Raw genomic sequence first — 54,568 nt, forward strand, 5'->3', positions numbered from 1 at the left:
GCCCCCCCCCCCCCCCCCCCGGCCCCCCCCCCCCCCCCCCCCGGACGGGGGGGGGGGGGCGCCCCCCCCCCCCCCGTCGCCGCTTCCGCGGCGGAAGACCGCGTGGCCGTGTCCGGCTTGCCCATGGAAACCGATCGGTTTACTCTGGCCCGGTTAGGTAAACCGATCGGTTTCTCATTTTCGGGAGTTCCCATGACATCCATCGAAGGTTCGGTCGCCCTGGTCACCGGCGGCAGCCGGGGCATCGGCCGTGCGCTCGTCCAGGGCCTGTACGAGCGCGGCGCCAAGAAGGTGTACGCCACCGCACGCGACCCGCGGACCGTCACCCACCCCGACGCGGTGCCGCTGGCCCTGGAGGTGACCGACCCCGCGTCCGTCGCCGCGGCCGCCGAGCAGGCGCAGGACGTCACCCTCCTGATCAACAACGCCGGCGCCTCCGTGAACGCGAACTTCCTGGAGTCCCCCGTCGAGGACGTCCGCCGCGAGTTCGAGACGAACTTCTACGGGCCGCTCCTCGTCACCCGCGCGTTCGTCCCGGTCATCGAGCGCAACGGCGGCGGCCACATCCTCAACGTCCACTCGGTGCTGTCCTGGATCGGCCTCCTGGGCTCCTACAGCGCCTCCAAGGCCGCCTTCTGGTCCCAGACCAACTCCCTGCGCCTGGACCTGAAGCCGCGCGGCATCGAGGTCACCGGACTCCACGTCGGCTATGTCGACACGGACATGGCCGCGCACGTCGACGCACCGAAGTCGTCGCCCGACGCCGTCGCGGCGCAGGCCCTCGACGGCATCGCGTCCGGCGCCTTCGAGGTCCTCGCCGACGACCTCACCCGGCAGGTCAAGGCCCAGCTCTCCGCGGACGTCGCCGCGATGTACCCGCAGCTGCAGGCCTGACCGGGCGGACACGCCCCGGACCGCCGCTCAGACCGGCAGCAGGCGGCCGATCAGGTCGCCGAGCTGCCGGGCGTTGCGGCACTCGTGCATCTCGACGAGTCCGGCGTACTCGGGGGCGGCGGAGTCGCCCGTGCCCCACTGGGACCGCTGCTCGGGGTTCAACCAGTAGACGCGCCGGGCCCGTTCGCACAGGTGCCGTACGGCCGGGAGGTTCGGGTCACCCATGTTCGTACGGGCGTCACCGAGGACGAACACGGTCGAGCGCGACCCCACCGCGTCGGCGTACCGCTCGGTGAACTCGCCGAGGGCGACGCCGTAGTCACTGCTGCCGTGCCAGCCCGTGAGCGTGGCCTCCGCCCGGATCCGGGCACCCAGCCCCTCCGGGTCGGCCGCGCCGTGCACCAGCAGCCCGGTCACCTCGTCGATCCGGTTGACGAAGGCGAACACCCGGACCTTGCTGAACTGGTCGTGCAGCGCCTGCACCAGCAGCATCGTGAAGTCCGAGAAGCCCGACACCGACCCCGACACGTCGCACAGCAGCACCAGTTCGGGCCGGACGGGCCGCCGCCGGCGCAGCACGGGCCGCATCGGCACCCCACCCGTCGACAACGAGGCGCGCAGCGTCCGCCGCAGGTCGATGGAGCCCCGGGCGGCACGACGGCGGCGGGCGGCGAGCCGGGTGGCCAGCTTGCGCGCGAGCGGCTGAACGACCGCGCGCAGCTCAGCGAGCCGGTCCCGGCCCGCGAACAGGAAGTCCACCCGGTCGACCGTCGAGGCCACCGCCCGCCGGGCGATCTCGTCCCTGCCGCGCCGCTCGGCGACCCGGCGCCGCGCCTCGGTGGCGACCAGGGCGCGGAAGGCTTCGATGCGCCGCCGGATCTCGTCCTCCAGCAGCCGGTCGGTGAACCCCGCGGCGCCGGTCCGTGCCCGGACGTCGTCACGGGCGCGCGCCAGCAGGGTCTGCGGCCGCAGCCGGTCGAGCGTCTGGTACGAGGACCAGCCGTCCGAGCCCGGCGAGGAGCCGTATCCGCCGAAGCCGTCCACCGCCTCCACCGCCAGCCGGGCCAGCAGCGCGTCGTCGCCGGCGGCGAGCGCGGCCGCGAGCCGGTCCCGCAGGTCCTCCCGGTCGGCGGCGGGCGCGCCGGCGCCCTCCGCGCCGGTCCCCGGCACCCCGGCGACCCGCGGAAAGTACAGATCGAAGGCCGGATCGAAGACCCGGCGCTGCGCCGTGCTGTGGAGCAGCGCGGCGGCGAGACCCTCGCGCAGCCGTTCCCGGTCCGTGAGGCCGAGCACCTCCATCGCGTGGGCGGCGTCCACCGTCTCGCCGGTACCGATCCGTACGCCGTGCGAGCGCAGCGCGCCGACGAGTTCCGTCAGCCGGCGCGTCACCCCGGCCGGCGCGTTCACATGGCGTCCAGATCGAGCTTGGCGGCCGCCTTGAGCACGTCGTCCTGGTGCTTGAGGAGCACGCCGAGGGTGTCGCGCACGACGGACTCGTCGAGCGTGCCGGCGCCGAGCGCGAGCAGGGTGCGCGCCCAGTCGATGGTCTCGGCGACCGACGGGACCTTCCGCAGATCCATCGCGCGCAGCGCGCCGACCACCCGGACCACCGACCGCGTCAGTGCCTCGTCCAGGCCGGGCACCTTCAGCCGTACGATCCGGCGCTCCAACTCCTCCTCCGGGAAGCCGATGTGGAGGAAGAGGCAGCGGCGGCGCAGCGCCTCGGACAGCTCACGGCTCGCGTTCGAGGTGAGCACCACGAAGGGCCGGCTGGTCGCGGTGATGGTGCCCAACTCGGGGACGGTGACCTGGAAGTCGCTGAGCACCTCGAGGAGCAGGCCCTCCACCTCGACGTCGGCCTTGTCGGTCTCGTCGATCAGCAGCACCTTCGCGCCGTCGCCGCGGATGGCGGTCAACAGCGGCCTGGGCAGCAGGAATTCCTCACTGAAGATGTCCGTGCGGGCCTCGTCCCACGTCTCGTCCCGGCCCGCGCTGATGCGCAGCAGCTGCTTGGCGTGGTTCCACTCGTACAGCGCCCGGGACTCGTCGACCCCCTCGTAGCACTGCAACCGGATCAACCGGGCGCCGGCCACCTGGGCGACGGCCTTGGCGAGTTCCGTCTTGCCGACGCCGGCGGGCCCCTCCACCAGCAGGGGTTTGCCGAGGCGGTCGGCCAGGAAGACGGTGGTGGCGACCGCGGGCGACGCCAGATAGCCGGTCTCGGCGAGGCGCGCGGAGACATCGTCGACGGACGTGAACAGCAACGGGGCCTCCAGTGCGGTGCGGGCGAGGGCGGGCGCACTCTGCGTACGTCACTATCCAAGCGCTTGCTCAGCCATCTGTCACGGGTGCCCCGGCGCATGTGACGACGCCCACTCGCCCCCGGTAGACCGATCGGTTTCCCCGGTGTGTTCCCGCGCGGTAACCTTCCCGTATGGCCACTACAGACAAGGCGTCCACGAGGGACCGGCTGCTGGACGCCGCGGCCGACCTCTTCTACAGCGAGGGCGTCTCCGTGGGCATCGAGGCGCTCTGCAAGACGGCCGGTGTCTCGAAGCGGTCGATGTACCAGCTCTTCGCCGGCAAGGACGAGGTCCTGGCGGCGAGTCTCGAACGCCGGATCCCCCTCCACGAGGAGCAGCTCTCGCCCGCCTCGGCGGCCGACGGGACGCCCCGTGAGCGGATCCTGCGCGTCTTCGAGCGGATGGAGTACCTGTCCAGGCGCCCCGAGTACCGCGGCTGCCCCTTCCTGGCCGCGCTGGTCGAACTGAAGGACCCCGAGCACCCGGCGAGCGTGGTCGCCGGCACGGCCAAGGGGCGCCTCCAGGAGATGTTCCGCGCCGAGGCCGAGCTGGGGGGCGCGCGTGACGCGGCGTTCCTCGCCCGGCAGTTGATGCTGGTCTTCGACGGAGCGAGCGCCCGCGCCGGGTCCCGTATCGAGACCCTGGACGACGGCCTGACCACGACGACCGTGACCCTGCTGCTGGACGCGGCGGGCGTCGCCTGACCGTCGACGGGTCGCCCGGCGGGGCGGTACGGGTGGTCGGGGTGCCGACCGCGCCCGACGCGTTCCACGGCGCCCGAAGGACCTCCACGGTGACCTGCGTGGCGGCGACCGGCGGGGCGGGGACCTGCGGGGCGGCGACGACGCCGGATCGCCGAGCGCGGTCGGTGGGGATTCCCTCGTAGCGCCCCCCGTGCCGCCTCGGTGACGACGGGGCTGTCGGGCGGGGGGACCTCCCCGGTGTCCCCGGTGTCCCCCTGTTCCCGGTGTCCCTCCGGTGGTTCAGACGACGCCGTCGGCCCGCAGGGCGGCGATGTCGGCCGCGCTCAGCCCCAGCGAGGCAAGGATCTCCTCGGTGTGCTCGCCGAGGGCGGGCACGGCCTCCATACGGGGATCGACTCCGGCGAGGTCCACGGGCGGCAGGAGCGCGGGCACCACGGCACCGGGCACCGGCACGTCGCGCCAGCGGCCCCGTTCCCGGAGAACCGGGTGGGCGAGGAACTCCTCGACGGTGTTGACGCCGGCGTTGGCGATGCCCGCCGCGTCCAGCAGCTCGCGCACCTCCCGGCTGTCCAGTGCGCGGAACCGCTCGGCCACGATCGCGTCGAGCGCGTCACGGTGGGCCACCCGGTCCGGACCGGTCGCGAAACGCGGGTCGTCGACGAGGTCCGGACGCTCCAGGAACCGCTCGCACAGCGAGGCCCACTCGCGCTCGTTCTGGATGGAGAGGAGCACGTCCTTGCCGTCGGCCGCCGGGAACGCGCCGTAGGGGGCGATGGTGGCGTGCCGGGTGCCGATGCGCGGCGGCTGGGTGCCACCGTGCCGGGTGTACAGGGCGGGCTGGCCCATCCACTCGGCCAGCGCCTCGAAGAGGGAGACCTCCACGGCGCGGGCGACTCCCTGGGTGGCACGGGTGAACAGGGCGGTGAGGACGCCCGAGTAGGCGTACATGCCCGCGGCGATGTCGGCGACCGACACCCCGGCCCGGGCGGCACCGTGTTCGTTCCCCGTCAGCGAGACCAGGCCCGTCTGGCACTGGACGAGCAGGTCGTACGCCTTGCGGTCCGCCCACGGCCCGTCGGAGCCGTAACCCGTCACGGTGCACGGGATCAGTGACGGGTGCCGCCCTTGCAGCGACGCGGCGTCGAGGCCGAGCCGGGCGGCCGAGCCGGGTGCGAGGTTCTGTACGAACACGTCGGCGCCGGCGAGCAGTTGCTCCAGGACGGCCCGTCCCTGGGCCGCCTTCAGGTCCAGGGTCAGTGACTCCTTGGAGCGGTTGAGCCAGACGAAATAACTGGACTCGCCGTGCACGGTGGTGTCGTACCGGCGGGCGAAGTCCCCCTCTCCCGGGCGTTCCACCTTGATCACCCGAGCACCGAGGTCGGCCAGTTGACGGGTCGCGAAGGGCGCCGCCACCGCCTGCTCGACACTGACGACGGTGATGCCGGCGAGCGGAAGCTCGGTCATCGGACGGACCTCCAGAGAGCGGGCGCGGAGAACGCGGCGACGCGGGTCATGCTGCCATCCTGGGCACGTGCACGGCGCCGGCGCGGACACCGGGACGCGACGACCGCACGTCGACGCCGTCGCCGACGCGGGGGCCACGCCTCACCGGCTCCGGTTCCGGTCCGCCCGGGTATCCCGGACAGGGTGTGGTCCACCGGGGCGGGGGCGTCCAATACTCGGGGCATGGACGGAAAACGACAGCTCGGTGAGTTCCTGCGGGCGCGCCGCTCCCAGGTGCGGCCCGAGGACGTCGACCTGGTGACCTACGGCGATCAGCGCCGGGTGCCCGGTCTGCGGCGCGAGGAACTTGCCCTGCTGGCGGGTGTCAGCCAGTCGTACTACGCACGGCTGGAGCAGGGACAGTCCAACGCCTCCCCGGAGGTCCTGGAGGCGATCGCCCAGGCGCTGCGGCTGGGCGAGACCGAACGCCGGCACCTGCTCGAACTGGCCGCCGGCGCCCGGCGCCGGACCCGCACGCGCCGGGCCGCGCCGGAACGGGTGTCACCGGCCCTCGCACAACTGACGGCCGCGCTGGACGACGTACCCGTCGTGGTGCTGGGGCGGCGCAGCGACGTCCTGGCCTGGAACCGCGCCGGTCACGCGCTGTACGCCGGCCACCTCGACCCGGAGGGACCGGACCGGCCGGGGGAGCGGCCGAACATGGCGCGCCTGGTGTTCCTCGACGACCACACCCGCGATCTCTACGTGGACTGGTCGGCCAAGGCCAGAGCCGTGGTCGGCGCGCTGCGGCTGGCGTCCGGCCGGTTCCCCGACGACCCGGCGCTCGCCTCGCTCGTCGGTGAACTGACGCTCGGCAGCCCGGAGTTCGCCTCCATGTGGGCGGACCACCGGGTCAAGAGCGGTGAGGCGATCGGCTACGGCATGCGGCATCCGCTGGTGGGCGCCATGCAGGTCGTCCAGCAGACGCTGCACGCCGAGGACGGCCTGAGCGTCGTCGTCGCGACCACCGAGGCGGACTCGCCGTCACGTGCCGCCATGACACTCCTCGTGCACAGCGCCGGGACCGGCCGGCACGGCACGCGACCGGTCCGGTCCCCGGAGCACACCACGGCGTAGATCGCGCCTTCCCCCTTCCGGGAACCCGGGCGTCCGCAGCTCCCGGCGCCCGGCAGCGCGGGCACGTCCACCTTCCGTCCCTGTCCACCCGTACCGCGCACGCGATGCCGTGCGCCCGAAAACCGTTGTGAAGGAAGCAGAAGGACATGAGAAACAAACTCGCCGTACTCGCCTGTGCCGTCGCCCTCGCCGTGACGACCGCGGTCACGGCCGGCACGGAGTTCTCCGCCTCGGCCGCGACGGGCCCGGCCGGGACGGGGCCGGTCGCGGCACCCCGTATCGCCGCCCACTTCGACCTGGCCCGGGGGCAGATGCCGGAGAACATCGCCCTGGAGCCCGACGGCACGGCCGACGTCACCTTCGCGGCCGCCCGCCAGGTCGCCGCCGTCGGCCCGACCGGCGCGATCCGGGTCCTGGCCACCCTGCCGGCACCGGCCGACGGCGGCGTCCACACCCCGGCGCTCGGCTTCGCCCTGACCACGGGCATCGTCCGGGCCCACGACGGCACGCTGTACTTCCTGTACGCGAGCGGGACCCCGGACCTGACCGGCGTGTGGCGGCTGCGTCCGGGCGGCACCCCGCGCCGCGTCGCGGCACTCCCCGCCGACGGCCTGCCCAACGGACTGGTCCTGGACGAGCACCACCACAGGCTCTATGTCGCCGACTCCGTACGGGGGGAGATCCTCACCGTGCCGACCGCGGGCGGTGACCCCGCCACCTGGTCCGCCGCTCCCGAGCTCACCGCGACCGGCTTCCTCGGCGTCAACGGCCTGAAGATCCACCGCGGCGCGCTGTGGGCCACCAACCTCGACCGCGGCACCGTCCTGCGCATTCCGTTCGGACCCGGGGGCCGGCCAGGACCGGTCCGCACCACGGCGACGGGTCTGGCCGGTATCGACGACTTCGCCTTCACCGGCCGCGGCGACGAGATCCTGGCGGCGCTCGACGGCCCCGGCAAGGTCGTACGCATCCGGCGCGACGGCACCTCCTCGACCGTCCTCACCGCCGCGGACGGACTGCAGAACCCGACCTCGGTCGCGCTGCGCCACGGCACCCTCTACGTCCTCAGCGCCGCGTACACGACGGGCACGGACCCCAACCTCCTGCTCGCCCCCGTACCGGGTCGCGAGGCGGGCAGCGGGGGCACGTCGCGCGGCCGCCGATGAGAGGGGCGGGTGCCGGGGGCCGGGACGACCGGCCCCGGCGTCCGCCGCCTGGGGGCTGCCGCCTGGGGCCCGCCGCTTTCGGCCCGGACGGCCTCGTCCCCGAACGCCGGAGGGGTTGAACGCCGGAGGGGTTGAACGACATGCCCTCGGCCGGAGCCGTCAGCTCGTGCCCTCATCCCCGGATCGCGCCTCTGTCTCCAGCGCGGGCCCGCGTTCCCAGCCCGTCCGGCGCGTAGGGACGAGCCCTTCGGGCGATGCGGGGGTCCAGGGGGCGCAGCCTCTTGGCGACGTACGCACCTGAACACAGCGCTCGTCGTCCTGGTGGCCCGTGGCGGGCCTGTCCGGCTCTGGCCGTGGTCCGCCCCCGCGGGCCCGCTCAGGCCGGCTGCGGGGTCAGGCGGTGCAGCCCCTTGCGGTCGTAGTAGCGGGTCATCGCCAGGCCGAAGAGCAGGGCGACGCCCGTGCCGATCGCGATCATGAGCCAGGCGCGGGCGAGACCGGCGTCGGCGCGCGCGTCGAAGTAGAGGATGGCGCGGACACCACCGCTGAGCTGGCGCATCGGTTCGAAGACGCTCAAGAAGCGGTAGAAGCCCGGGACGGCCTCCAGCGGGACGGTCGATCCGGAGGAGGGCAGACCGAGCACGATGAACACGAACATGGACACCAGCTGGCCGATCCCGCCGAAGGCCGCGTTGATGGCCTGGACGCCCAGGCCGACCGCGACGCTCGCGCAGTAGGAGTAGATCCACAGCAGCGGCAGATGGGAGGCGTCCATGCCGAGGATCGCGATGGTGGCGACCATCACCAGCGTGGTGGTCAGGACGGAGACACCGGCGGTCATGCCCATCTTCAGCAGCAGCGTCTGGGTACGGCTGACGGGCACGGTGGGGCGGCGGGTGTGCCAGGGACCGATCTCGTTGTCGGCGTAACCGAGCGCGGTGTCCACGCCGTTGTTGATGACGTTCGCGCCCAGGAACCCGGCCAGGACCAGCAGCAGTGTGTAGTAGAACGCGGTCAGACCCAGACCGCTGTGCTCACCGACGGGGTGGCCGACCCGGGTGATGACCGTCACCGGGTCGGCCAGCAGCAGACGGGTCGTGGAGTCGGTCCGCGCGGCGGCGGGGGAGGCCGTGAGCTGCTTGCCGACCGTCGACGAGGCCTGCTGGGCGGTCTGCTGGGCGATCCGGCTCGCCAGTGAGGAGCCGAGACTGCCCAGGCCCGGGTTGGTAAGCACCGTCAGGGTCGGCCGGGTCGTCGCGTCCGACGTGGTGAGCGCGGTGACGGAGGCCGTGAAGTCGGCGGGGACGACCAAGGCTCCGAAGATCTTGCCGGAGGTGAGTCCGTCCTGGAGCTGCGCGGGCGTGAGCCGTTGCCAGCGGGCTTTGCCGGAGGTGTCGGCGACGACCGCGCGGGTGAGCTGTGCTCCCAGGTTCGTCGTCTGCCCGGGCAGGGGCGAGCCCTGGTCGGTGTCGACGATGCCGATGGGCAGGTCCCGCAGGGCCCCGTTCGGATTGACGATGCCGCCCATGTAGAGGAGGGCCAGCAGCAGCGCGAGCAGCCCGCTCAGCACGGTCGGCAGCAGCCACAGCCGGGGGCGTCGCAGGAGCGTGGTCGCGCCGGCCGGGGCCGGGGCGTGGTCGGGAGCGGGCGTGCCGTCGGCGGCCATGGTCCTCCGTGGGTCGGGGGCGGCGAGGGGAGGAGGGACGGGACCCGGTGGGGGCGCCCGCAGGGCCAGGATGCTCGGCGCGGGGGCAGCGTGTTCAGCGACTCGCCGGGCACGGGTGCGGGTGTGGCTGCGGCTGCGACGAGCGCAAGGGGCGCGGGGCGCGGGGCGAGGTGTGAGGGGGCGAGCGGCGGAGCCCCGCGCGCCCCGCCCGTCGCCGTCGGTCACGTGGGAGCGGCAGCCGCCCGGCTGGACGGCGCGCGGACGGCCACCCCGGCAATGGCCGCCCCGGGATCGGCCGACCCGGGATCGGCCGACCCGGGATCGGTCGCCCCGGGATCGGTCGACGTCCGTTCACCCCCACGTCTTTGATACCGCGACCGTCCTGGGTACGGTTCCCGCACCAACCCACCCCTCCCCGGAGTCGAGACATGACCGACCGTGCCGACCAGACCATCGCCGCCCTGCGCGGCGGACACGACTACCTGACCTCCGTGGTGCACGGGCTCGCCACCGCCGACCTGACCCGGCGTTCGGGCGCGTCGGAGTGGGACGTGTCCCAGGTCCTCAGCCACCTGGGCAGCGGGGCGGAGATAGGCCACGCCTCGCTGGAGGGCGCGCTGAACGGCACCGGACCCAGGGACGGCGACTTCAACAAGTCGGTGTGGGCGCGCTGGGACGCGATGTCCCCCTCCGAGCGCGCCGAGGGCTTCGTGACCGCCGACGAGCGGCTCGTGCGCCGTTACGAGGAGCTGGACGCGCGGACCCGGCAGGAACTCCGTGTGCAGCTCGGCTTCCTGCCGGCGCCCGTGGACGTCGCGACGGTCGCGGGTCTGCGGCTCAGCGAGTTCACCCACCACACCTGGGACGTCGAGGTGGCCTTCGATCCCACGGCGGTGCTGCTGCCGGTGGCGACCGAGCCGCTGCTCGCCCAGGCCGGCCTGCTCATCGGGTTTCTCGGGAAGGCCGACGCCCTCGGCGGGCGCCACGCCCGTGTCGCGGTGCGGACGGTTTCTCCCGTGCGTTCGTTCGGGCTCGACCTGGGTGACTCGGTCGCGCTGGTCGACGAGCCCGCCGAACCCGACGCCGTACTGAGCGCTCCGGCCGAGTGGTGGCTGCGGCTCGTCACCGGCCGTCACGCCCCCGCCCACACCCCGGCCGGGGTGGACCTGAAGGGCGACGCCCTCACACTGGACGACCTGCGACGCGTCTTCCCCGGCTTCTGACCTGCGAGGTCTTCGCGGGGCGGCCCCTCAGTCGGCCTTCGGGGCCGCCCCGCTCACGGTCCTCCCGCGCCGCCCCGCCTCACGACCCGTCGCCGGGGGCCTCGGCGGGCGGCAGCAGGTCGTGCAGCTGCTCGTACCGCTGCGCGCAGGCCGTTCGGGCGATGGCCTGTGAGACGGCGTCGGCCAGCGGCCGCGAGGACTCGCGCAGCAGGGTGCGCGCCTTGTCCGTGAGCGCCACCTCGATACCCCGCTTGTCCCCGCACGCCGAGCGCCGCGTGATCAGCCCCGCGTGCTGCAGACAGGCCACCTGATAGGTCAGCCGCGTCTTGGGCCGGCCCAGCAGCTCGGCGATCTGTGTCATGCGCAGACTGGAGCCGGGCTGGTCGGCCAGCAGGCACAGGACCAGGAACTCGTCGTGCGAGACGCCGAGGGCGTCCTTGACGCGAGCGCGCAACTGCTGCTCGATCGCTCCGGCCGCCGCCAGCAGCCGCATCCACGACCGCAGTTCGGTCGGCAGCAGGCCGTCGTCGCAGCCCGACTCGTGTTCGGGCAGGTCAGCGGGGGCGAGGAAGTCGGCCATGGTGTCACAGTCTACCGGTTGTCCAAATTTGAAGAACGGGCTAGCCTGTGATCGTCCAAATTTGGATGACTCATGGTTGTCCCACGGCCCGTGCCTCACCCCTCACCGTTTACCGTCTGGAGAACTCTCATGACCGTCGCCGTCGAAACCGGCCTGTGGCAGCTCGACCCCGCCCGCACCAGCGTCTCCCTCCGGCACAAGACGATGTGGGGTCTGGTCACGGTGAAGGGCGTCTTCGCCACGGTCGCCGGGGAGGGCGAGGTGCAGGCCGACGGGACCGCCCGCGGCACCGTCACCCTGGATGTGGCGTCCCTCGACACCAAGAACGGCAAGCGGGACAAGCACCTCCGCTCGGCGGACCTCTTCGACGCGGAACGGCACCCCACGATCACCTTCGCGGTGGACAACGCCGTGGTCGCTCAGGACGACACCGTCGAGGTCACCGGCCGGCTGACCGTGCGCGGCATCACCAAGCCGCAGCCCGTCGTCGCCCGGGTCACCGCGGCGAGCGCCGAAGACGTCACCCTCGCCGCGGAGTTCACCGTGGACCGCGACCAGTTCGACATGGGCTGGAACCAGATGGGCATGCTCCGCGGCCTGGCCACCGTCGTCAGCACACTGGTCTTCACCCGCGTCAAGGGCTGAGCCGCCGGATCACCGGGCGGCGGCGAACGGCCTCCGCCCGGCCGCGGGCCGGTCGCCGCGGCCCCGGGCGGCTGCGGAGCAGGTCGTCCGGGAGGCGACGGCCCGTCAGATTCGGTGCACCGCCTCGTGGAAGGCCGGATGGGCGCCCAACCGTCCGACGTAGTCCCGCAGACGGCCGTACGGGAAGAGGGCGTCCTCCGCGCCGAGATGGGTGAGGGCCACCCACAGGTCGACGTCGCCGGCCGTCAACTCGTCGCTCAACGCATGCGTGCGCGAACCGAGTTGCCGGTCCAGCGCGTCGAGCGCGGCGGACCGCGCCGTGGACCCGGCGGCCGGAGCGAGGTTCCGGTCCAGGAAGACGCGGAGGGTGTCGATGTCCGCGGCGAGGGACGGCGGGTGGAGCCGGGGGAGTCCGTTGCCGTCGCGGCAGCCCGGAAGTTCGCCGAGGTCGCGCAGGATGTCGGGGGTGTGATTGCTGACGACACGCCCGCTCCAGCGGTCGCACAGCGCCGGCGCGGTGAGCGGACCGTCGTAGTGGTGCCAGGTGGCCTCGTACGCTGCCCGCAGCGCGGCGCAGGCGTCCGGCGTCCCGGAGGGGCCCGTCAGCAGCGTGCTGGTGACCGAGTCGCGCAGCCCCAGCAGGCCGAGGGTGATCGAGATGCGCAGCGAGCGCGGACAGCCCTCGGAGAGGTACAGCTGATAGCGGTGCGGTGCGGGATAGAAGCCGCCGGCCGGACCGACACCGATGCGACTGCGGATGCGGTGTCCACGCGAGGGGGCCGCACCCCGGGGGGTCGCGGAGACAAGCGCCCCCGCGGCGGGCGAGGCCGAGGCGCAGTGGTGGGAGGTGACGGCGGTCGGACTGAGCGAGACTGTCTCGAGCATGACTCTCCAGGGGACGGCGAAGCCCCGCCACCCGGGGGCGGCAGCGGCGGAAACGGAGTGACTGCGCTGACGTACCGTCCGGAGAGTGGACTAGTAGGCGCTGGAGACCCGCAGCAGATCGATGTGCAGGCGCCTGGTCAGACCGCTCGTGCCCGTTCCGGTCATTCCCGTCGCTCCCGTGTCCGGGGCTCGCGAGAGGCGAGACCACGCTTGCCCCGCCGCTCCGGCGGGACCCGGTCGTCACCCGGGGCACCCCGTCGCGGTGGAAGGGTTGCCTGTCAGCGGGCCGGGGCCGATCAACCGCTCCGCACGGAAGGAACCGTGCGAAGGGCGCTGACAATCGTGACCGTCCCCGTCAGTCTCGGTCCGCTCCGTGGGCTCGTCAAGAAGGCGCCCTCGCGGTCTCACCACGTGGTCATCCGGGCTGCCGAGCGTTGACATCCGTTCGGGGCCGTGCCTAACTTACGCCGCATCGGACCGGAACAACTCCGGTCGACACAAGGCCCCACGGGCCGGAACGGTGACGGTGACCGCGATGTACGCAGCCCAGGGGAAGACCGCCTCGCGGTCCCACGGCCGCGACCGCGTGCTCATGAACCGTCGCCCCGCGGGGTACCTCGCCGACGGCGGCAGCGCCCGTACGGCACGGTGTTGTCCCGCTCCCGGCGCCCGCTGTCTCTGTCAGGGCTGACGTACCCCCCTCGCTGACCGCCGGTCGCTGAACCCCGGTCGCCGAACTCCCGGTCCCCGCACCCCCGGTCCCTGATCCCTGGTGTCCGATCCCGGGGTCCGTGATCTCCGGCCCACCGTGTGCCGCCGTCGAACCGGCGGAGTTCCGGTGGTCTCCCCCTTCTCGTCCCCGCATCGGGTTCGTTCCCCCGTGCGCGTGCCCGTCGTCTCGTCGTACGGGCCGCGCCGGGGGAGTCCGAGCCGCCTGGAGCCCTCCATGAGTGAATCCCTCGGCTCCGCCGTGCCGTTGGGCACGGCGGAACCACCTCCCGCTCCCGTGGCCGAACCGAGGCCGTACGCGGCGCAGCGGGTGCTGCCGCTGCGCCGGCCCGGCCGCTGGATCGTCTCGGCGATCGTGCTGGTCGTGGTCGCCCAGGTCGTCCACGGCCTGGCCACCAACCCGTTCTTCCAGTGGGACAGGTTCCAGTACTGGTTCCTGCGTCCCACGATCCTCGACGGCCTGCTCATCACCCTCGAAGTGACCCTCTACAGCGCCGTGTCGGGACTGCTCGGCGGCATCCTGCTGGCACTCGCACGGCTCTCCCGGAGTCCGGTGCTGCGCGCCGTGAGCTGGGTCTACATCTGGTTGTTCCGGTCGGTGCCGCTGATCGTCGTCCTGCTCTTCCTCTACAACTTCTCCGCGCTCTACCGGACGCTGAGCCTCGGCGTGCCGTTCGGCCCCGCCTTCCTCACGTTCGACGAGTCCCGGCTCGCCACCGACATGGTCGTCGCGGTCGTCGGACTGAGCCTCAACGAAGCGGCGTACGCGGCCGAAGTGGTACGCGGAGGCATCCTCTCCGTCGACCAGGGCCAGCACGAGGCGGCCTCCGCGCTCGGTCTGCCGAAGGGCTACCAGTTCACGAGGATCGTGTTCCCGCAGGCCCTGCGCTCCATCACCCCCAACTACGTCAACCAGTTGATCGGCCTGATCAAGGGCACCTCGCTGGTCTTCTACGTCTCCCTGCTCGACCTGTTCGGCTCGGTGCAGAGCATGGGCAGCACCTACCCAGGCGACATCGTTCCGCTGCTGCTGGTCGCCACCGTCTGGTACCTGATCCTCACGAGCGTCGTGTCGGTCGTCCAGTTCTACGTCGAGCGGTACTACTCGCGGGGCGCGCTGCGCACCCTCCCGCCCACCCCGGTGCAGAAGCTCCGCACCGGTCTGCGTGACCTGCGGGACCGTGTCCGGAAGGAGGCGGCCCTGTGACCGCCGAGGTGACGCAGAAGTCCGACGTCCGGCCCGCGGCGGTCGAGGTCCATGACGTGCACAAGTGGTACGGGGCCCAACGCGTCCTGGACGGGGTGGAGTTGACCGTCCGGCCCGGTGAGGTCACCGTCGTTCTCGGACCGTCCGGCTCCGGCAAGTCCACGCTCCTCAGGGTGATCAACCACCTGGAGAAGCCCGAGATCGGCCATGTCAGCCTCAACGGAGAGCCGATCGGCGTACGACGGCACGGCGGGCGGCTCAAGGAACTGAGCGAGCGGGCCATCCTCGCCCAGCGCAGCCGGATCGGCTTCGTCTTCCAGAACTTCAACCTGTTCCCGCACCTGACGGTGCTCGACAACGTGGCGGCCGCGCCCGTCGCCACCGGCCGGCTGAGCAGGCCCGAAGCGCGGGAACTGGCGCGCACCCTGCTGGGCCGGGTCGGGCTCGCCGACAGAACCGCCGCCTTTCCACGGCAGTTGTCGGGCGGCCAGCAGCAGAGGGTGGCCATCGCCCGCGCCCTCGCGCTGCGGCCCGGGGTCATCCTCTTCGACGAACCCACCTCCGCCCTCGACCCCGAACTGGTCGGTGAGGTCCTCGCCGTCATCAAGGACCTGGCCACCAGCGGCACCACCCTGCTCATCGTCACCCACGAGATCGGCTTCGCCCGCGAGGTCGCCGACCGGGTGGTCTTCATGGACGCCGGCCGGATCGTCGAACAGGGGCCGCCCGACCAGGTACTGGACCACCCGGCCCACGAGCGGACCAGGGACTTCCTGAGCAAGGTGCTCTGATCCCGCCCCCGGGCCCCGCTCACCCGCCCCTCCGCACCACGCCCTCACCGCACACCTGACAAGGACGACCATGCGCACCCGTACCCGTAGTCGCACCCTCCGTGCCGGATTCCTCCGCGGCCTGACCATGTCCGTCGCCGTCGCCGCCCTCGCCACCGGGCTCGCCGCGTGCGGGGGCGAGAGCGACGCCGCCACCACGACCGGCGACGCGGCTCCCGGCACCGTCACCCTGGGCGCGCTGTCCAACGGCGCCGCACAGCGGACCGACCTCAAGGTGCCCGAGGTCAAGTCCATCAGCGCCGAACTGCCCAAGTCGGTGGCCAGGAGCGGAAAGCTGGTCATCGGAGTCGGTGCGCTGCCCGCCGGATTCCCCCCGCTGGCGTACGTGGGGCAGGACCAGAAGACCCTCACCGGCGCCGAACCCGACCTCGGCCGGCTGGTCGCCGCGGTCCTCGGTCTGAAGCCGGAGGTCAAGAACTCGACCTGGGAGAACCTTTTCGTCGGCATCGACAGCGGCAAGGTCGACATCGCCTTCTCGAACGTCACCGACACCGAGGAACGCAAGAAGAAGTACGAGTTCGCCTCCTACCGGCAGGACAACCTCGCCTTCGAGGTGCGCAAGAAGAGCACCTGGAACTTCGGCGGGGACTACCGGAACCTGGCCGGCCGGACCGTCGCGGTGAGCGCCGGGACCAACCAGGAGAAGATCCTGCTGGAGTGGAAGGCGAAGCTGGCGAAGGAGGGCAGCAAGCTCACCGTCAAGTACTACCAGGACAACAACGCCACGGCCCTCGCGCTGTCCAGCGGGAAGATCGACGCCTCCTTCGGGCCCAACCCCGGTATCGCGTACCACATCACCCAGACGGCGAAGTCTCCCGAACCGACCCGCAACGCGGGCACGTTCTCCGGGGCCGGCACGACGCTCCAGGGGCTGATCGCCGCCACCGCGAAGAAGGACAGCGGGCTGGCCGCGCCGGTCGCCGACGCCATCAACCACCTGATCAAGAACGGTCAGTACGCCAAGTGGCTCGCCGCGTGGAACCTCTCCAACGAGGCCGTCGACACCTCCCGGGTCAACCCGCCGGGGCTGCCGCTCGACAACTCCTGACCCGCCGCTCCCCGCACCGCCACGGAGACACGACACCCTCATGGCATCCCCCGCCCGGCCGGCCCCGTCCCGGGACCCGGTCGCACCACACCTCCTCGACAACGCCGCGTGGGCCGCGCTGACCGGCCCGCACGCCCCCTTCGCCGAGCGCCTCGGACGCGCCGCCCGCTACCCCGTCGACGTCTCCCCGTTCACCGCCCTCGCCGACCCCGCCGACCCGCGCGCCTGGACGGACCTGGCCACGCTCGTCGGCCCGGGAGCCGTCACCCCCGTGACAGGCGCCGGGTCCGCCCCCGACGGCTGGCGGACCGTCCGCAGCGGCCAAGGGGTCCAACTGGTCGACACCGGGCTGCGCGCCGAACCCGCACCCGACGCGGTGCGCCTCGGGCCCGACGACGTGCCGGAGATCCTGGACCTGATCGCCCTGACCCAGCCCGGCCCCTTCCTCCCGCGCACCATCGCGCTCGGCACCTACCTCGGCATCCGCCACCGCGGCCGCCTGATCGCCATGGCCGGCGAACGCCTGCGCCCGCCCGGCTGGACGGAGATCAGCGCCGTCTGCACCGCCCCCGACCACCGGGGAAAGGGCCTGGCCACCCGGCTGGTCCGAGCGGTCGCGGCCGGCATCAGGAAGCGCGGGGACACCCCGTTCCTCCACGCCGCCGCCACGAACACCGGCGCGATCCGGCTCTACGAGTCGATCGGTTTCACCCCGCGCCGCCGCACGGACTTCCTCCTGGTCCGAACTCCGGGCGCCGGGCCGGAACAGACGGCGCGGGCGGTCCGTTGTGCTTGAGAGGACACCACGAAGCCGGCGCGCCCCCGGGCCCGCCGCGAGGGAAGGGCGGAGGTGACGGACGTGCCGACCGCCGTCGGACTGCGCGTCATGGCGATCACCCCGCGCCGCCGTGTCCATCTCCACTCCCGGCCGCACATCGATCTGCAGCGCGTGGCCGGCGCGCTCTGTCGTCCCTGACCTGTCACCCCGTCGCCGCCGCCCTCCGCACCGGAGGGCGGGAGCCCCCTACGGTCGATCAGGAAGGCACCCCTTTCGTGTCCTCGTCATCACCCTCCCCGCTGCCCGCCTCCGCCCCTTCTCCCTCTTCCTCCTCGTCCCCCTCGGCATCCTCTTCTTCCTCCGACGCCCTGCACCTCGCCGTCGCGCTCGACGGCGCAGGCTGGCATCCGGCCGCCTGGCGCGAGCCGGTGTCCCGCCCCCGCGAGCTGCTCACCGCCGCGTACTGGACGGACCTGATTACCGAGGCCGAGCGCGGCCTGCTCGACCTCGTGACCATCGAGGACGCGCTCGGACTCCAGTCCTCACAGGTCACCGGCCCCGACGGCCGCACGGACCAGGTACGCGGACGACTGGACGCCGTCCTGATCGCCGCCCGGGTCGCCCCGCTCACCAGCCACATAGGACTGGTGCCGACCGTGGTGGCCACCCACACGGAGCCGTTCCATGTCTCCAAGGCGATCGCCACCCTCGACTATGTGAGCACCGGGCGTGCCGGCGTACGGGTGCAGGTGTCACCGCGCCAGAACGAGGCCGCGCACTTCGGCCGCCGCGAGTTCCCCCCGTTCCGCCTGGAGGACCTGGACAGCCCCACCCTGCGGGATCTGACCGTCGACCTCTTCGACGAGGCGGCCGATCACGTCGAAGCGGTGCGCAGGCTCTGGGACAGCTGGGAGGACGACGCGGAGATCCGGGACGTCGCCACCGGTCGCTTCGTCGACCGCGACAAGCTGCACTACGTCGACTTCCAGGGCAGGCACTTCAGCGTCAAGGGCCCCTCGATCACCCCCCGGCCGCCGCAGGGACAACCCCCTGTCAGCGCCCTCGCGCACGCTTCGGTGACCGGCGCGCCCTTCCGTCTGCTCGGCCGCTCCACCGACATCGGATACGTCACTCCCCACGACGCCGGCCAGGCGCGCACGATCGTCGCCGCGGTCCGCGCCGAACAGGACGCGGCCGGGCGCTCCGGCGAACCCCTGCACCTCTTCGGCGACCTGGTGGTGTTCCTGGACGAAGATCCCGCCGCCGCGGCGGCCCGCCGTGAACGGCTCGACGCCCTCGCCGGCCACCCGTACACCAGTGACGCACGGATCTTCACCGGCACCCCCGCACAACTCGCCGACCTGCTACAGGAGTTGCAAGCGGCCGGACTGTCCGGCTTCCGGCTGCGCCCGGCCGTCGCCGGACACGACCTGCCGGCGATCACCCGCGGCCTGGTCCCCGAACTCCAGCGCCGCGGCGTCTTCCGGCAGTCGTACGAGGCCGACACCCTGCGCGGGCTGCTCGGACTCTCCCGCCCGACCAACCGCTACGCCGCCACCGCCTGAGCCGGAGGGACCCACTCATGAGCACGTCACAGGACAAGCCGCTCAAGCAGATCCACCTCGCGGCGCACTTCCCCGGCGTCAACAACACCACCGTCTGGAGCGACCCGGAGGCCGGCAGTCACATCGAGTTCAGCTCGTTCGCGCACTTCGCGCGGACCGCCGAACGCGCCAGGTTCGACTTCCTCTTCCTCGCCGAAGGCCTGCGTCTGCGCGAACAGGGCGGCCAGATCTACGACTTGGACGTCGTCGGACGCCCCGACACCTTCACCGTGCTGACCGCGCTCGCCGCCGTCACCGAACACCTGGGCCTGACCGGGACCATCAACTCCACCTTCAACGAGCCCTATGAGGTCGCCCGGCAGTTCGCCAGCCTCGACCACCTCTCCGGCGGACGCGCCGCCTGGAACGTCGTCACCTCCTGGGACGCCTTCACCGGCGAGAACTTCCGCCGTGGCGGATTCCTCCCGCAGGAGGAGCGCTACTCCCGGGCCAAGGAGTTCCTGGCCACCGCGAACGAACTCTTCGACTCCTGGCACGGGGACGAGATCGTCGCCGACCAGGAGAGCGGAACCTTCCTGCGCGACGCGAAGGCCGGAGCCTTCGTGCACCAGGGCCGGCACTTCGACATCCAGGGGCAGTTCAACGTCCCGCGCAGTCCCCAGGGCCGGCCCGTCGTCTTCCAGGCCGGGGACTCCGAGGAGGGCCGCGAGTTCGCCGCCGCGGACGCCGACGCGATCTTCAGCCGGTACGCCACCCTCAAGGAGGGCCAGGCCTTCTACACGGACGTCAAACGCCGGCTCGCCCGCTACGGCCGCACCCGCGACCAGTTGCTGATCCTGCCCGCCGCGACCTTCGTCCTCGGGGACACGGACGCCGAGGCGGAGGAACTCTCCCGCGAGGTACGCCGCCGGCAGGTCAGCGGCGCCACGGCGATCAAGCACCTGGAGTTCGTCTGGAACCGTGACCTGTCCGCGTACGACCCGGACGGACCGCTGCCCGACATCGACCCCGACCTCGGCGAGCACACCATCGCCCGTGGCCGCGCCCAGGTGCGCATGTACCGGGACCCGCTGGCCACCGCCCGGGAGTGGCGGGAACGGGCGGCCGCCAACAAGTGGTCGATCCGGGACCTGGTCATCGAGACCGGCAACCGGCAGGCGTTCGTCGGCTCCCCGGCCACCGTCGCCGAGACGATCGACGCCTTCGTCCAGGCCGACGCCTCCGACGGCTTCATCCTCGTCCCGCACCTCACGCCCGGCGGCCTCGACGCCTTCGCCGACACCGTGGTCCCGCTGCTCCAGGAGCGCGGCGTGTTCCGTACGGAGTACGAGGGCACGACCCTCCGCGACCACCTGGGCCTCGCCCATCCCGACGCCGAGCCGGCGGCCGACCGGGCGGCGTCGTGAAATCCGACGGGCAGGAGGTCCGCGCGGCGGTCAGCTGACGTCGAGGTAGTCCCTCAGGGCCTCGGAACGTGAGGGGTGACGCAGCTTGGACATCGTCTTGGACTCGATCTGGCGGATGCGCTCGCGTGTCACCCCGTACACCTGCCCTATCTCCTCCAGCGTCCGGGCCTGTCCGTCCATGAGGCCGTAGCGCAGCGAGATGATCCCGGCCTCGCGCGCGGTCATGTTCGCCAGCACGGCCTGGATGGCGTCCTTGAGGAGGATGAAGGTGACCATGTCCGCCGGGGAGATGGTCTCGCTGTCCTCCAGCACGTCCCCCAGTTCGGTGCCGCCCTCCTCGCCGAGGGGGGTGTGCAGGGAGACCGGCTCCTTGGTGTAGTTCTCGATCTCGGTGATCTTCTCCACGGGCACGTCCAGTCTCCTCGCCAGTTCCTCCTGGGTCGGATCGGCGCCCGTGTCCTGGATGATCTCCCGGCGGACCTTGGCCATCCTGTTGATGACCTCCACCATGTGGACCGGAATGCGGATGGTCCGGCTCTGGTCCGCCAGGGCCCGTGAGATCGCCTGCCGGATCCACCAGGTCGCATAGGTCGAGAACTTGAACCCTCTCGCGTAGTCGAACTTCTCCACCGCGCGGATCAGACCCGTGTTGCCCTCCTGCACCAGATCCAGGAAGAGCATCCCGCGCCTGCTGTAGCGCTTGGCGATGGAGACCACGAGACGCAGGTTCGCCTCGACGAGATGGGACTTCGCCCGGTGTCCGTCCGCGGCCAGGATCTCCAGCTCCCGCCGGAACTCCGGGTCGATGCCCGGCTCCTCCTGGAGCCTGCGCTCGGCGAACAGGCCCGCCTCGATCCGCTTCGCCAGATCCACCTCCTGCGCGGCGCCGAGCAGGGGGACCCGGGCGATCTGCTTGAGGTAGTCGCGCACCTGGTCGACCGAGGCACCGGAAGAGGTGAGCCGGGGGCCCGGGGCGTCGTCGTCCTCGTCCGCGGCAGCGACGGGCCGGGGCGGCTCCTGCTCCCACGCCTGGGAGTCCGTCTCCATGGCCCTCAACTCCTGTCCGGAAGCGGTCGGAGGAACTGCCCGGCGCGGGACTGCGGCTGGGTGGCGTACGTCGTCGTGGTGCAGACCGTGACCGGCTCGTCGAGGACAGGGAGCGTCGTGGCGGGCCGACCAGGTTTCCCGTACCCCGGTCCGACGTGATGGAGCGTCCTGAGGCACCGGAGGACGATCGCGCGCTCCGCGAAGAGTCCGTGCGAAGAATCCGGGCGTACCCCGAAGGTCATGGACAGGACGTCGGTGAGGGACTTGCCCTTGAAGTGTACGTCCAGGGCCGCGCGCTTGTACTGCGCTCCGTGACAGACCCGGCACGGGGCGCGGCGGCCGGCGGGCCGCCCGGGCGACGCACGGTCCGGTCACGCGGCGGGGGAGAGGACGGGGCCGTGTGCGGGCGGTTCGGAGCCTGGTCACACAAGGGGCGACGACCTTCGGCGCGTTCGCCTCGCGGGCGCGATCCTCCGGCTGTGCCGGGCACGTACGACGGCTCACCGCCGTACCGGTCGCGCGGGGACGGCCGCCCGGCCGTCCCGGTCCCTGCGTCTCAGCCCACCTCGGCGAGCTCGCGAACGCTCCGCGGCCGCTCCTGCTCCCGCTGCTCCCGCGCGTGCTGGTGGCGGTGGCGGCACAGCCACACGATGTCGCGGCCGAACGACCAGACCAGCAGCACGAGCGCCAGCAGCACCGCGGCCGTGTCGCCCTCCGGGGGCAGGATCCCGGCGCCGGCGACGAGCAGCACGATCCCCTGAAGGGCCGCCACGGTCTTGCGGGCCATGCTGTGCGGCAGCGCCGCGTTCAGCCAGGGAAGGACCCGGGCGGCCGCCACGAACACGTACCTCATGGTGCCGATCAGCAGCACCCAGGGGCCGAGCGACATCGAGACGTACACGCTGAGCACGAGGATCAGGAAGGCGTCGACCTCCATGTCGAAACGGGCGCCGAGGGCGGTCGAGGTGCCGGTGCGGCGGGCGACCTTGCCGTCGACCCCGTCCAGGATCAGGGCGACCGCCGTGAGTCCGACGAGCAGGGAGACCGGGGGCGAGCTCTGGAAGGAGTCCGCGACCAGCGCGGTGACGCCACCGACCAGGATCGCGCGGCCGAGGGTCACTCGATTGGCCGGTCCGAAGGAGCGGGGCCGGGAGCGGCGCAGGGCGCGGGTCAGGACCGCCCAGGTGGCGATCGCGAAGGCCAGGCCGGTCAGCCAGCCCGCGGGCCCCATCCCGATCGCCGTGCCCAGCAGAGCCAGCACCAGGAGCTGCACACCCGCTCCCACCGTGGTCTCCTGAGCCAGGAGCCTCGCGTCGTACGTGTTGTTCAGGGCCACCGCACATCCTCCGGCCATATGACAGAGTCGATCAACGCCGCGTACTGTGCGCGGCTTGTCACCGCTCCGTACGTGAAGATCTGCTCGATCGTTCAGGGGGACGCTCATGGAACTCACAGCTCGCGCCTTCTGGCTGGGCTCGCCCGGCCACGGCGAGATACGCGAGGTGGCCCTGTCGGCCCCCGCGGAGGGCGAGGTGCTGGTGCGCGCGCTCTACTCCGGAGTCAGCCGGGGCACCGAGTCCCTCGTGTTCCGTGGCGGTGTGCCGGAAAGTCAGCATGCTTCGATGCGTGCACCGTTCCAGGACGGGGATTTCCCCGGCCCGGTGAAATACGGCTATCTGAGTGTCGGCCAGGTGGAGGAAGGCCCGGCGGGTCTGCTGGGCAGGACCGTGTTCTGCCTGTATCCGCACCAGACCCGGTACGTCGTCCCGGTGAGCGCCGTGACGGTCGTACCGGACACGGTGCCCGCCGCCCGCGCCGTCCTCGCCGGAACGGTGGAGACCGCGGTGAACGCCCTGTGGGACGCCGCTCCGCTGGTCGGCGACCGGATCGCGGTGATCGGGGGCGGCATGGTCGGCTGCTCCGTCGCCGCGCTCCTGGCCCGCTTCCCGGGCGTACGGGTCCAGCTCGTCGACGCCGATCCCGCGCGCGCCGGCATCGCCCGCGCCCTGGGCGTCGACTTCGCGCTGCCCGCGGACGCCGCCGGTGAGTGCGACCTCGTCGTGCACGCCAGCGCCACCGAGGCCGGACTCACCCGGGCGCTGGAACTCCTCGCCCGCGAGGGGACCGTCCTGGAGATGAGCTGGTACGGCGACCGGCGGGTCAGCCTGCCGCTGGGAGAGGCCTTCCACTCGCGGCGCCTGGTCGTACGCAGCAGCCAGGTGGGTTCCGTTTCGCCGGCGGCCCGGCCCGGCCGGACGTACGCCGACCGCCTCGCGCTCGCCCTCGAACTGCTCGCCGAACCCGCCTTCGACGCTCTGGTCACCGGAGAGTGCGACTTCGCCGAACTGCCCGGCGTGATGGCGAAACTCGCCTCCGGATCGATACCCGGACTGTGCCACCGCGTCGTCTACGACGGGGTCTGAGCACCGGGCAACCGGCCTGACCTCCGCAGACTGCGAAGAAAGGGGAACAGACAGCTGAACAAGGAGAACGGGACAGCCGTACTACACGGCATGGTCCCGGCAGGGGATCAGACGTGCCGCACCTGGAGGGTCGTCCGTTGTTCAGCATCACCGTCCGCGATCACCTGATGATCGCCCACAGCTTCCGTGGCGAGGTCTTCGGCCCCGCGCAGCGCCTGCACGGAGCGACGTTCCTGGTGGACGCCACGTTTCGCCGCGCCGAACTCGACGAGGACAACATCGTCGTCGACATCGGTCTGGCCACCCAGGAACTCGGCGCCGTCGTGAGCGCGTTGAACTACCGCAACCTCGACAACGAGCCGGACTTCAAGAACACGAACACCTCGACGGAGTTCCTGGCCAAGGTCGTCGCCGACCGCCTCGCCGAGCGCGTGCACGCCGGAGCGCTCGGCGAGGGCGCCCACGGACTCTCCGGCATCACGGTCACCCTGCACGAATCCCACATCGCCTGGGCGAGTTACGAGCGTGCCCTGTGACCGACACGACCATCGGCCGGCCGGCCGCGGACAGCGACCAGTCGCCCCTGAACTACGTGCCCGTCCAGCACACCGCTCTCAAGAATGCGGCGATCATCCCCATGTCCCTGCGCTCCGTGCACTTCGTGATGCCGGGCGGCGTCGACGACGCGTCCGCGCCCAGCGGCGGCAACGCCTACGACCGGCGGCTGTGCCTGGACCTCCCCGGCTTCGGCTGGCAGGTCCACCGGCACGCCGTCCCGGGCGACTGGCCGCGGCCCGCTGCCGCCGCCCGCACCGAACTCGCCCGCACCCTGGCCGAGCTGGCGGACGACACGGTCGTCCTCCTCGACGGCATCGTCGCCTGCGGCGTCCCCGAGATCATCGTCCCCGAGGCCGAACGGCTGCGCCTCGTCGTCCTGGTGCACCTGCCGCTCGGCGACGAGACCGGCCTCGCCCCGGCCGTGGCCGCGGACCTGGACGCGAAGGAACGCACCACCCTGCGGGCCGTGTCCGCCGTCGTCGCCACCAGCGACTGGGCGGTCCGCCGGCTCGTCGCCCACCACGGACTGGCCCCCGACCGCGTGCATGTCGCCGCCCCCGGCGCCGACATCGCCCCGCTCGCCTCCGGCACCGACGGTGTCTCGCGGCTGCTGTGCGTCGCGGCGGTCACCCCGCGCAAGGGCCAGCACCGGCTGATCGAGGCCCTCGCCACCGTCACCGACCTGCCCTGGAGCTGCGTCTGCGTCGGCGGACTCACCCAGGACCCGGCGTACGTGGCCCAACTGCGCGGCCTGATCGAGAAATACGGCCTCGGCGACCGACTGCACCTCGCCGGACCGCAGGCGGGCGCGGAACTCGACGCCAGCTACGCCGCGGCCGACCTCATGGTCCTCACCTCGTACGCCGAGACGTACGGCATGGCGGTGACCGAGGCGCTGGCCCGCGGGATTCCGGTGCTGGCGACGGACGTCGGCGGCCTGCCCGAAGCGGTCGGGCGCGCGCCCGACGGCGGGGTGCCCGGCATCCTCGTCCCCCCGGAGAACCCGGCCGCCCTGGCCGTGGAGCTGCGCGGCTGGTTCGGCGAGGCCGATGTGCGCCGCCGGCTCAAGGCGGCCGCCCGCGGGCGGCGCGCCGCGCTGGACGGCTGGGCCGCCACGGCCCGCAGCCTGGCGGGCGTGCTGGCACGGCTTCCGCAGGAACCCCGGAGGGCGGCATGAGGGCGACGGCGGCCGGGGCGGACGCTCCCGGACAGGGCACCCCGCGTGCGGCCGGGACCGGTGCCGCGGGCCAGGGCCTGAAGCAGGCCGGGACCGTTGGCGCCGGCCAAGGTGTGAAGCAGGCCGGGACCGTTGCCGCCGGCCAGGGTGTGAAGCAGGTCGTTCCCGGGGCCGGGCCCACCACGAGCGGTCCGGGTGCTCCGGGGCGGCGCGCGGACACGCCCGACGACGACATGCCCCGTTACGCCCCCCAGTGGCTCCAGCTGCGGGAGGGGCCCGACGCCGCCGCACGGGCGGCCGACCTGCTCGACCCGCTCCGCATCCGGCTGGCCAACCTGCCCCGGCGCGGTGGCGACCTGGTGATTCACGACCTCGGCTGCGGCACCGGCTCCATGGGCCGCTGGCTCGCCCCGCGTCTCGACGGCGCCCAGCACTGGGTCCTGCACGACCGGGACCCGTATCTGCTGCACTTCGCGACGGTGGGCTCGCCCGGCGCGGCCGCCGACGGCAGCCGGGTCACGGTCACCACGCAGCGCGGTGACATCGGCCGGCTCACCGCCGACGCGCTGACCGGGGCGTCGCTGGTGACGGCGTCCGCCCTGCTGGACGTCCTCACGCGTGAGGAGATCGACCGGCTGGTGGCGGCCTGCGCGGACGCCGGGGTCCCGGCCCTGCTGACGCTCTCCGTCGCGGGCCGCGTCGAGTTCGCTCCGGGCGACCCGCTGGACGCCGAGTTCGCCGAGGCGTTCAACGCCCACCAGCGGCGCGGGGACCTGCTCGGTCCGGACGCGATCACGGCGGCCTGCGAGGCCTTCGACCTGCGCGGCGCGACCGTTCGGGTGCATCCGAGCCCCTGGCGGCTCGGGCCCGAGGAGGCCGCGCTCACCGAGGAGTGGCTGCGCGGCTGGGTCGGTGCGGCCGTCGAGCAGCGGCCGGAGCTGGCCGAGCGTGCGGAATCGTACCTGCGGTCCCGGCTGGCGGCCTGCGCGGCGGGCGAGTTGCGTGTGGTCGTGCACCACAGCGACGTCCTGGCGCTGCCGCGGCCGGCCGGCGGTGCGAAGTGAGCGCGGGGGTGGAAGCGGTCGGCGTGGAAACCGGCCCGGTCCCCGCCCTCGGCCGGCGCATCGCCCTGCGGATCCGGGGCGGAGCCGCCCCGGTCCAGCGGCGCTCCGGCACGGACGCGCCCGACTCCCCGGAGACGGCGGACGCGGTCCGCACCGAGGCCCGGGCCGCGACCGGGGCGGGCGGCACGATCTCCACCGTCGTCGCCGATCGGACCCCCGCGGCCGACAGCGCGGGTGCGCGCACCTCCGACGCCCCGGCGCACCCGCTCGCCGCCGAGACGATCGGGCGCCCGCGTACCGCAGGCGCCCCGACACGTCCGGCCGCCGCCCGCGCCACCGCGCCGTCGGCCATGGCGGACACGCCGGACACGGCGGGCGCGGCAGGCGCGGCAGGTGACCGGACACCGGCCGGACCCGGTGGCGACCGCGCGTCGGAGCAGGGCGACCCGGCTCCGACGACCACGGGCCGGCGCCCGGCGGGCGCCCTGCGCGCGCTGTTCGACTCCCGCCGTCTGCGCACCCACTTCGGCACCGTCGCCGGCGCCGCCATCCTCGGCGTACTGCTCTGGCGGCTCGGCACCGGCGTCTTCCTGGACGGGCTGCGCAGGATCGACGCCACGACCCTGCTGGCCGGAGTGGGTCTGGGGCTGCTCACCACGGTCTTCAGCGCCTGGCGCTGGTGCCTGGTCGCCCGCGCGCTGCGGATCCGCCTGCCGCTGACGGGTGCCGTCGCCGACTACTACCGCGCGCTGTTCCTGAACGCGGCGCTGCCCGGCGGTGTCCTCGGCGACGTGCACCGCGCGGTACGGCACGGGCAGAGCGAGGGCGACATCGGGCGCGGTGTGCGCGCGGTGGTCCTCGAACGGACCGCCGGACAGGCGGTCCTGGTCGCCGTAGGGGCCGTGGTCCTGCTCACCCAGCCGTCACCGGTCCTCACGGACGCCCGTCGACTGGCTCTCGTCCTGGTGATCGTCGCGGTGGGCTCGGCAGTGGTGGTGGGCGCGGTCCGCAGAGCCGGACCGGCCGCCCCCTCCCGCCGGTACGGAGCCGTCCGCGCCGCCCTCACCGAGGCGCGCGGCGCGCTGCTGGCCCGCGCGAACTGGCCGGGCGTGCTGCTCTCGTCCGTCGTGGTGCTGGCGGGACACCTGGCCATGTTCCTGATCGCGGCCCGCGTCGCCGGATCCACCGCGTCCGTCGCCGAGTTGCTGCCGCTGGCGCTGCTGGCCCTGCTCGCCATGGGCCTGCCGCTCAACGTCGGCGGCTGGGGCCCCAGGGAAGGCGTCATGGCCTGGGCCTTCGGCGCCGCCGGACTGGGCGCCGGCATGGGTCTGAGCGTCGCGGTGATCTACGGAGTGCTCAGCTTCGCGGCCGCCCTGCCCGGCGTCGTGGTCCTGTTCGTCCGCTGGTTCGCGGCGCTGCGACGCCCGCGGGAGGAGAACGCAGGAGGGCAGGATCAATGCCGGGATTCAGCGACCGCCGAGGTGCCCGTGCCCGCCGGAGGCGGTGTCTTCTCCGTCAGCAGCGAGAAGTACGCCCCGAAGGCCTCGGTCAGCCCCGCCAGGAGCTCCTCGCCCTTCTCGGCGGAGGCCCTCGAAGGGCGGCCGATGACACCGGACTCGGTATAGCCGGACATGCCGAGAGTGAGCAGATGACGCCGGTCGTCCGCCACGAAGTCGGAGGTCTCGTAACCGGGCCGGATCAATTCCGGGTGCTTGTGCAGAAGAATGGAGGTCTCGATTTCTCCCGCGTGCATATCGGTGAGCAACGAGCTCTCCACGCCCGCCCGTTCGAGCGCGGACTCCCAGTCCTCGGCGGCCGGGAAAAGCGCCATACGCGTACCGGTGCCCGCGGATTCCTGGACGACATTGCCCAGCACGTAATTCCCGCCGTGTCCGTTGACCAGGACCAGGGTGTCCACACCCGAGCGGCGGAGCGATTCGGCTATGTCCCGCACCACCGCGTACAGCGTGACGGCGGACATGCTGACGGTCCCCGGCCACGCGGCGTGCTCGTGCGAGCAGGAGATCGTCAACGGAGGAAGGAGATGGACCGGATGGGCGGCGGCGACCCCCTGCGCGATGGCACAGGCGACCAGCGTGTCCGTCGCCAACGGAAGGAACGCCCCGTGCTGTTCGAAGCTCCCCACGGGAAGCACCGCGACCTCACGGGCGACACCGGCCCCCCGCGCGCGCACATCCTCCGTGGTGTCCGACGGCAACAGACCGGACACCGCCGAGCGCGTTCCCGAACCACTCATGTTTCACGGCCTTTCGACTCTTCTTTCGACTCTGCTTAGGAACCAGATCATGACAGATAACTTTGCAGTACTTGCCGGGACCGCGCGCCGCTCTGGTGCCGAACGAGTCGTGATTGCCCCTCTGCCCACCGTGTACGGCAATTTCCAGGCGGTCGGCTACCTGGACCACGACCGCGGAGAGGAGCAAGTGGCCCTGGTGCACGGGGAAGTCGGTGATCTCGCCGGCGGCGGAGGGGACGCGGCGAAGGACGGCGTCCTCACCCGGCTCCATTCGGAATGCCTCACCGGGGACGCCTTCGGCTCCACGCACTGCGAGTGCGGCGACCAGCTCGCCGCGGCGCTGCGCGCCATCGTCGCGGAGGGGCGCGGCATCCTCGTCTACCTCCGCGGCCACGAGGGCCGCGGCATCGGTCTGCTCGCCAAGCTGCAGGCGATGAAGCTCCAGTCGGAGGGCCTCGACACCGTGGAGGCCAACGTCGCCCTCGGCCTGCCGGTCGACGCCCGCGACTACCGGGTGGCCGCGGACATCCTGCACGACCTCGGCGTACGGTCGGTGCGGCTGCTCTCGAACAACCCGCGCAAGCGTGAGTCCCTGCAGCGCAACGGCATCAAGGTCGCCGAGCAGGTCCCGCTGCTGATACCGCCGTGCGAGGAGAACCTCGGCTACCTGCTCACCAAGCGGGAACGCCTCGACCACTTCCTTCCTCACCTGGACGGCGGCGACTGGACCAAGGCGATCTTTTGCGGAACGGCGAAGGCGGCTATCACTGAGGAATGACAGAAGACGACGCCGGACCGCTGTACCTGTCCCGTGAGCAGGTCGTGGAGCTGCTGGACACCGATGCGGCGATCGCCTCGCAGCGCGCGGCGTTCACCGCGCTCGGTGACGGCACCGCCGAGCTCCCCGGCAAGATCATGCACCCCAGCCGCTTCGACGACAGCGTCGTCTTCGCCTACCTGGCACGGCTGTCCGCGGACACCGGGGCCGTCGCCAAGTTCGGCAGCGTCAACCCCGGCAACGGGGCGGCCGGGCTGCCGACCGTCCACGCCGTGATCAACGCGCTCGATCCGGTGACCGGCCGGCTTGCCGCGGTCATGGACGGCACGGCGGTCACCACCCTGCGCACCGCCGCCGCCAGCGCCGTCGCCCTCGACGCGCTGGCCACCGCCGACAGCGCCGACCTCGGCCTGCTGGGCTCCGGCACCCAGGCGCTCGCCCACGCGCGGGCCGTCGCCCGGGTGCGGGATCTGCGGTCCGTACGGGTGTGGAGCCCGCATCCCGGCCGGCGGGCGCACGCGGCGCGGCGGCTCGCCGAAGAACTGGGTGTCGCCGTCGAGGCGGCCGGCTCCGCCGAGGAGGCCGTCGCCGGAGCGTCGATGGTCGCGGCCTGCACGCTCAGCAGCACGCCCGTCGTGCGGGGCGAGTGGCTGGCACCCGGGTGCACGGTCGTCAGCGTGGGATCGTTCGAGCCCACCCGCAGTGAGGTCGACGCCGAGGTGGTCCGGCGGGCCGCGGCGGTGGTCGTCGACGACCCGGTGACGGCCGCGGAGCACGCGGGACCGGTGGTCGAGGCGCTGGCCCGGGGCCTCCTCGCGCCGGACGACCTGATCCCGCTCGGCCGCGTCCTGACCGGCGGCCGCGCGGCCCGCACCGGCCCGGACGACATCGTCCTCTTCCTCAGCGTCGGGCTCGGCATCCAGGACGCCGCGGCGGCCTGGGCCGTGATCGACACGGCCCGCGCCCGGCGGGCACGGCGGTGACCGGGACCGCTCAGGTCGTCGTCATCGGCGGCGGCGTGATCGGCACCAGCATCGCCTACCACCTGGCCCGCGCGGGCGTACGGGACGTCGTCCTGGTCGAGCGCGACGAACTGGCCGCCGGTTCCACCGCGCGGGCGGCGGGCGGCGTCCGGGCGCAGTTCTCCGACGAACTCAACATCCGGTTGGGCGCCCGCAGCCTGGAGGCGTTCGCCCGTTTCGGGGAGGAACCCGGCCAGGACATCGGCCTGCACCGGGTCGGTTACCTGTTCCTGCTCTCCACACCCGAGGAGGTCACGGCCTTCGAGGACGGGGTGCGACTGCAGAACACCCTCGGAGTCCCCAGCCGCATGATCGACCCGGCCGAGGCACGCCGGCTGTCCCCGCTCATCACCACCGACGGTCTGCTGGCCGCCGCCTTCTCCCCGGACGACGGGCACTGCACCCCCGAGGCCGTCGTCCAGGGATACGCGGCCGGAGCCCGCCGGCACGGCGCGACCCTGCTGCGGCACTGCGAGGTCACCGGCATCGAGACCCGCGGGGACTCCATCACGGCGGTGGTCACCACCGGCGGCCGGATCGCCACCGGCGCGGTCGTCTGCGCGGCCGGGGCCTGGTCGCGGTCCGTCGGCGCGATGGCCGGAGTGGACCTGCCCGTGCAGCCGCTGCGCCGGCAGATCGCCGTCACCGGACCCGTCCCCGGTCTGCCGCCCGGCCTGCCGATGACCATCGACTTCACCACCAGCCTCTACTTCCACGCCGAGGGCCCGGGGCTCCTCGTCGGCATGTCCGACCCCGACGAGACCCCCGGGTTCGCCACCGGTACGCACGAACGCTGGATCCCGCGCCTGGCCGAGGCGATGCGGCGACGCGCGCCCGCCCTGCTCGACCTGCGCCGTACGGGTGGCTGGGCGGGCCTCTACGAGATCACGCCGGACCACAACGCGCTGATCGGCGAGGCACGTTCGTGCGCGCGCTTCCTGTACGCGACCGGGTTCTCGGGCCACGGCTTCCTGCAAGGACCCGCGGTCGGCGAGGTGGTCCGGGATCTGTACCTGGGCCGCGTACCCTTCCTCGACATCAGCCCCCTGAGCGTCGAGCGCTTCGCCGCCGACGCCCCGCGCCCGGAGGTCAACCTCGTATGACCGAGCTCCACTTGTGGCTGCGCCACGAGACCCGTACGACCGAACGGCGCACACCCCTCGTGCCCTCGGACGCCCGGCGGCTCGTCGGCGCCGGCGTGACGCTCACGGTCGAGGACTCGCCGCAGCGGGTCTTCCCGATCGAGGCGTACGAGCGGGCGGGTTGCCGTGTCGCCGAGGCGGGCTCCTGGGTCACGGCACCGCCGGACGCGGTGGTCGTCGGCCTCAAGGAACTCCCCGACACTCCTGCTGAACTGAACCACCGTCACCTCTTCTTCGGCCACGCCTACAAGCGGCAGCCGGGAGCCGCGCCGCTGCTGCGCAGGTTCCTCGCCGGCGGCGGTGCCCTGCTCGACCTGGAGTACCTGGTCGACGACGAAGGGCGCAGGCTCGCCGCCTTCGGCTACTGGGCCGGATATCTGGGCGCGGCGCTTGCGGTGCTGCACCACCGGGGCGTGCTGAAAGCCCCGCTGCGACCCACGTCGAAGGAAGAGCTGGACGCGGAACTCGCCGCCAGTGTCGGGGAGTTGTCCGCGCTGGTGATCGGTGCCCTCGGCCGCAGCGGCCGGGGCGCCCGCGCCGCGTTCGGTGTGGCCGGGGTGGAGCCGACCTGCTGGGATCTCGCCGAGACGCGTGATCTGGACCGGGCGGCCCTGCTGGAGCACGAGCTGATGGTGAACACCGTGCTCACGACCCGGCCGATCCCGCCCTTCCTCACCGACGAGGACCTCGACCGGCCCGGCCGCCGGCTGCGCACCCTGTGCGACGTGACCTGCGACGCCGGATCGCCGCTCAACGTACTGCCGGTCTACGACACCACCACGGACTGGACGCGCCCCGTGCGCCGTCTCCGGGAGCGGCCCGACCTGGACCTCATCGCCATCGACAACCTGCCGTCCCTGCTGCCAGCGGAGGCGAGCGCCGACTTCTCGGCGGCGCTGCTGCCCCCGCTCCTGGACTTCGGCGTCGGCGGCCCCTGGGGACGCTGCCTGGACAGGTTCCACCAAGGATACCGTGAACTCGGCCTGGAGGAAGGGAAGTTCCATGACGTCTGAGGCCACGGCCGCGAGCGGCACCGTTCACTGGATCGGCGCGGGCCTGTCCACCGGCAGCGGTCCCGCCGCGCTCTGCGACGTCGCCGACCGCGTACACCTGTGGCACCGCACCGAGGAGCGCGCGGCGCGGAGCCTGGAGGCACTGGGCCTGACCGGCCGCGCCGCTCCCCACGCCCTCACCCTGCCCGCGCTCACCGCCGCGCTCGCGCCCGGAGACGTCGTGGTCTCCATGCTGCCCGCCCCCCGACACGCGGCGCTGCTCGCCGCCTGCGTCGAGAGCGGCGCCCACTTCGCCTGCTCCAGCTATGTGTCGGACGCGGTGCTCGCGCAGGTGCCCGCGGCCGGGGTGGTGGTGCTGACCGAGTGCGGGCTCGACCCCGGTGTCGACCACCTCTTCGCGCACAGCCTGATCGGCCGGGCCCGCCGGGCGGTCGGGGACGACGCGGCCGCCTCGTACCGCCTCACCTCGTACTGCGGTGGCGTCCCGGCGGTGCCCAACGACTTCAAATACCGCTTCAGTTGGGCGCCGGCGGGCGTGCTGGGCGCCCTGCGCTCGCCCGCCCGCTTCATCGAGGACGGTACCCGCGTCACGGCGCCACGCCCTTGGGAGGCGACCCGTCCCCACGCCGTCGACGGCGAGACCTTCGAGGTCTACCCCAACCGCGACAGCGTGCCCTTCGTCCAGCAGTACGGGTTGCCCGACGCCTGGACGCCGGAGACGTTCGTCCGGGGCACCCTGCGCCTCGACGGCTGGCTGCGCGCCTGGGACGCCGTCTTCGCCGAGCTGAAGGCGGGCGACGACGAGCGGATCGCGGACCTCGCCCGGGAACTCGCGGCGGCCCACCCGACGACGGACGCGGACCGCGACCGCGTCGTCCTCGTGGTCTCCCTGGAGGTACGGGGCGAGGCGGGCACGAGCTGGTCGGGCCGCTACCTCCTCGATCTCGAAGGCACCGCCGACGAGAGCGCCATGGCGCGGTGCGTCTCCCGCACGCTCGCCCTCGGCGTCGGCCACATCCTCGACGGCTCCCTTCCGGCCGGTCTGTGCCGCGCCGCGGGGACGGCGGCGCGGTCCGAGCGATGGCTGACCGAACTCGCCTCGGACGGGCTGGAGTTCGGCCTGCGGATCGGATGATCCGGGTCAGTCCTGCACAGCCTCGTGCACGAGCCGCTTCAGTTCGGGGAAGTGTGCGTGGGACCCCGTCGGGCGGACCTGGGTGAAGAACTGCACGGTCAGGTCCCGGCGCGGGTCGACCCAGAAGGTCGTACCGGCCACCCCGCTCCAGCCGAACGCGCCCTCGCTGGAGGGGGACCGGGTGATCCCCGGGTCCACCACGACGGAGACGCCGAGACCGAAGCCCAGACCCGCGTTCCCGGGCTCGCGGTGCAGCGGGCTGCCGAAGGTGCGGCGGTCGACGCCTCCCGGCAGGTGGTTGGACGCCATCGTGTCCACGGTCTCCGGCCTCAGCAGCCGGACACCGTCGAGTTCGCCGCGGCGGCGCAGCATCTCCATGAAGCGGTGGTAGTCGTGGGCGGTGGCCACCATGCCGCCGCTCCCGGACAGGAAGCGCGGCCGGCCGTGCAGCGGGAGACCGGCGATCGGGGTGATCCGTCCCTCGGAGTCCTCACCGTAGAGCTCGGCGAGCCGCTCGGACTGCTCGTCGTTGACACAGAATCCGGCGTCCGTCATCCCGAGCGGACGGAAGATCCGCTCGGCGAGGAAGACATCGAGGTCCTGGCCCGACACCACCTCGACGAGGCGGCCCAGGACGTTGGTGGAGACGGAGTAGTTCCACTCCGTGCCCGGCTCGAACTGGAGCGGCAGACCGGCGTACACCTCGCAGGTCCCGGCCAGGTCCGCGCCCGGCGCCACCGACGACTCCAGACCGGCGTCGCGGTAGAGCGCGTCGACCGGGTGGGAGTGGTAGAAGCCGAACGTCAGGCCGGAGGTGTGGGTCAACAGCTGCCGGATCGTGAGGGGACGAGAGGCCGGACGGGTCCGCGTGCCGTCGCCCGAGCCGCCGACGTACACCCGCGGTTCGGCGAAGGCCGGCAGGAACCGGGCGACCGGGTCGTCCAGCCGGAAGTGTCCCTCTTCCAGGAGCGTCAGCGCGGCGACCGAGGTGACCGGCTTCGTCATCGAGTAGATCCGCCACAGCGTGTCGGTCTCGACCGGGAGCCCGGCCGCGCGGTCGCGCCAGCCGTGTGTCGCGAGGTGCGCGACCTTGCCGTGCCGGGACACGGCCACCAGACAGCCGGGCAGCCGGTGGTCGTCGACCAGGTGGGCGAAGTGCTGGTCCAACCGGGCCAGCGCCTTCGCGTCGAGGCCGGCCTCATGCGCCTCGACCTCTTGTCGCAGGTGTCCCATCGCTCTCCTCCGCACTGCGGCTCGTGGACCGCCTCTTGTTCATCGTCCCGTACGGAGTTCCCGCGTTCGCTCCGGGGCAGGCCGGTTCGCGGGTCGCCGGCACGTCGCGGCCCGGCAGCCACAGGGCGAGCGGCAGCCCGGCCACGGCCACGGCCGCCAGAACCGTCAGAGCGGGACCCGTCCTGTCCGCACCCGTGAGCGGCATCAGCACCGCCGCCGCGGCAACTCCCAGCGTGGGCCCCACGTTCATGGCCGTCTGCTGGAGACCGCCCGCCACCCCCGCCGACTCCGCGCGGACGTGCCGCACGATGACCGTCGTCGCGGTGACCATCACGGCCGCGAAGCCGGCGCCCAGCAGGAGGAAACCGGTCCCGAGGGACACCGCCGTGGACTCCCGGCCGATCCGCGACAGCAGCAGGACCCCCGCCGCGAGGACGCACAGCGCGGCCGGAGTCGTCCGGCGCGCCCCGAAGCGGCGCATGAGGAGGGCCGCCACGGGCGCGCCCAGCACCATCGCGACGGCGGCGGGCAGGGCCCGCAGGCCGGTCTCCAGCGGATCGAGGCCCAGCACCTCCTGGAGGAGGCAACTGCCCGCGAACACCGCGCCGGACATCGCCGCGGAGGCCGCCACCAGGATGCCCAGCGCCGCGCCGACGGTCGCGGAACCCAGCACCCCGGGCGGCAGCAGCGGGTTCGCGGTACGGCGTTCGTGGCGCACGAACACGGCCGCCGCGACCACGGCCACCACCAGCCCCGCTGTGCTTCCGGCCGTCCAGCCGGTCCCCGGGACCCCGACCAGTGTGCGGACCAGACAGGCCAGGGCCACCGCGAGCAGACAGGCCCCCGACAGGTCGAGCCGGACCGTCGGCCCGGGGGAGCGCGCCGGTTCCCGGACGGCGAGCGCCGACCCGCCGAGGGCCAGCGCGGGCACGACGTTGAGGAAGAAGACGGCCCGCCAGCCGAACTGGCCGACCAGCGCCCCGCCGAGGACCGGGCCGGCGGCGGCCGCGAGTCCGATGGCACTGGTCCGCAGGGCGACGGGCCTGCCGATCCGGTCGGGTGGGTAGACGGCGCGCAGCATGCCGAGCGTGGCCGGTTGCAGCAGCGCGCCGAAGACCCCCTGGGCGACCCGTAGTCCGATCACCCAGCCGATGCCGGGGGCGAGGCCGATCCCCGCCGACGTCACGCCGAAGCCCAAGGAGCCCACGGCGAAGACCCGCCGGTGGCCGTAGCGGTCCCCGAGCCGTCCGGCGAACACCAACAGACAGGCCACCGCGATGAGATAGCCGGTGCTGGTCCACTGGACCTGTACGAGGGAGGCCCCGAAGTCCCGTCGCAGGGTGGGCTGCGCGACCGTCAGAACGGTGCCGTCCAGGGCGACGATCACGGCCCCGACCACGCTGCTCGTGAGGGTGAGGCGGCGGCCGGCCGCCGGGCCGGGCTGTCTCACGCCGCCTCCGGTCCGAGGTGCGCGTCCAGCGCGGCCCGCAGCAGGGGGACGAAGTCCACCGTGCCGGTGCCGAGTTGGAGGCTGCCCCAGCTCCACAGCTGCGCGATGCCGTGCAGGTTCGCCCACAGGGCCCCCGCGGTGACCCGCGCCTCGGTCCCGGGCCTCGCCCGGCCGACGAGATCGACCAGCAGTCCGAACAGCGGCAGGCTGGTCTCCCGCAGCCCCAGCCGCCCGCTCTCCAGCAGGTCGTGACGGAACATCAGCTCGTACATGCCGCGCCGGGACATGGCGAAGTCCAGGTAGACCCGCCCGAGAGCGGTGAGCTGCGCTCGGGGGCTCGCGCCGCCGTCTCCGACCGCCTCGGTCACCCGGGCCCCGAGGTCGGCGAAGCCCCTCCGCGCGATGGCCGACAGCAGTTCCAGGTGGGTCGGGAAGTAGCGGCGCGGCGCCCCGTGCGAGACCCCGGCCCGGCGGGCGATCTCCCGCAGGGTCAGCGCCTGTGCCCCCTCCTCGGCCACCAGAGCGACGCCGACATCGACCAGCCGGGCCTTCAGCCCGGTCTCCCGTTCGTTCATGGACATGGTCTACCAGCCGGGCGTAGACAGTGTCTACCGCCGGGCCGCCGGGGAATGACGATCCGCGCCGGAGGGTTGATCCGGATATGACTCAGGACGCGAAGCAGGACGCACTGCTCAGGCTGCTCTCCGAGTACAAGGGCGGGGTGCTCACCACCCTCAAGCGGGACGGGCGGCCCCAGCTGTCGAACGTCGTTCACGCCTACAGTCCCGACGAGAACGTCGTCCGGGTGTCGCTCACGGACGACCGCGCCAAGACACGGAACCTGCGCCGGGACCCGCGGGCCTCCTACCACGTGACCAGCGACGACCGCTGGGCGTACACGGTCGCCGAAGGCACCGCCGAGCTCACGCCCGTGGCCGCGGACCCGCACGACGAGACGGTCGAGGAGCTCGTCCGGCTCTACCGCGACCTGATGGGCGAGCACCCCGACTGGGACGACTACCGGGCCGCCATGGTCCGCGACCGGCGGCTCGTGCTGCGGCTGCACGTGGAGCACGCGTACGGCGTCCCCCGCGAACGCTGACACCGGCCGTCCGGTGTCCGGGCCGGGCTCCCGGGGGCTTGGGCCATGCGTGTGACGAGGGCCGGCGGGAGCTCCGCGCATCCCGGCCGCCCCTGAATCCGGCCGGGGTGCGCGGAGCGGCTCCGCAGGCCGCGCCGGCCCCGCGCCCCCGGGCCCCGCCCCCCCCCACTGCCGTTTCAGGGGGTGGCGGAAAACCGTGCGGCCCGGCCGGGGCCGGACCGCGGTCTCACACGCAGCCGCAGGACCGCCGCACCACCAGCCGGGACGGGAACACCTTCAGCCGCTCGCGCCGCGACCCCGCGACCCGCAGCCCGTCGTCGAGTACCAGGTCCACCGCCGCGCGGGCCATCGCCGACCGGTCGGAGGCGATCGTCGTCAGCGGCGGATCCGTCAGCGCGGCTTCCTTGACGTCGTCGAAGCCGGCCACGGCCAGCTCGCCCGGCACGTCGATACGCAGCTCACGGGCGGCCCGCAGCACGCCGATCGCCTGGTCGTCCGTGGAACAGAAGATGGCGGGCGGCCGGTGGGGCCCGGCGAGCAGCTCCAGGCCGACCTGGTACGCGTCGTAGCGGTTGTAGGGCGCCTCGAAGAGACGGCCCTCGGTGGGGATGCCGGCCTCCTGCATGGCGCGCCGCCAGCCCTCGACGTGGTCCGAGACCGGGTCGCCGACGACCGGGGTCTCCGCGATGCCGCCGAGACAGGCCACGTAGTCGTAACCGTGTTCGAGCAGGTGGCGGGTGGCGAGCTGGGCGCCGCCGATGTCGTCGGTGACCACGGCCACGTCGTCGATCGCCTCGGGGCGTTCGTGCAGCAGCACGACGCGGGCGTCCCAGGCCTCGATCTCCGCGGCAGCGTTGTCATTGAGCGCGTGGCTGACGAGGATCAGGCCGGAGACCCGCATGCCGAGGAAGGCGCGCAGGTAGTGGACCTCGCGCTCGGCGATGTAGTCGGAGTTGCCGACCAGGACCATCTTCCCGCGCTCGGCCGCGGCCTGCTCGACCGCGTGCGCCATCTCGCCGAAGAACGGCTGGCGCGCGTCCGGCACGATCAGGCCTATGAGCTCGGTCCGCCGTGACGCCATGGCCTGGGCGACCCGGTCGGGCCGGTACCCCAGCTCCTTGATCGCGGCGAGAACGCGCTCGCGCGTGGCCGGGGCGACCGGCCTCGGTCCGTTGTTGATGACATAGCTGACGACGGCGGTGGAGGTACCCGCCAGTCGTGCCACATCGTCCCTCGTCACCTTGGCCACGCGCGGAGTCTACGCGGATGGACCCGCCCCTGGGCAGGGCGTACGGAGGCTTACCGGACCTCGGCCCCGGCCTCGACCGCGTGCGGGGCGCCGAGGTGCGCCGTCTCGTCCGCATCCGCCGCCTTTGGCCGGGCGGCCTTGGCCTTCGCCTCGTCCGCGGCCCGCTCCACCTTCTCGGGTGTAACGAATCGATAACCGACGTTCCGGACGGTTCCGATCAGCGACTCGTGCTCGGGGCCGAGCTTGGCCCGCAGCCGCCGTACGTGGACGTCGACCGTCCGCGTGCCGCCGAAGTAGTCGTAGCCCCAGACCTCCTGGAGCAGCTGCGCGCGGGTGAAGACCCGGCCCGGGTGCTGCGCGAGGTACTTGAGGAGCTCGAACTCCTTGAAGGTCAGGTCGAGGACCCGGCCCTTGAGCTTGGCGCTGTACGTCGCCTCGTCCACGGAGAGGTCGCCGTTGCGGATCTCCATGGGGGAGTCGTCGTTGACGATCTGCTGCCGGCCCATGGCGAGCCGCAGCCGGGCCTCGACCTCGGCCGGACCGGCGGTGTCGAGGAGAACGTCGTCGATGCCCCAGTCGGCGGTGACGGCCGCGAGACCGCCCTCCGTCACGACGAGGACGAGAGGACAGCCGGGTCCCGTCGAGCGCAGCAGCTGGCACAGGCTGCGCACCTGCGGGAGATCACGACGGCCGTCGATCAGGATGACGTCGGCACCTGGAGTGTCGACGAGGGCGGGGCCTTCCGCCGGAGCCACTCGCACGTTGTGCAGGAGCAGGCCGAGAGCGGGAAGCACCTCCGTCGACGGCTGAAGGGCATTGGTCAGGAGCAGCAGAGAACTCATCGCGCCCCACCTGCCCGGGTCGTCCTACGTTCGTGCACGGTTCGCTCGCCCATAACGTCTGGTTCCTCCTCGGTCCCTGTATGGGGGTACCTCCCACGCCCACGAGGCGGTGGGGGAGTCTGCGGCACTGCTTCCTTGCTTCTTCGTTCGTTCCCCTGCGGCGCGGCTCCCGCGTCCCGGGGAGTCGCCGTGCCTTCGTGGGCTTCGTACATCCACGGTTTCCCGTTTCGTATACAACGCTTCAGAAAGCACAAAAGGACCCGGGGGCTTCACTGCCCGAGTCCTCTGCCCAGCAGAATAGCCCACATGAGCTCAGGTCCGGCAGGTCAAGTGACGGGATCTTCCCTTCGTCCATCCCTTGAGACGGCCTCGCGCGCCCCTTTGCGGAGGTTTCTGCGCACGGTCGACGGGGTGACGATCGAAGCGGCCTACGACCCCGCGAGGGGGGCCTCCGACGACACGGAGGGGAGCCTGGCGATCGTCCTGGCGCACGGTTTCACGGGCGGTCTCGACCGTCCGCACGTGCGCCGGGTGGCCGGTGTCCTCGGCCGGGACGCGGCGGTGGTCACGTTCTCCTTCCGAGGTCACGGCGGTTCCGGCGGCCGTTCCACCGTCGGCGACCGCGAGGTGCACGATCTCGACGCCGCCGTGGCGTGGGCCCGCGAGCTGGGGCACACGCGCGTGGCCACCGTCGGCTTCTCGATGGGCGGGTCGGTGGTGCTCCGGCACGCGGCGATGCACGGGGAAGCCGGCCAGGAGCACGAGGGGCGCACGGAGGCGCGTACGGACGCCGTGGTTTCGGTGAGCGCGCCCGCCCGCTGGTACTACCGGGGCACGGCTCCCATGCGGCGGCTGCACTGGCTGGTCACCCGGCCGGCGGGACGGGTGGTGGGCCGTTACGGACTGCGGACCCGCATCCACTCCCGCGACTGGGACCCGGTACCGGCCTCGCCGGCCGAGTCGGTCCCGCTGATCGCGCCCACCCCGCTGCTGATCGTCCACGGCGACCAGGACGGCTACTTCCCCCTGGACCACCCGCGGATGCTCGCCGAGGCCTCCGGCGGCCACGCCGAACTCTGGGTGGAGCGCGGGATGGGCCACGCCGAGCACGCGGCCCGCGACGAGCTGCTGGCCCGTATCGGTGCGTGGGCGGGCACGGCCGCGGGCTAGCCTGACCGTGTCCACAGGATCCACCGACGCGTGTATCCACCGACCCACGTGCCCATGGACACACGTATCCACCGACGGCACGTACCGACCGATCCGCTGGTCCACCGGACCCGCTGGTCCACCGATTGAGGAACGACATGGCAAAGGGCACGGTGCGTTACTGGGCCGCCGCCAAGGCCGCGGCAGGTGTCGCCGAGGAGCCGTACGACGCGGGCACGCTCGCCGAGGCACTCGACGGTGCCCGCGAGCGACACCCCGGCGAACTCGTCCGCGTCCTGCGGCGCTGCTCGTTCCTCATCGACGGTGACCCCGTGGGTACCCGGGGACATGAGACGGTACCGCTGGCCGAGGGCGGCACGGTCGAGGTGCTCCCGCCGTTCGCAGGAGGGTGAGCGAGACGATGAGCAACCAGCCGTACGAGCCCCAGTTCGAGCCCCCGCACGAGGGGCACGACCCGTATCAGCAGCCTCAGCAGCAGGCCGACTGGCAGCAGCACACCCAGCAGTGGGAGGGCCGGACCTGGGAGACCCAGGCGCAGCCCACCACGCCCGCCACCGACCCGGCGTACGCGCCGCCGCGGACGCCCAGGACACCCCGGGCACCCGAGGGCAGGCAGGCGCCGCAGGGCCACCAGCAGGCCTACCCGGGGTACACGGAGCCGCAGGGCGCCGGGCACCCGCAGGGCGGCTCCCCGCACCCCCAGGCGTACGGGTACGGCGCCGCGGCCCAGCCGCTGCCCCAGGAGCCCGGCGCGCAGGGCTGGGACCACGCGCGGCCGCAGCAGCACCCCGAGGCGCCCGCGTCCGTGGCGGGGTCCGCCGCCGACGCCCCGGACGCCGAGGCGGCCCCCGGCTACGGTCCCGCGACCGTCACCGGCAACGCCCGCGTCACCGACGCCCAGCGCGCCCGCGCCGAGGGCCGCTCGCCCGTCATCGAACCCGGCATCCAGCCGGCCGGGCTCACCGCGGTGCTCGCGCTGCTGCTGGCCGGCACCGCGGCGATCGGGGAGTACGCCCTCGTCGTCCCCCTGGTGCTGCTACAGGCGGTCACCGCGGCGGGCTGGTTCCGGCTGAACGGGATGTGGCCGGCCCGGCAGGGCATCGCGCTGGCGTTCCTGGGCGCGGTGACCGCCGACGTGGCGCTGCTCGCGGCCGGCCGGGAGAACGCGCCCGCCGCGATCCTCGGCACCCTCGGGGTGTGGGTCCTGCTCACCCTCGTCCTGCAGCTGCGCAGCCACGCGGACCCGGACACCCGGATGTACGGCCTGATGGCGACCGTCGTCTCGGCGGCGCTGTCGATCATCGCGGCGGGCCACCTCGCGGCCGAGCCGGACGCGGTCACGGTGGGCGCCGTCGCGGTCGCGGTGGCGATCCTGGCCCGCGCGCTGCCGCTGCCCACCGCCGCCTCCGTGGTGGTGGCCCTGCTGGTCGCCACCGGCGCGGGATTCGTGGTCGGCGGCATGACGGACCTGGGCGGCCAGGGCGGCGGCTTCCTCGGTCTCGGCGCGGGTGTCTGCGCGCTGATCGGCCACCGGGTCGCCAGCTACGACTACCCGTCGCGCTTCGTGCACTTCACGGCCGGTGTGGCCCTCCCGCTGGCGGCGGCCGCTCCGGCGGTCTATCTGCTGGGCCGGGCGCTCGGCTAGGGCGCGTCGCGAGGCAGGGGGACTTCCGCGACACCGCCCGGAGACCCGCCGCCTTTCGTCACAGGTGATCGACAACCGCTCCGAAGGGCCCCTTGACGGGGCCCTTCGGGGTTAGGTTCGCGCTGGACGGCCATGTCGGGCCGCCCGGACACGGTCTAGGTGGGGAACCCCGAGCATGCGCGCACTGCGAATAATTCTGGTCGTCACCGTCATCCTGGGCGGGCTGTTCGTGATCGCGGACCGCGTGGCGGTCGGCTTCGCGGAGAGCAAGGCGGCGGACCGGATCAGGAGCTCCGAGGGCCTCGCCGGCACCCCCGACGTGTCCATCGAGGGCTTCCCCTTCCTCACCCAGGTGGCCGGCGGCGAACTCGACGACGTGAAGATCGGCATCAAGGACTTCGAGGCGTCCGCGGAGGGCACCAAGGGCACCGCGGGGAGCGCCGGCACCATCCGTATCGCCACCCTGAACGCCGAGATGCACGGCGTCAGCTTCAACGGCGACTACAGCTCCGCCACCGCGAACAGCGCCTCCGGCTCCGCGACCGTCTCCTACGCCGAGCTGCTCAAGGCCGCCAAGTCCCAGCCCACGCAGGTCGCCCCCGGCGTCGAGGCGCAGGTCATCGGGCTCTCCGACGGCGGGAACGGCAAGATCAAGGTCGAGGTCACGGGCACCGTCCTCGGCGCGAAGCTGCCCCAGCCGGTCTCCGTACTCAGCTCCGTCACCGTCGTCGGGGGCGACACGGTCAGGGTGCACGCGGACGCGTTGCCCAAGCTGGGCGTGGACCTCGCCGAGAACCGGATCCGCACGATCACCGACTTCGAGCAGAAGATCGACGGGCTGCCGGGCGGCATCAAGCTCGACAAGGTCGAGGCTGCCGCGAACGGTGTGGACATCTCGGTGAAGGGTTCGGACGTCAAGCTGGTCGGGTAGGACGGTTGACGGCCCCCGCTGGGGCCCCACGGTTCCGGCGGCGGTACGGAGTGGTGACCGCGCCGCGGGCCGGTCCGTACCGCGGGCGCTGCCCGGGTGCGGCGAAGCGCCGCAGGCGCGGTTGTCCGAAAGGCGAGACGGGCCCGTCCGTACGGCAGATGCGCGGCGGACGCGACGCCGGTCGCCGGGGCCCGGCGAGCGGTCGGGAGTGACGCGGGCGTGGTTTCGATGGTCATCTCATCCCACATCCCGGACGATCCCATCTCATGATGCGACACACCGGTGACATGTCCGGCTGTCCGTCCCTACGATCGGACGCATGAAGCGACAGGCGGACCTCACGAAGCGGCGGGCAGTCGACCTGTGCCGCGTCGCCGCCATGCTCTGTCGCACCTTCTAGCGGGGGCGTTCGCCCATCCGCCCTGCCCTGGCCCTTCCTCGCCAGGGACCCCCGTGCGCGCCGCGCAGCCGAGACAGGCATGACCGCGCACCCTCTCCCTAACGCACCGCCCCGCCGCAACTGCCCCGGAGGAGAACGAGCATGAGCCGCAGCGACGTCCTGGTAGACGCCGACTGGGTCCAGGCACACCTGGACGACCCGAGCGTGGCCATCGTCGAGGTCGACGAGGACACGTCCGCGTACGAGAAGAACCACATCAAGAACGCGATCCGGATCGACTGGACCAAGGACCTCCAGGACCCGGTCCGCCGAGACTTCATCGACCAGGAGGGCTTCGAGAAGCTCCTGTCGTCGAAGGGCATCGCCAACGACACCCTGGTCGTCCTCTACGGCGGCAACAACAACTGGTTCGCGTCCTACGCCTACTGGTACTTCAAGCTCTACGGCCACGAGAACGTGAAGCTCCTCGACGGCGGCCGCAAGAAGTGGGAGCTCGACTCCCGCGACCTGGTCGTCGAGGTGCCCGAGCGCGCCGCGACCGACTACAAGGCCAAGGCCCAGAACACGGCGATCCGCGCCTTCCGTGACGACGTGGTCGCCGCGATCGGCTCGCAGAACCTGGTCGACGTACGTTCGCCCGACGAGTTCAGCGGCAAGCTGCTCGCCCCGGCCCACCTTCCGCAGGAGCAGTCGCAGCGTCCGGGACACGTCCCGAGCGCCCGCAACATCCCGTGGTCGAAGAACGCCAACGACGACGGCACCTTCAAGTCCGACGACGAGCTCAAGGAGCTCTACGCCGACGAGCAGGTCGACCTCGCCAAGGACACGATCGCGTACTGCCGCATCGGTGAGCGTTCCGCGCTCACCTGGTTCGTGCTGCACGAGCTGCTCGGCGTGGAGAACGTCAAGAACTACGACGGTTCCTGGACCGAGTACGGCTCCCTGGTCGGCGTCCCGATCGAGCTCGGCGCCAACAAGTAACCCCAAGGCCTGAAGGACGGAATCGAAATATGTGTGGAGCGAAGGCCGGCGGCCCCGACGCCTCGACGATCAAGCCCGGTGAGACCACCATCCAGGGCCAGGTGACCCGCGACGGCGAGCCCGTCACCGGTTACGTGCGTCTGCTGGACTCCACCGGCGAGTTCACGGCGGAGGTCCCCACCTCCGCGACGGGCCAGTTCCGTTTCTACGCGGCCGAGGGCACCTGGACCGTACGCGCCCTGGTCCCCGGCGGCACCGCGGACCGCACGGTCGTCGCCCGGACGGGCGGCCTCGCCGAGGTCGCCATCGCCGTCTGACGGCACCCGCAGGACCTTGAACGGCTGAAGGGCCGCACTCCGGGGCGAACGCTCCGGGTGCGGCCCTTCGGTATGCCCGCACGGTCCCGCGCCGGACCGCTTCCGTGGACCTACTCTGGACGTATGTACGCACGACGGCGGCACGTGTACTTCGCCATGATGGGGACGTGCATCGGTCTCTTCGTCCTGGCCTGGGCAGTCGTGCGGATCTGGTCGATCCCCGCGGCCGTGGGGATGTGCGTGGTGGCGATGGTGATTCCGCCGCTCGCCGCGATGGTGGCCAACCGGCGTGGCCCCGAGGACCGCTGGTGGGACGACCCGTCGGGGGACCCCAAGTCCGACGAGTGGTGGGACGAGCTGGACGGGAAGAAGCGTCGCCCGTAGCGGCCCCGCGCCGCTCTCCGCAGGCTCGGCCGGCGGCGACCGCTCAGTAGACGAGCGCCTGCGTCTCGTCCGCCATGGCCTCCTGGACGAAGACCTGGGCGCCCGCGATGCGCACGCCCTGCAGCACGTCCGTCTCCGTGATGTCCCGGCGGGCCGCGCACTGCGTGCACAGCGTGATGCGGCCCGCCGCGAGGATCGAGTCGATCAGACCGGGCAGCGGAGCCGCGTGCGGAAGCTCGAAATCGGCGGCCCGCCCCGGCAGGGCGAACCACGCCGACTCCCCGGTCAGCCAGAGGGAGACATCGACGCCACTGGCCACGGCCACCGCCGCCACCGTGAACGCCTGTGAGCAGCGCTCCGGGGCATCGGACCCTGCCGTCACCTTGATCAGGAGCTTCTTCGCCATGGATGCATGGTAGTCGGCGGAGTCCGAATCGTGATCAAGGCCCTTACAACCCCGTGGCCCAGCCATGGGTCTCCTGTGCGCGCGGATACGGAATCCGTGCTTCGCGTTCTGTGGGGGGACGGGTTGGAAGTCGAGGCAGTACCTGAAACACCCGAAGCGGCCGACGCACCTGGGGAAAGACCCGGAGCGCCGCGGCCGCCCGAGGAGAAGTCCGGGCAGACGCCCGAGCAGTCGTCCGGGCAGACGCCGGAGCAGTCGTCCGAGAAGCAACCGGCCGTGCCTGACGCACCGGCCGTGCCTGACGCACCGGCCGAGCCTGACGCACCGGACGTGACCGGAGCATCCGACGCACCCGACGTCTCCGGCGCATCCGATCAGCCGGACGCAGCCGACGTCTCCGGCGTACCCGGCCCGCGTCGGCGTCGTCGGGGGCGTACGACCCTGTTGATCGCCACGGCCGCCGTGCTGGGGCTGGTCGCCGGTACCTGTGCCGGCTATCTGGTCCAGGCCGACCGTGAGCCCACCAAGCTGCCGTCGCTCTCGCAGCCCGTGGTCGCCCAGGCGCGCGGAGCGACGCCGGAGCCCCTGTCGGCCGCGCAGGACCGCCAGGTGAAGACCGACGGCGACCTGCGCAAGCTGCTGCTGAAGCGGCCGAAGGGAGCGCGGGAGGCCGAGTGGATCAGCCGCGACGGCTGGATGGACGTGGGCGAGTACGCGGAGTCGTTCGAGAAGCCGGCCGGCGCCTTCAACGACCTGGTCACGGACCAGTTCCGGCGCGCGGCCGTGACGGGCTGGAAGGAGGGCGGCACCTACAGCGTGGAGGTCAGGCTCCTCCAGTACCGCCAGGAGGAGGAGCTCGCCGCCGGTGCCGCGTCCGAGGACGGCCAGTACTGGGCGAACAAGGAGAGCGGCACGCACAGCTGGGCCATTCCCGGCACGGGGAACGGTATGGCGTACGTCGACGGCACGCCGGACAGGAAGCCCGGCTACCTGCCGATGTACGAGGCACAAGCGCACGCCTGGCGTGGTGACATCGCCATGGAGATCTGGGTCTACGACAGCAAGCCGATCCCGAAGGCGACGATCATGGATCTGGCCAAGCGGCAGATGGAGCGGCTGTGAACGAGCGATCGGCGAACCCGCCGGAGGAGTCCACTCCCACCGCCGAGCCCGAGGTGACCGCGCCGGTGTCCGCCTCCGGGCCCGAGGTGACCGCGCCGGTGTCCGCCTCCGGGCCCGAGGTGACCGCGCCGGAGCCCGCGCCGGAGCCCGCCCCGGTCAAGAAGCCCGTACGCCGTGACCGTATCGCGGCCGTCGCCGGTGCGGTCCTGCTCGTCGGGGCCGTCGTCGCGGGCAGCGCCTACACGGTGGTGACCGTCCAGGACGCCGACCGGGACCCCGGCGCGCCCACCTGGACCTTCCCCAAGGCCGCGCACGACGCCGCGAAGGCCGAGAAGCCCACGGGACTGGCCGCCGTGCTGGTGCCGTACGACAACGACGGTTTGACCCGGGGGCCCGACATGGCGGAGTTCGGCAACGACGCCTCGCTCAGCGGCCCCGAGGCCACCGCCCTGCGCAAGGAGTCGCTGCGCGAGCTGCCCCGCACCCAGCGGCGGGAGTTGGAGAAGCGCATCGACAAGCAGCACACCAAGGGCATCGCGATGCGCAGCTACCTGGTCACCGACACCTTCACGACGAAGGCCGAGTTCACGGTGAGCATCGAGCTGGCCCAGATGGAGGACAAGGCGGCGGTCCGGAACATGTCGACGTTCCAGAACGAGTTCTTCGACGCCCTCAAGATCTTCCGCACGGGGCCGAAGATCGAGGGCCACAAGAACGCCAAGTGCTTCCTTCCGCCCAAGGACAAGAAAGAGGAGCTCGACGCGATGGTCTGCTCCGCCTATCAGGGCGACGTACTGGTCAGCCTCACCGCGTACGGCGCCAAGCCACTGAACACCAAGGGCGTCGCGACGCTGTTGCGCAAGCAGCTCGACCGCATCGCCGAGCCGGGGGAGGCGGTATGACCGAGCAGACGACGTCCGTGGAGGAACAGGCCCCCGTGGTGCCCGCGCCCCCGACGGCGGACGCGCCCCCGACGGCGGACGCGCCCCCGACGACGGACGAGCCCCCGACGACGGACGAGCCCCTCGTCGAGCGGGCCGCCGAGCCGCCCCTCCACCCGCCCGTCGGACCGGCGGCCGGCGTGGCCGCCGGACCACCGGTGAAGAAGGACCGCCGCGTCCTGCGTGCCGTTCTGCGCTGGACGGCCGCGGCCGTCGTCTTCGCCGCGGTCGGCACCTCGGCCGCGTACGGGATCACCCGGATGGAGCGGACCGACGTCCCGGGTCTGGCGACGGAGTCGGACGGCCGCTGGGACTACCCGGAGATCACGCGGCCGCCGCTGCCCACCGGCAGCCCACGCCCGTTCGACGACGCGAACAAGGCCGGCACCCACTACGCCGACCTGCGCAGACTCGTGCTGTCCGCTCCGAAGGGCGCGAAGGCCGACGCGGCGCTGAGCGGCGAGGACGGCTGGCTGGCGCCGAAGACCTTCCTGGCGGAGTACGCCTCGAAGGACGACCGGGACGCCGTCGGACAGCTGCTGACCGACAACGGGCTGCGGAACATCGCCGCGCGCGGCTGGCGCATGCCGGACGGCACGCACACCCGGATCTACCTGCTGCACTTCGGTACCGCGAGCGTCGTGGACGACCTCAACGGCGTCGAGCTGACCTCCTACGGAGCCCCGCAGTACGCGGTGCGCGGCGCCGCCACCGTGTCCAGGGACGTGGAGTCCCCGGATCACGCCGGGGTCGACGAGATCACGCGTCTCTCGTACGCCGAGACCAAGCCGTACGGCGCCGAGCAGGTCCGTGAGGCGTACCTCGCGGCCGGGGACACCCTCGCCCTGATCGTGCAGTCCCGCAAGGGCGGCGCGAAGGCCGTGCCCTTCCAGCAGACGGTGGCCCTGCAGAGCCAACTGCTGGGCTGAGCCGCCAGGGCGTACCTCGCAGAGAGAGCCGGGCCCCACACGACTAGAGTGGGGTCCGGTTCTTGTACCGCCTGTCACCGCCCACCACCGCGTCACCCGAGGAGCACCCCGTGCTTGAGGCATTCTTCGAAGCCCTGCTGGTTCTGGTCTGCGTCGGCGTTCTGGCCTTCGCCGGGCTGACCGTGAAGAAGCTGTACCAGGGCCAGCGCTGACCCCGCCTCTGACGTCGACGACGAAAAGCTGCTCATGATCGAGATCCCGTCCGACCTCCACAAGGACCTGCTCCCCCTTGCCTTCCTGCTGGGCAACTGGGCCGGCGCGGGCGTCCACGACTTCCCCGGCTCCGAGAAGTGCAACTTCGGGCAGGAGGTCACCTTCAGCCACGACGGGCGCGACTTCCTCGAGTACCACTCGCACACCTGGGTGCTCGACGCCGACGGGAACAAGGTCCGGCCGCTGGAATCCGAGTCCGGCTTCTGGCGCATCGACGCCCGGCGCAAGGTCGAGGTCGTCATGACCCGCGACGACGGTGTCGTCGAGATCTGGTACGGCGACCTGGCCGAGAAGAAGCCGCAGATCGACCTGGTCACGGACGCGGTGGCACGCACCGCCGCCTCCGGTCCGTACACCGGCGGCAAGCGCCTGTACGGCTATGTGAAGAGCGACCTCATGTGGGTCGGCGAGAAGCAGACCCCCGAGGTCGAGCTGCGCCCCTACATGTCCGCGCACCTGAAGAAGGTCGTCACCCCGGAGGACGTCGAGCGCTGGGCCAAGGCCCTCCCGGACGACATGCCGGACGACGGGATCGCGTTCTTCAAGTAGGCCCGGCGCCGACCGCGCCGACCGACGCGACTCTCAAGCGATGTACAGGGAAAGTTCACGCATCTCTGATGTGGGGCCGGTAACTCTACGAGGGTGACCGGTCCCACTTTCCTTCCCGAAGTGCCCCCGAACCCACCCGTACCTGCCCCCTTGCCCGTACCTGCTCCCGTACCCGCGGCTGCTCCCGCGGCCGTACCCGTTCCCGCGGCCGCCCCCGCCCGGGTGCTCGTCGTCGACGACGAGCAGGACGTGCGCGAGCTGCTCACCGAGACCTTCCGGCTGGCCGGCTTCGCCGTGACCGCGGTCGGCACCGGCGTCGCCGCGCTGAACACCGCCTACGCCGAGACCCCCGACCTGGTCGTGCTCGACGTACGCCTCCCGGACTTCGACGGCGCGGACGTCGCCCGCATCCTGCGCGACGCCGGCCGGGAGGTCCCGGTGGTCCTCCTCCCCAAGCCCTTCAGCCTGGAGAACGTCGTGACACGCGTCAGAGAGATCCTGGCCGCCTAGACTGGGCCGCGTGGTAGGCACCGACTGGAAGAGCGATCTGCGGCAGCGCGGTTACCGGCTGACTCCGCAGCGGCAGCTTGTGCTCGAAGCCGTGGACACGCTGGAACACGCGACCCCGGACGACATCTTGGTCGAAGTGCGCAAAACGGCTTCCGGTGTCAACATCTCGACGGTCTACAGAACGCTGGAGCTGCTCGAAGAGCTGGATCTGGTCAGCCACGCGCACCTCGGGCACGGCGCACCGACCTACCACCTGGCCGACCGCCACCACCACATCCACCTGGTGTGCCGGGACTGCACGAACGTCATCGAGGCCGACATCTCGGTCGCCGCGGAGTTCACCGCGAAGCTCCGCGACACCTTCGGCTTCGAGACGGACATGAAGCACTTCGCGATCTTCGGCCGCTGCGAGGACTGCGCGGCCAAGAAGTAGGGCTTCCGGAAATGAGAAATAAATTCGGCGGCTGCCGGGTCGTAGGCTGTGTGGATATGAAGAGCCCCCTCCTGGCCCTGCCCGGCGCGGTCCCCGCCGAGGGCGTGGACGAAGACGTCGCCGCCCACTACGGCGACCTGTTCCGGGAACAGCGCGCCCTCGCCGACGGCACCGGCTTCGTGGACCTCTCGCACCGCGGCGTCATCGCCGTGACCGGCGAGGACCGGCTGAGCTGGCTGCACCTGCTGCTCACCCAGCACGTCACGGACCTCCCGGTGGGCCGTGCCACCGAGGCGCTGATCCTCTCCGCGCACGGCCACATCGAGCACGCCCTGTACCTCGTCGACGACGGCACGACGACCTGGGCCCACGTCGAGCCCGGCACCCAGGACGCGCTGATCGCGTACCTGGAGTCCATGAAGTTCTTCTACCGTGTCGAAGTCACCGACCGCACGGGCGACTTCGCGGTCGTGTATCTGCCGGCCGGTTCGATCGCCGAGGTCCCCGAGGGCGTCGTCGTCCGCGAGACCCCGTACGGGCGTGATCTCCTCCTTCCGCGCGCGGACCTGGAGGCGTACGCGGGGAAGGCCGGTCCGGTGGCCGGGCTGCTCGCCTACGAGGCGCTGCGCGTCGAACACCACCGCCCCCGGCTCGGCTTCGAGACCGACCACCGCACCATCCCGCACGAGCTGGGCTGGATCGGCAGCGCCGTGCATCTGCAGAAGGGCTGCTACCGGGGCCAGGAGACGGTCGCCCGGGTGCAGAACCTGGGCAAGCCCCCGCGCCGGCTGGTCTTCCTGCACCTGGACGGCAGCGAGGTGCACCTTCCGCCGCACGGCGCCGAACTCCGCCTGGCCGGCGACGGCCCCGACGGCCGGAAGATCGGGTTCATCACCACCGCCGTACGGCATCACGAGCTCGGCCCGATCGCACTGGCCCTGGTGAAGCGGAACGTACCGCTCGACGCACCGCTGCTCGCGGACACCACGGCCGCGGCGCAGGAAGTCGTCGTCGAGCCGCAGCCGTAGCCGTAGCCGCAGCCGTAGCCGTCACCGGTCACCCGGCGACGCCGTCGCCCCTCACCGGTCGTCGGCTCATGCCGGCGGGGTCGTCACATGTCGACGACGACGGTGAACGGGCCGTCGTTCGTCAGGGAGACGCGCATCCCGGCGCCGAAACGGCCCGTCGCCACCGTCGCGCCCAGTGCGCGCAGCTGGGCGACGACCTCGTCGACGAGGGGCTCGGCGACCTCGCCGGGGGCGGCCGCGTTCCAGGTGGGGCGGCGGCCCTTACGGGCGTCGCCGTACAGCGTGAACTGGCTGATCACGAGCAGGGGCGCGTCGATGTCACTGCATGACCTCTCGTCGGCGAGCATGCGGATCGACCAGAGTTTGCGGGCCAGTTGGGCCGCCTTCTCCTTGGTGTCGTCGTGCGTGACGCCGACGAGCACGCACAGCCCCTCGCCGTCGATCGCCCCGACCGTCTCGCCGTCCACGACGACGCTCGCGCCGTCCACCCTCTGCACCACCGCACGCATGGCGACCATCATGCCGTGCGCGGCCGAGGCCGCACCGCAGGGGCCGGGGCGAAGCCGTCCGAAGGTCCCCGTGGCGCCCTTTGGGGTTTCTTTTTTTATCCTTAACCCCCCATCTAGGTCCGATCAGGGGCACTCGGTCACATAGCGGCCACTTGGGGTGGCACGATGCGTGTGTTGCGGTGCAACCGTGGGGTGGACCGCGCCGGTTGAGGGGACGGAAGAGGCACATGAGCACACCGAGTACCGGGCAGCCGCCCGGAGTCGTGTCGTTGACCCGGACGAATCCGCGGGCGGGAGGCGGTCGCGCGGGAGTCCACCGCCCTCCCGCGCAGCGCACCGACAGCCCTCTGCCCCCGGACTCGCCCCAGCCCGATCTGACCCTGCTGCGGCTGCCGGAACTGCGGACCCTGCGGCGCGACGCCCAGCGCGACGAGGCCGACCTCAGCTATGTGCGACGGCTGCTCCAGGGCCGTATCGACATCCTGCGGGCGGAGCTGGCCCGGCGCGGGGGCCTGCGGGCACCGGACGCGGACTTGGTCCCGGGCTCGGTTTCGGCCTCGTCCTCGGGTTCGTCCTCGGGTCCGAGCCTGGTTTCGGGTGCGGGGGGACCGTCCGGGGAGCCCTCGGTCGTCGACCGGCTCCCGGAGATCCTGACGGACGCGCCGGCCCGGCACCGCTCCTCGGCCCGCCATGTGACGGTGGGCACACCGCACGGCGAGGAGTACCGCCGGCTCGCCTCCGACATGCTCTCCGAGGTGGAGCTGTCGGACCTGGAGGCCCGTACGGACGAGGAACTGGTCGAGGGAATGGGGCGGCTGGTGCGCTACGAACAGCAGGTCTCCCGGCGCCGCCAGCGACTGCAGCGGACGGCCGACGATTGCAGCGCCGAGATCGCCCGCAGGTACCGTGATGGGGAAGCACAAGTAGACGACCTGCTCATGTGACGCGGTGGCCCCCGGTGATCCCGGGGGTGAGCGGTGGTCGCTGCGGCCGCACCGGGAACCGCCCGGGCACGCGGTCGCGGCGCTCGGCCGGCGGTATCCGGGACATCCCCCGGTGCGGCGTCCCGGTCCGATCACGCGCGGGTCCCCGTCCCGGAAGGCCACCGCCGATGTCCGCCGCCCCCGCAGACCCCTCCATACCCCCGTCGTCCCCGTCGTCCCTGTCCTCCCCGTCCTCCCCCTCGGCCCCGCCGGTCCGTCCGGAGGGCGTGGCCGGTGCGGCCCCCCAGGCGTCGCGGGCGCCCCAGCCGGTACAGAGCCCTCCGGGCCCTCCCGTCCTGGCCGAGGTCGTCCGTTCGGGATTCGTCGAGGGGCACCACCGGGGCAGCCTGGTGGTGCTGGCCGCGGACGGGTCGGTCGAATGGGTACTCGGCGACGTGGACACACCGGTCTTCCCGCGTTCGTCGAACAAGCCGATGCAGGCGGCCGGGGTGCTGCGGGCCGGCCTCGACCTGAGCGGTGAACGGCTGGCCCTCGCCGCCGCCAGCCACTCCGGGGAGACCTTCCACCTCGACCTCGTGCGGAAGATGCTGGACGAGCACGGGATCAGCGCCGAGCTGCTGCAGTGCCCGCCGGATCTGCCGCTGGACCCGGTGGAGGCGGAGACCTACCTCGCGGCCGGCGGCGTGCGCGACCGGGTCACCATGAACTGCTCCGGCAAGCACGCGGCGATGCTCGCGGTGTGCGCGCAGCGGGGCTGGCCGCTGGAGTCCTACCTCGACCCCGGTCACCCCCTTCAGCAGCTCATCCACACCGTGGTCGAGGAAGCGGCGGGGGAGCCGGTGGCGGCCGTCGGCACGGACGGGTGCGGGGCGCCCTTGATGGCCCTCACCCTCACCGGGCTGGCACGGGCGTTCCGGTCCTTCGTCACCGCCGCGCCGGGTTCCGCGGAGCGGCGGGTGGCCGACGCGATGCGGACCCATCCCGAGTACGTCGCCGGTACACGGCGGCCCGACACGTGGCTGATGCGGGAGGTGCCCGGGGTGCTGTCCAAGATGGGCGCGGAGGCCGTCCAGGCGGTGGCCCTCCCCGACGGCCGCGCCTTCGCCTTCAAGATCGACGACGGTGGGGGGCGGGCGCTGGGTCCCGTCCTGGCCCGCACGCTGGCCCGGCTGGGGCTGGACGCGCCGGTGCTGTCGAGGATCGGACGCGCTCCGCTGATGGGCGGGAGCGCGGAGGTCGGCGAGATCCGCGCCACGCTCTGACCGACGGGGTCTTCTCGCCCCCGCCGCCCCGCCCCGGCCCGGGCGGGGGGGGGGGCGGGCGGCGGGCCGGCCCGGGGGCCGGCGCGGCGGGGCGCCGGCCGCCCCGCCGCCG

The 54,568-nt window shown here is 72.5% G+C and carries 57 protein-coding genes, 1 pseudogene and 1 riboswitch; of the genes and pseudogenes, 41 read left to right on the plus strand and 17 right to left on the minus strand.

Translation table 11 applies throughout. The annotated features are described in order from the left end of the window. Positions 1 to 192: 192 nt before the first annotated feature. A complete protein-coding gene (locus ACFV2J_RS06560; protein ID WP_385094666.1) occupies positions 193 to 894 on the plus strand; it encodes an SDR family oxidoreductase in 702 nt (233 codons plus the stop codon). A gap of 27 nt (positions 895 to 921) precedes the next feature. Here the strand turns inward: ACFV2J_RS06560 and ACFV2J_RS06565 are convergent, their stop codons facing one another. Together ACFV2J_RS06565 and ACFV2J_RS06570 are read right to left on the minus strand one after the other, a co-directional pair. Further along, on the minus strand, positions 922 to 2,301 hold the full coding sequence (locus ACFV2J_RS06565; RefSeq protein WP_385094669.1) for a VWA domain-containing protein: 1,380 nt from the start codon (positions 2,299 to 2,301) through the stop codon (positions 922 to 924). Then, positions 2,298 to 3,155, minus strand: a complete 858-nt coding sequence (locus ACFV2J_RS06570) for an AAA family ATPase (protein ID WP_385094677.1) — start codon at positions 3,153 to 3,155, stop codon at positions 2,298 to 2,300. The genes ACFV2J_RS06565 and ACFV2J_RS06570 overlap by 4 nt, the downstream gene beginning before the upstream one ends. 173 nt (positions 3,156 to 3,328) lie before the next feature. Here ACFV2J_RS06570 and ACFV2J_RS06575 point away from each other — a divergent pair, with 173 nt between their 5' ends. Beyond that, entirely contained in the window at positions 3,329 to 3,901 is a 573-nt protein-coding gene (locus tag ACFV2J_RS06575) for a TetR/AcrR family transcriptional regulator (protein WP_385094672.1), read from the plus strand. A 279-nt stretch (positions 3,902 to 4,180) separates the two neighbouring features. On the opposite strand, the gene ACFV2J_RS06580 is transcribed toward ACFV2J_RS06575, so the two are convergent. Next, positions 4,181 to 5,365, minus strand: a complete 1,185-nt coding sequence (locus ACFV2J_RS06580) for a CaiB/BaiF CoA transferase family protein (protein ID WP_385094675.1) — start codon at positions 5,363 to 5,365, stop codon at positions 4,181 to 4,183. Positions 5,366 to 5,587: 222 nt separating this feature from the next. Between ACFV2J_RS06580 and ACFV2J_RS06585 the strand changes: the two genes are divergently transcribed. Then, entirely contained in the window at positions 5,588 to 6,481 is an 894-nt protein-coding gene (locus tag ACFV2J_RS06585; protein WP_385437543.1) for a helix-turn-helix domain-containing protein, read from the plus strand. Positions 6,482 to 6,627: 146 nt separating this feature from the next. Then, positions 6,628 to 7,647, plus strand: a complete 1,020-nt coding sequence (locus tag ACFV2J_RS06590; protein WP_385096758.1) for a hypothetical protein — start codon at positions 6,628 to 6,630, stop codon at positions 7,645 to 7,647. 376 nt (positions 7,648 to 8,023) lie between these two features. Here ACFV2J_RS06590 and ACFV2J_RS06595 read toward each other — a convergent pair whose 3' ends face one another. Further along, the gene (locus tag ACFV2J_RS06595) at positions 8,024 to 9,313 is read right to left on the minus strand and encodes a YhgE/Pip domain-containing protein (RefSeq protein WP_385096755.1); all 1,290 of its coding nucleotides are present in this window, start codon (positions 9,311 to 9,313) and stop codon (positions 8,024 to 8,026) included. A gap of 428 nt (positions 9,314 to 9,741) precedes the next feature. Here ACFV2J_RS06595 and ACFV2J_RS06600 point away from each other — a divergent pair, with 428 nt between their 5' ends. After that, entirely contained in the window at positions 9,742 to 10,536 is a 795-nt protein-coding gene (locus ACFV2J_RS06600) for a maleylpyruvate isomerase N-terminal domain-containing protein (protein ID WP_385437546.1), read from the plus strand. 79 nt (positions 10,537 to 10,615) lie between these two features. Here the strand turns inward: ACFV2J_RS06600 and ACFV2J_RS06605 are convergent, their stop codons facing one another. Beyond that, the gene (locus ACFV2J_RS06605; protein WP_385097301.1) at positions 10,616 to 11,116 is read right to left on the minus strand and encodes a MarR family winged helix-turn-helix transcriptional regulator; all 501 of its coding nucleotides are present in this window, start codon (positions 11,114 to 11,116) and stop codon (positions 10,616 to 10,618) included. A 129-nt stretch (positions 11,117 to 11,245) separates the two neighbouring features. On the opposite strand from ACFV2J_RS06605, the gene ACFV2J_RS06610 reads away from it, so the two are divergent. After that, positions 11,246 to 11,761, plus strand: a complete 516-nt coding sequence (locus tag ACFV2J_RS06610; protein WP_385097304.1) for a YceI family protein — start codon at positions 11,246 to 11,248, stop codon at positions 11,759 to 11,761. Positions 11,762 to 11,866: 105 nt separating this feature from the next. Here the strand turns inward: ACFV2J_RS06610 and ACFV2J_RS06615 are convergent, their stop codons facing one another. Further along, entirely contained in the window at positions 11,867 to 12,646 is a 780-nt protein-coding gene (locus tag ACFV2J_RS06615; protein ID WP_385097306.1) for a cell envelope biogenesis protein OmpA, read from the minus strand. A gap of 90 nt (positions 12,647 to 12,736) precedes the next feature. Beyond that, positions 12,737 to 12,811, minus strand: coding sequence for a putative leader peptide (locus ACFV2J_RS06620; protein ID WP_385097309.1), 75 nt, complete (start codon positions 12,809 to 12,811; stop codon positions 12,737 to 12,739). Positions 12,812 to 12,847: 36 nt separating this feature from the next. Next, positions 12,848 to 12,994: riboswitch (SAM riboswitch) on the minus strand. Positions 12,995 to 13,592: 598 nt separating this feature from the next. On the opposite strand from ACFV2J_RS06620, the gene ACFV2J_RS06625 reads away from it, so the two are divergent. The 7 genes from ACFV2J_RS06625 (at position 13,593) to ACFV2J_RS06655 (ending at position 20,230) form a co-directional block, all read left to right on the plus strand. After that, a complete protein-coding gene (locus tag ACFV2J_RS06625; protein ID WP_385437549.1) occupies positions 13,593 to 14,582 on the plus strand; it encodes an amino acid ABC transporter permease in 990 nt (329 codons plus the stop codon). After that, positions 14,579 to 15,373, plus strand: a complete 795-nt coding sequence (locus ACFV2J_RS06630; protein WP_385084809.1) for an amino acid ABC transporter ATP-binding protein — start codon at positions 14,579 to 14,581, stop codon at positions 15,371 to 15,373. The genes ACFV2J_RS06625 and ACFV2J_RS06630 overlap by 4 nt, the downstream gene beginning before the upstream one ends. A gap of 70 nt (positions 15,374 to 15,443) precedes the next feature. Continuing rightward, positions 15,444 to 16,481 carry an ABC transporter substrate-binding protein gene (locus ACFV2J_RS06635; protein ID WP_385084807.1) on the plus strand — a complete coding sequence of 346 codons (1,038 nt, stop codon included), beginning with the start codon at positions 15,444 to 15,446 and terminating at the stop codon, positions 16,479 to 16,481. A gap of 40 nt (positions 16,482 to 16,521) precedes the next feature. Then, positions 16,522 to 17,277: a GNAT family N-acetyltransferase gene (locus ACFV2J_RS06640; protein ID WP_385084805.1), complete on the plus strand. Its 756-nt coding sequence runs from the start codon at positions 16,522 to 16,524 to the stop codon at positions 17,275 to 17,277. Between the two features lie 54 nt (positions 17,278 to 17,331). Next, positions 17,332 to 17,457, plus strand: coding sequence for a putative leader peptide (locus tag ACFV2J_RS06645; RefSeq protein WP_385084803.1), 126 nt, complete (start codon positions 17,332 to 17,334; stop codon positions 17,455 to 17,457). Positions 17,458 to 17,627: 170 nt separating this feature from the next. Further along, positions 17,628 to 18,824, plus strand: a complete 1,197-nt coding sequence (locus ACFV2J_RS06650; protein WP_385084811.1) for an LLM class flavin-dependent oxidoreductase — start codon at positions 17,628 to 17,630, stop codon at positions 18,822 to 18,824. Between the two features lie 17 nt (positions 18,825 to 18,841). Beyond that, the gene (locus ACFV2J_RS06655; RefSeq protein WP_385084801.1) at positions 18,842 to 20,230 is read left to right on the plus strand and encodes an NtaA/DmoA family FMN-dependent monooxygenase; all 1,389 of its coding nucleotides are present in this window, start codon (positions 18,842 to 18,844) and stop codon (positions 20,228 to 20,230) included. Positions 20,231 to 20,260: 30 nt separating this feature from the next. Here ACFV2J_RS06655 and ACFV2J_RS06660 read toward each other — a convergent pair whose 3' ends face one another. Further along, on the minus strand, positions 20,261 to 21,277 hold the full coding sequence (locus ACFV2J_RS06660; protein WP_385084799.1) for an RNA polymerase sigma factor: 1,017 nt from the start codon (positions 21,275 to 21,277) through the stop codon (positions 20,261 to 20,263). Positions 21,278 to 21,833: 556 nt separating this feature from the next. Then, positions 21,834 to 22,613: a CDP-alcohol phosphatidyltransferase family protein gene (locus ACFV2J_RS06665; protein ID WP_385084797.1), complete on the minus strand. Its 780-nt coding sequence runs from the start codon at positions 22,611 to 22,613 to the stop codon at positions 21,834 to 21,836. A 106-nt stretch (positions 22,614 to 22,719) separates the two neighbouring features. On the opposite strand from ACFV2J_RS06665, the gene ACFV2J_RS06670 reads away from it, so the two are divergent. The 5 genes and pseudogenes from ACFV2J_RS06670 to ACFV2J_RS06690 form a co-directional block, all read left to right on the plus strand. After that, the gene (locus tag ACFV2J_RS06670; protein WP_385084795.1) at positions 22,720 to 23,700 is read left to right on the plus strand and encodes a zinc-binding alcohol dehydrogenase; all 981 of its coding nucleotides are present in this window, start codon (positions 22,720 to 22,722) and stop codon (positions 23,698 to 23,700) included. A gap of 137 nt (positions 23,701 to 23,837) precedes the next feature. Then, the gene (locus ACFV2J_RS06675; RefSeq protein WP_356281307.1) at positions 23,838 to 24,236 is read left to right on the plus strand and encodes a 6-carboxytetrahydropterin synthase; all 399 of its coding nucleotides are present in this window, start codon (positions 23,838 to 23,840) and stop codon (positions 24,234 to 24,236) included. Then, positions 24,233 to 25,435: a glycosyltransferase family 4 protein gene (locus tag ACFV2J_RS06680; protein WP_385084793.1), complete on the plus strand. Its 1,203-nt coding sequence runs from the start codon at positions 24,233 to 24,235 to the stop codon at positions 25,433 to 25,435. Before ACFV2J_RS06675 ends, ACFV2J_RS06680 begins: the two co-directional genes overlap by 4 nt. Next, on the plus strand, positions 25,432 to 26,499 hold the full coding sequence (locus tag ACFV2J_RS06685) for a class I SAM-dependent methyltransferase (protein WP_385084791.1): 1,068 nt from the start codon (positions 25,432 to 25,434) through the stop codon (positions 26,497 to 26,499). The genes ACFV2J_RS06680 and ACFV2J_RS06685 overlap by 4 nt, the downstream gene beginning before the upstream one ends. Before the next feature lie 350 nt (positions 26,500 to 26,849). Continuing rightward, positions 26,850 to 27,815 (plus strand): annotated as a pseudogene (locus tag ACFV2J_RS06690) (lysylphosphatidylglycerol synthase transmembrane domain-containing protein); the annotation flags it as partial. Between the two features lie 137 nt (positions 27,816 to 27,952). On the opposite strand, the gene ACFV2J_RS06695 reads toward ACFV2J_RS06690, so the two are convergent. Then, positions 27,953 to 28,756 (minus strand): creatininase family protein, encoded by an 804-nt coding sequence (locus ACFV2J_RS06695; protein WP_385084789.1) that lies wholly within the window; start codon positions 28,754 to 28,756, stop codon positions 27,953 to 27,955. Between the two features lie 49 nt (positions 28,757 to 28,805). On the opposite strand from ACFV2J_RS06695, the gene ribA reads away from it, so the two are divergent. Genes ribA through ACFV2J_RS06720 form a run of 5 tightly spaced genes read left to right on the plus strand, consistent with a single transcriptional unit; the run spans position 28,806 to position 33,846 of the window. Further along, on the plus strand, positions 28,806 to 29,534 hold the full coding sequence (gene ribA, locus ACFV2J_RS06700) for a GTP cyclohydrolase II (protein WP_385084787.1): 729 nt from the start codon (positions 28,806 to 28,808) through the stop codon (positions 29,532 to 29,534). Next, the gene (locus ACFV2J_RS06705; RefSeq protein WP_385437557.1) at positions 29,531 to 30,517 is read left to right on the plus strand and encodes an ornithine cyclodeaminase family protein; all 987 of its coding nucleotides are present in this window, start codon (positions 29,531 to 29,533) and stop codon (positions 30,515 to 30,517) included. Before ribA ends, ACFV2J_RS06705 begins: the two co-directional genes overlap by 4 nt. Then, positions 30,514 to 31,659 carry an NAD(P)/FAD-dependent oxidoreductase gene (locus tag ACFV2J_RS06710; RefSeq protein WP_385084783.1) on the plus strand — a complete coding sequence of 382 codons (1,146 nt, stop codon included), beginning with the start codon at positions 30,514 to 30,516 and terminating at the stop codon, positions 31,657 to 31,659. The genes ACFV2J_RS06705 and ACFV2J_RS06710 overlap by 4 nt, the downstream gene beginning before the upstream one ends. Then, entirely contained in the window at positions 31,656 to 32,711 is a 1,056-nt protein-coding gene (locus ACFV2J_RS06715; RefSeq protein ID WP_385084781.1) for a saccharopine dehydrogenase, read from the plus strand. Before ACFV2J_RS06710 ends, ACFV2J_RS06715 begins: the two co-directional genes overlap by 4 nt. Then, positions 32,701 to 33,846: a saccharopine dehydrogenase family protein gene (locus ACFV2J_RS06720; RefSeq protein ID WP_385084779.1), complete on the plus strand. Its 1,146-nt coding sequence runs from the start codon at positions 32,701 to 32,703 to the stop codon at positions 33,844 to 33,846. Before ACFV2J_RS06715 ends, ACFV2J_RS06720 begins: the two co-directional genes overlap by 11 nt. Before the next feature lie 6 nt (positions 33,847 to 33,852). On the opposite strand, the gene ACFV2J_RS06725 is transcribed toward ACFV2J_RS06720, so the two are convergent. Genes ACFV2J_RS06725 through ACFV2J_RS06735 form a run of 3 tightly spaced genes read right to left on the minus strand, consistent with a single transcriptional unit; the run spans position 33,853 to position 37,104 of the window. Next, positions 33,853 to 35,079, minus strand: coding sequence for a serine hydrolase domain-containing protein (locus ACFV2J_RS06725; RefSeq protein WP_385084777.1), 1,227 nt, complete (start codon positions 35,077 to 35,079; stop codon positions 33,853 to 33,855). Continuing rightward, entirely contained in the window at positions 35,045 to 36,529 is a 1,485-nt protein-coding gene (locus tag ACFV2J_RS06730; RefSeq protein ID WP_385084775.1) for an MFS transporter, read from the minus strand. Before ACFV2J_RS06730 ends, ACFV2J_RS06725 begins: the two co-directional genes overlap by 35 nt. Continuing rightward, positions 36,526 to 37,104 (minus strand): TetR/AcrR family transcriptional regulator, encoded by a 579-nt coding sequence (locus ACFV2J_RS06735; RefSeq protein WP_385084773.1) that lies wholly within the window; start codon positions 37,102 to 37,104, stop codon positions 36,526 to 36,528. The genes ACFV2J_RS06730 and ACFV2J_RS06735 overlap by 4 nt, the downstream gene beginning before the upstream one ends. Before the next feature lie 86 nt (positions 37,105 to 37,190). On the opposite strand from ACFV2J_RS06735, the gene ACFV2J_RS06740 reads away from it, so the two are divergent. Continuing rightward, a complete protein-coding gene (locus ACFV2J_RS06740) occupies positions 37,191 to 37,631 on the plus strand; it encodes a PPOX class F420-dependent oxidoreductase (RefSeq protein ID WP_385084771.1) in 441 nt (146 codons plus the stop codon). A 226-nt stretch (positions 37,632 to 37,857) separates the two neighbouring features. On the opposite strand, the gene ACFV2J_RS06745 is transcribed toward ACFV2J_RS06740, so the two are convergent. Both ACFV2J_RS06745 and ACFV2J_RS06750 read right to left on the minus strand, forming a co-directional pair. Continuing rightward, positions 37,858 to 38,880, minus strand: coding sequence for a LacI family DNA-binding transcriptional regulator (locus ACFV2J_RS06745; RefSeq protein WP_385084909.1), 1,023 nt, complete (start codon positions 38,878 to 38,880; stop codon positions 37,858 to 37,860). 50 nt (positions 38,881 to 38,930) lie between these two features. Continuing rightward, the gene (locus tag ACFV2J_RS06750) at positions 38,931 to 39,722 is read right to left on the minus strand and encodes a response regulator transcription factor (RefSeq protein ID WP_385084911.1); all 792 of its coding nucleotides are present in this window, start codon (positions 39,720 to 39,722) and stop codon (positions 38,931 to 38,933) included. Between the two features lie 306 nt (positions 39,723 to 40,028). Here ACFV2J_RS06750 and ACFV2J_RS06755 point away from each other — a divergent pair, with 306 nt between their 5' ends. From ACFV2J_RS06755 to ACFV2J_RS06790, 8 genes are all read left to right on the plus strand, one after another. Next, complete coding sequence (locus ACFV2J_RS06755; protein ID WP_385084913.1) at positions 40,029 to 40,892, plus strand: alpha/beta hydrolase family protein; 864 nt, start codon at positions 40,029 to 40,031, stop codon at positions 40,890 to 40,892. Positions 40,893 to 41,029: 137 nt separating this feature from the next. Next, positions 41,030 to 41,284 (plus strand): MoaD/ThiS family protein, encoded by a 255-nt coding sequence (locus tag ACFV2J_RS06760; RefSeq protein WP_168528809.1) that lies wholly within the window; start codon positions 41,030 to 41,032, stop codon positions 41,282 to 41,284. A gap of 8 nt (positions 41,285 to 41,292) precedes the next feature. Next, positions 41,293 to 42,537 (plus strand): hypothetical protein, encoded by a 1,245-nt coding sequence (locus ACFV2J_RS06765; protein ID WP_385437564.1) that lies wholly within the window; start codon positions 41,293 to 41,295, stop codon positions 42,535 to 42,537. Between the two features lie 175 nt (positions 42,538 to 42,712). Continuing rightward, positions 42,713 to 43,468 (plus strand): DUF2993 domain-containing protein, encoded by a 756-nt coding sequence (locus tag ACFV2J_RS06770; RefSeq protein ID WP_385084917.1) that lies wholly within the window; start codon positions 42,713 to 42,715, stop codon positions 43,466 to 43,468. Positions 43,469 to 43,787: 319 nt separating this feature from the next. Then, positions 43,788 to 43,868 (plus strand): putative leader peptide, encoded by an 81-nt coding sequence (locus ACFV2J_RS06775; protein WP_350310325.1) that lies wholly within the window; start codon positions 43,788 to 43,790, stop codon positions 43,866 to 43,868. Between the two features lie 141 nt (positions 43,869 to 44,009). Next, positions 44,010 to 44,849, plus strand: coding sequence for a sulfurtransferase (locus ACFV2J_RS06780; RefSeq protein WP_266700057.1), 840 nt, complete (start codon positions 44,010 to 44,012; stop codon positions 44,847 to 44,849). 29 nt (positions 44,850 to 44,878) lie between these two features. Beyond that, the gene (locus ACFV2J_RS06785; RefSeq protein ID WP_018527919.1) at positions 44,879 to 45,166 is read left to right on the plus strand and encodes a DUF1416 domain-containing protein; all 288 of its coding nucleotides are present in this window, start codon (positions 44,879 to 44,881) and stop codon (positions 45,164 to 45,166) included. A 123-nt stretch (positions 45,167 to 45,289) separates the two neighbouring features. Next, positions 45,290 to 45,550 carry a DUF3099 domain-containing protein gene (locus ACFV2J_RS06790; RefSeq protein WP_385084919.1) on the plus strand — a complete coding sequence of 87 codons (261 nt, stop codon included), beginning with the start codon at positions 45,290 to 45,292 and terminating at the stop codon, positions 45,548 to 45,550. A 43-nt stretch (positions 45,551 to 45,593) separates the two neighbouring features. Here the strand turns inward: ACFV2J_RS06790 and ACFV2J_RS06795 are convergent, their stop codons facing one another. Then, complete coding sequence (locus ACFV2J_RS06795) at positions 45,594 to 45,956, minus strand: DsrE family protein (RefSeq protein ID WP_385084921.1); 363 nt, start codon at positions 45,954 to 45,956, stop codon at positions 45,594 to 45,596. Between the two features lie 330 nt (positions 45,957 to 46,286). Here ACFV2J_RS06795 and ACFV2J_RS06800 point away from each other — a divergent pair, with 330 nt between their 5' ends. The 7 genes from ACFV2J_RS06800 to ACFV2J_RS06830 all read left to right on the plus strand — a co-directional run bounded on the left by ACFV2J_RS06800 (position 46,287) and on the right by ACFV2J_RS06830 (position 51,741). Then, positions 46,287 to 47,078, plus strand: a complete 792-nt coding sequence (locus ACFV2J_RS06800; RefSeq protein WP_385084923.1) for a hypothetical protein — start codon at positions 46,287 to 46,289, stop codon at positions 47,076 to 47,078. Further along, the gene (locus ACFV2J_RS06805; protein ID WP_385084925.1) at positions 47,075 to 47,980 is read left to right on the plus strand and encodes a hypothetical protein; all 906 of its coding nucleotides are present in this window, start codon (positions 47,075 to 47,077) and stop codon (positions 47,978 to 47,980) included. Before ACFV2J_RS06800 ends, ACFV2J_RS06805 begins: the two co-directional genes overlap by 4 nt. Next, entirely contained in the window at positions 47,977 to 48,948 is a 972-nt protein-coding gene (locus tag ACFV2J_RS06810; protein WP_385437568.1) for a hypothetical protein, read from the plus strand. Before ACFV2J_RS06805 ends, ACFV2J_RS06810 begins: the two co-directional genes overlap by 4 nt. A 246-nt stretch (positions 48,949 to 49,194) precedes the next feature. Beyond that, positions 49,195 to 49,770: an FABP family protein gene (locus ACFV2J_RS06815; RefSeq protein WP_385084929.1), complete on the plus strand. Its 576-nt coding sequence runs from the start codon at positions 49,195 to 49,197 to the stop codon at positions 49,768 to 49,770. Between the two features lie 150 nt (positions 49,771 to 49,920). Then, entirely contained in the window at positions 49,921 to 50,280 is a 360-nt protein-coding gene (locus ACFV2J_RS06820; protein WP_385084931.1) for a response regulator transcription factor, read from the plus strand. A 10-nt stretch (positions 50,281 to 50,290) separates the two neighbouring features. After that, positions 50,291 to 50,713, plus strand: coding sequence for a Fur family transcriptional regulator (locus ACFV2J_RS06825; protein ID WP_153289849.1), 423 nt, complete (start codon positions 50,291 to 50,293; stop codon positions 50,711 to 50,713). Between the two features lie 56 nt (positions 50,714 to 50,769). After that, positions 50,770 to 51,741, plus strand: a complete 972-nt coding sequence (locus tag ACFV2J_RS06830) for a YgfZ/GcvT domain-containing protein (RefSeq protein WP_385084933.1) — start codon at positions 50,770 to 50,772, stop codon at positions 51,739 to 51,741. A gap of 83 nt (positions 51,742 to 51,824) precedes the next feature. Here the strand turns inward: ACFV2J_RS06830 and dtd are convergent, their stop codons facing one another. Then, positions 51,825 to 52,250 (minus strand): D-aminoacyl-tRNA deacylase, encoded by a 426-nt coding sequence (gene dtd, locus ACFV2J_RS06835; RefSeq protein WP_385084935.1) that lies wholly within the window; start codon positions 52,248 to 52,250, stop codon positions 51,825 to 51,827. 227 nt (positions 52,251 to 52,477) lie between these two features. Between dtd and ACFV2J_RS06840 the strand changes: the two genes are divergently transcribed. Together ACFV2J_RS06840 and ACFV2J_RS06845 are read left to right on the plus strand one after the other, a co-directional pair. After that, complete coding sequence (locus ACFV2J_RS06840; RefSeq protein WP_385084937.1) at positions 52,478 to 53,194, plus strand: AmfC protein; 717 nt, start codon at positions 52,478 to 52,480, stop codon at positions 53,192 to 53,194. 167 nt (positions 53,195 to 53,361) lie between these two features. Continuing rightward, complete coding sequence (locus tag ACFV2J_RS06845) at positions 53,362 to 54,456, plus strand: asparaginase (RefSeq protein WP_385084939.1); 1,095 nt, start codon at positions 53,362 to 53,364, stop codon at positions 54,454 to 54,456. Positions 54,457 to 54,568: the final 112 nt, after the last annotated feature.

The sequence above is a fragment of the Streptomyces sp. NPDC059668 genome (genome assembly GCF_042734135.1).
In the GTDB taxonomy this organism is placed as follows: Bacteria; Actinomycetota; Actinomycetes; order Streptomycetales; family Streptomycetaceae; genus Streptomyces.

Excerpts from the sequence above, each read along its gene's own strand:
- ACFV2J_RS06845 (WP_385084939.1), top strand. The coding sequence starts at position 53,362 with ATGTCCGCCGCCCCCGCAGACCCCTCCATACCCCCGTCGTCCCCGTCG.
- ACFV2J_RS06580 (WP_385094675.1), bottom strand. The coding sequence starts at position 5,365 with ATGACCGAGCTTCCGCTCGCCGGCATCACCGTCGTCAGTGTCGAGCAG.
- ACFV2J_RS06615 (WP_385097306.1), bottom strand. The coding sequence starts at position 12,646 with ATGCTCGAGACAGTCTCGCTCAGTCCGACCGCCGTCACCTCCCACCAC.
- ACFV2J_RS06795 (WP_385084921.1), bottom strand. The coding sequence starts at position 45,956 with ATGGCGAAGAAGCTCCTGATCAAGGTGACGGCAGGGTCCGATGCCCCG.
- ACFV2J_RS06560 (WP_385094666.1), top strand. The coding sequence starts at position 193 with ATGACATCCATCGAAGGTTCGGTCGCCCTGGTCACCGGCGGCAGCCGG.
- ACFV2J_RS06775 (WP_350310325.1), top strand. The coding sequence starts at position 43,788 with ATGAAGCGACAGGCGGACCTCACGAAGCGGCGGGCAGTCGACCTGTGC.
- ACFV2J_RS06750 (WP_385084911.1), bottom strand. The coding sequence starts at position 39,722 with ATGAGTTCTCTGCTGCTCCTGACCAATGCCCTTCAGCCGTCGACGGAG.
- ACFV2J_RS06830 (WP_385084933.1), top strand. The coding sequence starts at position 50,770 with ATGAAGAGCCCCCTCCTGGCCCTGCCCGGCGCGGTCCCCGCCGAGGGC.
- ACFV2J_RS06715 (WP_385084781.1), top strand. The coding sequence starts at position 31,656 with ATGACCGAGCTCCACTTGTGGCTGCGCCACGAGACCCGTACGACCGAA.
- ACFV2J_RS06705 (WP_385437557.1), top strand. The coding sequence starts at position 29,531 with ATGACAGAAGACGACGCCGGACCGCTGTACCTGTCCCGTGAGCAGGTC.
- ACFV2J_RS06725 (WP_385084777.1), bottom strand. The coding sequence starts at position 35,079 with ATGGGACACCTGCGACAAGAGGTCGAGGCGCATGAGGCCGGCCTCGAC.
- ACFV2J_RS06590 (WP_385096758.1), top strand. The coding sequence starts at position 6,628 with ATGAGAAACAAACTCGCCGTACTCGCCTGTGCCGTCGCCCTCGCCGTG.
- ACFV2J_RS06605 (WP_385097301.1), bottom strand. The coding sequence starts at position 11,116 with ATGGCCGACTTCCTCGCCCCCGCTGACCTGCCCGAACACGAGTCGGGC.
- ACFV2J_RS06670 (WP_385084795.1), top strand. The coding sequence starts at position 22,720 with ATGGAACTCACAGCTCGCGCCTTCTGGCTGGGCTCGCCCGGCCACGGC.
- ACFV2J_RS06810 (WP_385437568.1), top strand. The coding sequence starts at position 47,977 with ATGACCGAGCAGACGACGTCCGTGGAGGAACAGGCCCCCGTGGTGCCC.
- ACFV2J_RS06720 (WP_385084779.1), top strand. The coding sequence starts at position 32,701 with ATGACGTCTGAGGCCACGGCCGCGAGCGGCACCGTTCACTGGATCGGC.
- ACFV2J_RS06685 (WP_385084791.1), top strand. The coding sequence starts at position 25,432 with ATGAGGGCGACGGCGGCCGGGGCGGACGCTCCCGGACAGGGCACCCCG.
- ACFV2J_RS06755 (WP_385084913.1), top strand. The coding sequence starts at position 40,029 with ATGAGCTCAGGTCCGGCAGGTCAAGTGACGGGATCTTCCCTTCGTCCA.
- dtd (WP_385084935.1), bottom strand. The coding sequence starts at position 52,250 with ATGCGTGCGGTGGTGCAGAGGGTGGACGGCGCGAGCGTCGTCGTGGAC.
- ACFV2J_RS06655 (WP_385084801.1), top strand. The coding sequence starts at position 18,842 with ATGAGCACGTCACAGGACAAGCCGCTCAAGCAGATCCACCTCGCGGCG.
- ACFV2J_RS06610 (WP_385097304.1), top strand. The coding sequence starts at position 11,246 with ATGACCGTCGCCGTCGAAACCGGCCTGTGGCAGCTCGACCCCGCCCGC.
- ACFV2J_RS06635 (WP_385084807.1), top strand. The coding sequence starts at position 15,444 with ATGCGCACCCGTACCCGTAGTCGCACCCTCCGTGCCGGATTCCTCCGC.
- ACFV2J_RS06770 (WP_385084917.1), top strand. The coding sequence starts at position 42,713 with ATGCGCGCACTGCGAATAATTCTGGTCGTCACCGTCATCCTGGGCGGG.
- ACFV2J_RS06640 (WP_385084805.1), top strand. The coding sequence starts at position 16,522 with ATGGCATCCCCCGCCCGGCCGGCCCCGTCCCGGGACCCGGTCGCACCA.
- ACFV2J_RS06595 (WP_385096755.1), bottom strand. The coding sequence starts at position 9,313 with ATGGCCGCCGACGGCACGCCCGCTCCCGACCACGCCCCGGCCCCGGCC.
- ACFV2J_RS06625 (WP_385437549.1), top strand. The coding sequence starts at position 13,593 with ATGAGTGAATCCCTCGGCTCCGCCGTGCCGTTGGGCACGGCGGAACCA.
- ACFV2J_RS06695 (WP_385084789.1), bottom strand. The coding sequence starts at position 28,756 with ATGAGTGGTTCGGGAACGCGCTCGGCGGTGTCCGGTCTGTTGCCGTCG.
- ACFV2J_RS06790 (WP_385084919.1), top strand. The coding sequence starts at position 45,290 with ATGTACGCACGACGGCGGCACGTGTACTTCGCCATGATGGGGACGTGC.
- ACFV2J_RS06785 (WP_018527919.1), top strand. The coding sequence starts at position 44,879 with ATGTGTGGAGCGAAGGCCGGCGGCCCCGACGCCTCGACGATCAAGCCC.
- ribA (WP_385084787.1), top strand. The coding sequence starts at position 28,806 with ATGACAGATAACTTTGCAGTACTTGCCGGGACCGCGCGCCGCTCTGGT.
- ACFV2J_RS06660 (WP_385084799.1), bottom strand. The coding sequence starts at position 21,277 with ATGGAGACGGACTCCCAGGCGTGGGAGCAGGAGCCGCCCCGGCCCGTC.
- ACFV2J_RS06600 (WP_385437546.1), top strand. The coding sequence starts at position 9,742 with ATGACCGACCGTGCCGACCAGACCATCGCCGCCCTGCGCGGCGGACAC.
- ACFV2J_RS06760 (WP_168528809.1), top strand. The coding sequence starts at position 41,030 with ATGGCAAAGGGCACGGTGCGTTACTGGGCCGCCGCCAAGGCCGCGGCA.
- ACFV2J_RS06740 (WP_385084771.1), top strand. The coding sequence starts at position 37,191 with ATGACTCAGGACGCGAAGCAGGACGCACTGCTCAGGCTGCTCTCCGAG.
- ACFV2J_RS06840 (WP_385084937.1), top strand. The coding sequence starts at position 52,478 with ATGAGCACACCGAGTACCGGGCAGCCGCCCGGAGTCGTGTCGTTGACC.
- ACFV2J_RS06815 (WP_385084929.1), top strand. The coding sequence starts at position 49,195 with ATGATCGAGATCCCGTCCGACCTCCACAAGGACCTGCTCCCCCTTGCC.
- ACFV2J_RS06780 (WP_266700057.1), top strand. The coding sequence starts at position 44,010 with ATGAGCCGCAGCGACGTCCTGGTAGACGCCGACTGGGTCCAGGCACAC.
- ACFV2J_RS06765 (WP_385437564.1), top strand. The coding sequence starts at position 41,293 with ATGAGCAACCAGCCGTACGAGCCCCAGTTCGAGCCCCCGCACGAGGGG.
- ACFV2J_RS06585 (WP_385437543.1), top strand. The coding sequence starts at position 5,588 with ATGGACGGAAAACGACAGCTCGGTGAGTTCCTGCGGGCGCGCCGCTCC.
- ACFV2J_RS06575 (WP_385094672.1), top strand. The coding sequence starts at position 3,329 with ATGGCCACTACAGACAAGGCGTCCACGAGGGACCGGCTGCTGGACGCC.
- ACFV2J_RS06735 (WP_385084773.1), bottom strand. The coding sequence starts at position 37,104 with ATGAACGAACGGGAGACCGGGCTGAAGGCCCGGCTGGTCGATGTCGGC.